The organism is Acinetobacter sp. F9 (assembly GCF_019195275.1).
Lineage (GTDB): Bacteria > Pseudomonadota > Gammaproteobacteria > Pseudomonadales > Moraxellaceae > Acinetobacter > Acinetobacter pseudolwoffii.
Map to the genome: position 1 here is coordinate 1,235,849 of NZ_CP078068.1, position 57,671 is coordinate 1,293,519.

The following is a 57,671-nucleotide window of genomic DNA, read 5'->3' on the forward strand; positions in this document are numbered from 1 at the left end:
CATTAAATTTACTACCCTCACCCCAGCCCTCTCCCACAGGGAGAGGGAGCGCCATTTGATTTAGTGTCTGCATGGATTTCACAATGGAATTCCCTCTCCTCTCAGGAGAGGGTTAGGGAGAGGTGCTTTTATCCAATTAAAAAACCCTCTTCCCCCGCCTTCTCCCAAAGGGAGAAGGAGCTTTCATCCTTTATTCACTTGCAATTCAATGCACACTTGCCATAAGTGTTCTAAAACCACATCCGTCCGCCCCAACACATCATGATTCCAATACCTTACAACGGTTAAACCCAATGCCTCTAAAAACTTCGTCCGTTCATCATCATATTCCACAGCATCATCCGTTCCATGCTGACCGCCATCCAACTCAATCACTAAACCAATTTCATGACAGTAAAAATCCACGATATAAGGTTGGATCACATGCTGACGACGGAATTTAAGATTCATAAAGCGCTTGGTACGTAGGAGTTGCCACATGAGGTTTTCAGCATCGGTGGCGGTATGGCGCATGGATTTGGCGAATATGAGTAGTTGGAGATCGGGTTTTTTGTTCATGTGGAATTTAATTTTTATTTTTGATGATTATAGCAAATTTCCCTCACTCCCTTGCGACTCAGAATATATTCTGAGGATGCTCATCTCCCAAAGGGAAAAATCTTAAAGCATCCCATGCCTTAAAAACATCTCTAAGCCACTCACCTTCTTGATATATCTCAAGCGTTCTTTTTCTACTTTAATCTGCTGCTTTATGGCCAAAGTATCTTCATCAATCTGCTTATACAGATCAGCAATTTGAACTTTCCCTTTCGTCTTTTTCACCGCAATTTTGGTTTTATGCGACCACACCAAAGTCTCAATTAACGCATCAATTTGAGCTTGTAATGTCTGACTCTGCGCATCTAACGCCAGTTGATAAAGCTTGATTTGCTCTGCAGTTAAACTCTTTTGTGAAGGATCTCGGTCTTGTTCAATCTGAAGCTGCATTTTCAATAAAGCAAATAAATCCTGCTTTTCATAAGCCTGATTGGCATGTTGCAACAACTCTGTCTTTTTTATTTTCTTGACATCATTCGCTTCACGGTCAGGATGAATGGCCGCCGCAATTTTTAAATACACGGTTTTCAATGACTGCTCTGCCATCGCTGCTGCCTGCGCCTGTTTTTCCTGCTGGCGTTTTAATCTGGCTTGCTCACGTACTTGTTGAAAATGTTCACTATCCCATTCTTCAAATACATCTGTGTCGGCCTGATCTATACCATTTTGATCTTCGGAAAACCCTTCTGGTGCATTGGTCTTTTTCTGATTTTTTCTGAGTTGGATATGTTCATTGAGCTGCTGATAGTAACTATCAATTTCATTGACTTTACGAGCTTCTTGCACCGACATTGCCTGTGAATCTTTTAAGTAAGCCACCAGAGATTGAATTTTTTCATCCAGTACGACGATCTCGGCCTTGGAAAATTCTGCCTCATGCAGATGCTGCCACAATTGTTCAAGCTGCTCAAACAAAACACCATGCAATTCATGATAGACCGGTATGAAATTTTGCTGTGTATATTGTCGAATCTCTTCTTCGGCCTGCTGCCACTGTGCCAGCTCAAGCTTCTGCTGTTCAATTCTATCAATCAGGCGATCCAGCTTTTTCTGCTGTGTCGAAAGCGCTGTGAATGGCTGAATCATGGTTTTTAAATTGAAAGACATGATATTCAAAATAAGCAGGACAGATTATTAAGTTTAACGGTTTTATGAGACAGGTGTATGCCAGTTATCGACACAAATATACACCTTATGCAAATAAATTTTGTTTAATATCAAACAATATAACAATAACTTAATTTGTGACTGTGCTGAAAGGAGATTCAGATGGCAACTCAGGCAGATTTAATCTTTAATCAGGAACTCGCTGCATGGGTACAAGCGCTAGGATCTGTGTTTGCAATTTTTGTCGCCATTAGTGTGCCCCTATATTTAAATCATTTGGCACAAAATCGTGATAATGCCTTACAAGACATGCAAAAACAAAAATTCTTTGTCACGATGCTGCCGACACTTTATCGTATTCGCCGTTATAGTGCTGACTTCATTGAACAAATGCAGTTACATCAGCAAAGTACTCAAAATATCTTACATACGCTAGAAACCGAATATCTGGAATTGATTCCGGTCTTTTCTAAAGAACTGCATATATTTGTACATAGTCAAATTTATGACCCAAACCTGAATCAATTGGCATTTGAACTGTTTCATTCCGAGGAAATTCTGCAACAACATTTATTACAGCCTAAAAACCAGAAACAGCTCAAGCATCAAGCTTTACTGACCCAACATAGCCAGTATATTCATGATGCGAGCCATCAGTTAATTAAACAGATTGAAAAGAGCCATCACCTACAACCTTAAATTGCCTTTTCAGGCCATCAATGTGTAGGCGAATGGCGCAAACAAAATGATTATTCCACAATGACACGACCATTTAATGGCTGTACCGGACGGTTATTCGGATGCCCCATTAATTTGAAAAATTCACCAATCTGTTTGGCTGAAGCCTGTTGGATCTCTTTTAAAATGAGCCAGCGCACACCCTCTGAACAAGGTGGGGTGGTCAGCGAGCCACTAAAGCGATAATAATCCAGATTTTTAGGCAGCAACTGATTGACAGGCTGTGGTGTCTTTAACACGACTTTTTCACCCTGCTTTTTCGGCAAACGTTTCCACATCTGTTTTAGCATCTGGCTGTCCTGCCCCTGCTCAAACATCATGCCAACCACTGCCAGCTCACCATCAGCATTGGCATGGACAAAATGAATCTCTAAAGGATAACTTTTACCTTGAATCAGGTTCTCACTCGGACTATGCAAATGGAACTGTTTCAGCTCAAAACGCTCCCCATCCAGCTCCAGCTCACCACCTTCGGCAAAGTCCACCTGAATGGTATGACCTTTATTTTCAATGGCGTGAATCATGGTGTTATAACTAAATTTCAGCGGTTCCAATTGTGCTTTTACCGTCCGCTCAATATTAATTGGCGACTGATTCGCACCATCACAGGCAGTATATTTCTGGCTTAAATTCGACCATTGTTCAGGCTGCATATAGCCCCAATTGGCATCTGCATAGCCTGCCGTACTCAAACCAAACACTGTTAAAAATGTGAATATTTTTTTCACAATAATTTTCCCTCTTAGAACCGTAATCAATAATTTTTCATTTATAAAACAAATTCTTAGGCTTATGACTGCCTCATTTTTCAGAGCACAAACTACAGATTTTTACTCAATTTGGGTGATTCATTTACAAATTTCCAAACACCCAAGCCGACAATAAGCTGCTTAATCAAAATTTATTAATTATATTTCAATGAGATAATTATTCTAATCCATCAAAAAAAATACTTAAAAAATGTGATTTTACTCACAATCAGAATGGTGAATATTTATGCAATATTTACATGAAACTTCTATCTTATTTTCGATAATCCCGGTAATAAAATAATGATTAAGATCGTTTTATTTTTTAATAATCTATTGCCTATTCATAAACTTACACAAACACAGCAGTAAATAAACCGGCTGGATTGCTAGACTCGGTGCAACGTATAAAATAGGAGCCGCCGAATGGATTGGGTCTCGATCTTTATTCATGATACGACTTGGAGCTTTGCATCAGAGATTTTGCTACGTTGTATAGTCATGTATATCATGATTATCCTGTTTTTACGGCTGACCGGAAAACGTGGTGTACGACAGCTTTCCATCTTTGAAGTCGCGATCATTCTCGCCCTGGGCTCAATTGCCGGTGACCCGATGTTTACCGAAGATATTCCCCTGATTCAGGCAGTTCTGGTAATGTCGGTGATTATCCTGATGTATCGCCTGACCACTTGGCTGATGATGAAATACCAATGGTTTGAAGACCTACTGGAAGGCAAACCGATTTATATTGTGGAAGATGGCCTGCTGGTCATTGAGGAAATTAAAAAAGGCAAAATGTCACATGATGAATTCTTTGCCGAAATGCGCCAGCAAGGCGTAGAACATCTGGGTCAGGTGCGTACCGGTTTACTGGAAACAGACGGTAAATTCAGTGTGTTATATTTTACCGATGATCAGGTGAAATACGGCTTGCCACTATTTCCTAAAACCTGTTCGATCGTGGAGCAGGTGAAAGCAGACCGTTTATATGCCTGTATTTATTGCGGTCAGGTTCAAAACCTCTCTACAGCTGCACAACAATGTCCTCGCTGCAAATCAGCACAGTGGGCTGAAGCGATTAATTGTTTACGCATCACTTGAATTAAAGCTGATTCAGCCGTTGTAAATGCGTGAAAATTTCAGGTAGCTGCTGGATTTTATATTGGATTTCTTCGGCATCAGGATGAAAGCCCTGCATCCACAAGGCATGCATTCCGGCATTTTTTGCCCCTTGTATATCATTGATTGGATGATCGCCAATATATAAACAATGTTCAGGCAAGACGCCTAAACGTTGTGCAGTAATCTGGAAAATTTCTGGCTGTGGTTTGCTAAAACCGACTAAACCCGAACTGATGATTTCCTCGAAATAATCGGCAATGCCCAAACCTCGAATGGTATTTAAACGGGTGTCATGTCCACCATTCGAAACAATTGCCAATTGATAGCCTTGAGATTTTAACTGCTCTAGCACCTGCTTGGCATCCGGCATTTCTACAGCGCAGCGACCAAACTGGCTAAACCAGAACTGTGCCAGCTCATCTATGCTGGGTGGATTTAACCAGGATAGCTCCTGTAATAATGCATAAGCTGCCGAAGCCCCGATGCTGCCATGCGTTAGCAATTCCTTTTTAGGATAACCGCCATTATCGATGCGTCTTACAATCTCGATAATTTTTTCTGGTTCGACCTGTGCAAATGCAGACGCATAATATTCTGCCAGATAGCAGCTATAGGCTTGGGCCGTTAGATCACGATGGGTCAAGGTATTGTCGAGGTCAAATAATACAGCTTGAATGTTCACATGCAAATCCAAACATAAAATTAAGCTTATGTTAGCAAGTTTCACACAATACACCTCTATTCATCAGGACTAAGCTTGGTATAAAAAGGGATAAACTGTAGCAGCAAGAATTTGCTTGAATATTCATTATTTTTGTCGAATATTTATATAAAAAAATCCCACCAAGTGGTGGGATTTTTTATTAAGCGTTATATCATCAATTAGAAGCTATATTTGCTCATTAAACCAATACGGTTATCTTTGAATTTCTCATTATTAAAGTCTTTACGCTCACCATTGACATACTCAACACCAAACTCAAGTGGTTTAACCGGTGAATACACCAAGTTTAACCACGCTTGTTGTACCTTTTTGTTTGCAGTAGCATTGATGAGGTCTGCATAGTCTGAATCTTTATCAGCAAACAATGCACCATAACCAACTGAGGTTTTTAAGTTAGGTAGAATGCTGTAGGTTAAGCCCGTTTGTACCGCCCAAATTTCATTTTGCTCAATATTACGGTCATTTTCATCATCTACAAAGGCATCATTGGCATTGGTACCATACAGAATACCGTTTACACCTTTGGTATAGCTGACATCTAGCGTCGCTTTTAAAGGCTCAAGCACTTGATAGGTTGTACCTGCAGCTAGACCCCAACCTGCTTTACGCTTGTTAATGTTTTCATCTTTAGTAACTTCAACTAAAGCACGTGCAGATGCATTGCCTTTTTTGTCATCAAAGTTGTGTGCCAATTTAGCAGTCAATGTTGGTACGCTTGATTTGATGTCTGCAGCAGTTGAGTTTGGCTTTTCTGCAGCCAGGAACAACTGTGTTGCAGGAGATAAATCAAAACCATAACGAATCATTGGTAGACGGGTAGTCCCCCCACCGACGTTGGTGCTGAAGTCAATCATAAACGGTGCATGATTTGACAAGAAGGTAGATTGTGTTTGACCAATCAACCAATTTTTATAGGTTAAATATGCTTGACGTACACGGAATGAATCGTTAGTACCTGCAAAATCACTTTCAAGTTTACCGCCAATCTCTGCACCTTCAACATTGGTTTTAAAATCTAAACCTATTCGTGTTGTTTTTGCTGTTGCAACGAACTTGTCATTCGTTTGACCATTGGTTTTTGCAACATCAGAGAAGTCACCTGATGAACCTTCAATGATATAGTTCGCATCACCACGAACGAAACCATATAGCTTCACTTCAGTATCTGATTTTGTACTTAGGGCTTTCGGTGCAGCTGCTGATTGTTGTGGGGTTGCTTTGACTTGTTCTATTTGCACTGCTTGAGTTTGCTGAACTTGTTGCTGCTGTAATACTAATGCTTTTAGTGCTTCAATTTCTTGGCGCAGCTGCTTGATTTCTTTTTGCTCTTGTGTTTCAGCATGTGCAACAGTCCCCAGCATCAATGTTGCTACTGCCACTGCTAATCCTTTAGCTAAAAACTTTCTTGTTAAAACTTGACTCATTACATTCTCCATAGTGAACAAATGTTCACTGGCATTGAAAGTTCGGTGATTTCAACTGAAACCTATACCGTGTGGAATATCTATAATTATGAAATAGCTTGGTTGTGATCCCGAAAGATAACTCACGCAATATATGTCGAGTTAAAAGCTCAGGCATCATGTCACGTATTTGACTGCACTTACATTTTTAACCCTAGCTACACAACAAGCCACTTGAAAACATCAAGAATTTAACAACTTTCGAATCAGTTTGAAATCATTTTTATCTCATACTTTTATCTATAATATGTATTAACCATACTTTTAAAACAGATCGCTTCTTTTTCAGCCAGCTTTCATTCATATTTCATGATGACTGCAATTGTTGATCTATTCTTCCCCAAAATAGGATAGGCAATAAAAGCACTATGCTGATACAGACAATATAGGTTAAATATTTTGCATAGCCTAAATAATCCCCTGCTACCCCACTCAACATATATAAGCCACCACTTACCGTCGCCATAATTGAAACTTGAAAGGTAAAATCAGTCCCCGCCAAATGCTTACGGCTGTATTGCATGATGAGCGTCAGCATGACTACCAACAGCATGGCTGAAACCAGATCTTCTGCTGCATTAATGGTATAGATCAGCCAGTTTTCGACCTTAAGCTGGGCTTCATATTGTGCTGCCAGCCAGGCATAGGCCATTAAGCTCAGTATTTTGAGAATCGAAAAAGACATCAAACAAGAGCGACGCGAAAAAAACTTCAGGCAATAACCTGCCAAACCGGCCCCAATCAAGGCAGCACCTGCACCCAGCATAGTCACATATACACCGATCTGGCTGAAACTCAGACCGAGATCGACCATTAAAGGCTTCAGCAAAGGGCCAGACAGCCCATCTGCAACTTTAAATGTCAGCAAGACCAGCAACCAGCAACGCAAGCCTGGATGTGTATAAAAGTACTGAAAATAGGCTTTGATTTTTATTTTACTGGAAGCTGTAATTTGCTCAGATGCGATCGAGCGATGCTGTGGCTCTTTAAATTTTAAAACAGGCAGTGTGTTTATAAAAACCAGTGCAGCCAAAAGCAAAAAAGTGCTTTGCCACTGCAACAGATCTAAAAACAGTAAAATCGCACCACCACCGACAATGAAACCCAAACGTGATCCAATCACCTGAAAGGTATTGCCCCAGTGCTGCTGTTCATTTTTCAGAATATTGACTGCCAGTGCATCGGTGGCAATATCCTGTGTCGCCCCCACCCCATTCATAAATAATAACGCAATAAAAAAGGCCAATAGATAAACCGGCTGATCTAAAGCCTGAATGGGCAAAAAGGACAAGGCGATCAGCACTGCCACCGAGAGCAATTGCAGCGGAATAATCCAGCTTCGATAATGCCCTGTAGCTTTAGAGCCATAACGATCGACCAATGGCGCCCAAAACACCTTGATTGACCAAGGCAGCATGAGCAGGCCAAAACCACCGATCTGTGCCAGCGACACTCCTTCTGCCCGTAAGATCACCGGCAAAGCATGAGTCATAAATCCGACCGGCAATCCTTGCGCCCAATACAGGGAAAACAACACAATGTAAGTATTCCGTATATTCGGCATGCTGGGTCCTTAATAGGCAAAAGAAGCAGAAATCATTCAACAAGCTGGACATTTTGCCAATGAAAAAACCAAAGTAAAAGCCTAATATCATTAAAAATAAAGAAAAATATGTGTCAGGAAGAGACTTTAAGCATGACCAAAAAGCACTTTCCAGAATTACCTCCCTTGGTGCCCAGTCGAGGCAATCGACTCAGCCGTTATTTTTTTAAACGGATCTTTTTAGTGCAGGGGTGGCAGCTTGAAGGTGAGTTTCCCAATTTACCAAAAGCCGTTGCGATTATTTCTCCACATACGTCCAATATTGATGCCTGGCATGGTTTTATTGCACTCTTAGCTATCGGGTTAAAGGTCACTATTTTTGGTAAAAACAGCCTGTTCCATACCCCATTAAAGCCCTTACTTGAATGGGTTGGGGTGATTCCGGTGGTTCGGGATAGTCCACAAGGTCATACTCAGCAGATCGTGGAAATCATCAAGCAAAAAACCCAGATTTGGGTCGGCATGGCACCCGAAGGTTCACGTAAAGCGCCAGAAAAAATCCGCAGTGGTTTTTATCATATTGCCGATCAGGCCGGCCTGCCTATTGTCATGCTGGCTTTTGATTATGATATTAAAACCATTCATATTCTGGGTGTCTATCAGCCGACGGGCGATTATGAACATGATCTAGTGCAGATTTATGCACATTATCAAGGCAAGATTTCGGCAAAAAATCCGGACTGGATTGCCAGGCCTTTACAAAAGCTGTTGAAAAAAGACTAGGCAAAATCCTGTTTTTTTGCTCTGATAGCCTATATTTTGATGACTTAGTGATCATTTACCACAATGAAATTAGCGTCTTATGCTCTGATTGGCTGTCTTGGCCTCAGTCTGGCTGCATGTGATAAAGCCAGTAAAACCACACCGACTCCTACCCCACTTCAGGCCCGCGAACCCGTGATTGCAATTGCACTTGGCGGCGGCGGTGCGAAAGGCTTCGCCCATATTGGCGTGATTAAGGTACTGGAGTCACACGGCATTAAACCGAAAATTGTCACAGGCACCAGTGCCGGCAGTTTTGTCGGCAGTCTATATGCCAGCGGCAAATCACCGTATCAGTTGCAGCAAATTGCCTTGAACTTTAAGGAATCGGACATCCGTGATTTAACCTTAAATCGGCAAGGGATTATTGCCGGACAAAAGTTACAGGATTTCGTCAACAGAAATGTGGCAAATAAACCGATTGAACAGTTCCCGATACGGTTTGCTGCGGTGGCGACCCGCCTGGATACGGGACGCAAGGCAGACTTTATTAAAGGCAATGCCGGACAGGCGGTGCGCGCTTCTTGCAGTATTCCCAATGTATTTGTCCCGGCCACCATTGGCGGGCTGAAATATATTGATGGTGGACTGGTCAGCCCGATTCCAGTCAAAACTGCCAGGGATATGGGTGCCGATCTGGTGATTGCGGTGGATATTTCTGCACGTCCGGATGCTAGTAAAGCCCTGAATATGTGGGGTGTGCTGGATCAAACCCTGAATATTATGGGTCAGCAAAGTATTCATGAAGAACTGAAGCAGGCCAATGTCGTGATTCAGCCCAAAGTGGGTCATATCGGCACGCTGGATTTAAAGGCCAGCAATCAAACCATTCTTGAAGGTGAAAAAGCAGCACAGTTAAAAATCCGGGCCATCCAGAAAATGATTACTGATTTCAAACAGTCCCCTGCTGCATTTAAAGCCCCACGTGCTGCGAAATTCTAAGGTACGAATTTTTTATATTCATCTGAACCGGCATCTGTTACATTGGGCTTAATCACATAATGATGATTAATTAAACACTTAGCGATATAGGTCACGATATGGAATTTGTTATTGAACCCTGGCACTGGTTTGTATTAGGCGTTTTGCTGATTCTTTCGGAATTGCTTCTACCCGCTTTTGCTGCCCTGTGGTTTGGTATCGGCGCCATTTTAGTGGGCATTTTATACTGGATGTTCCCAATGATGGGACTGACCACCCAGATCCTGACCTGGATTGCTCTATCCGTCCTCTGTACGCTGGCATGGTTTAAATTTATCAAGCCACTTTCGATTGATAAAACCAAAGCTGGTCTGTCTCGTGAAGCGACGATTGGCCAGATTGGTATGGTCATTCAAACCAATCTGGAAAATGAACAAATCAGAGTACGTTTCCCGATGCCGGTTTTAGGCTCAGATGAATGGGAATGTCGTACTCTGGATCAGGTTCAGGTCGGTGACCGTGTTCGCGTCGTGGATATTCTGGGGAATGATCTGGTGGTTCAACCCCACAGCACACATTATCAAAATGAAAAAGGTGAATAAGATATGTCTGGTGGAACTATAATTGTTATCGCATTTTTGGCCTTTGTGGCGATTACGATTTTTAAAGGGGTACGTATTGTCCCGCAAGGTTATAAATGGATCGCACAACGCTTGGGCAAATACCATACGACGCTGAATCCGGGTCTGAATTTTGTCATTCCGTATATTGATGAAGTGGCTTATAAAGTCACCACCAAAGATATTGTGCTGGATATTCCTTCACAGGAAGTGATTACCCGCGATAATGCCGTGTTACTCATGAATGCGGTGGCCTATATCAACCTGACCACACCTGAAAAAGCGGTCTACGGCATTGAAAACTATTCTTGGGCAATTCAAAACCTGGTACAAACTTCGTTGCGTTCGATTGTCGGTGAAATGGATCTGGATGATGCCCTATCATCACGTGATCATATTAAAGCACGTTTAAAATCCAGTATTTCCGATGATATCTCGGACTGGGGCATTACCCTGAAAACAGTTGAAATTCAGGACATTAAACCGTCAGTCACCATGCAAACCGCGATGGAAGAACAGGCCGCTGCTGAACGTCAACGTCGTGCGACCGTGACCAAAGCTGATGGTGAAAAACAGGCTGCCATTCTGGAAGCGGATGGTCGTCTGGAAGCATCGCGCCGTGATGCAGAAGCACAGGTGGTTCTGGCTGAATCTTCACAACGTGCGATTGATATGGTGACTTCGGCAATTGGTAGTAATGAGATTCCGGTTGCCTATTTACTCGGTGAGCAATATATCAAGGCCATGCAAGATATGGCCAAATCACCAAATGCCAAAACGGTGGTCTTGCCCGCAGACGTGCTGAACACGATTCGAGGCGTGATGGGTCGTCCGCCTCAGTAAAAATTTTCATTTTCAAATTCATAGGCAGCGTATTCGCTGCCTATTTTTCGTTTAAATACGAAAATCTCAGCAAAGATTTGGAATTTATGCTTAAATTTCGCGTTATTTTTTGAAATCCTTTGGGCTTTGATGCCAGATCTGTGTTTCGCCACAGCATTTATCATCAAGATAAGTCCTTATTCGATTACTGTCCAACTCGAAAATGGATACCGTATGAGCTCCCTAAATCCAACGTTAATTACCTTTCTTTTTTATATTGTCGCCATGGTGGTGATCGGCCTGATGGCTTATCGTGCGACCACAAACTTTTCCGATTACATTTTAGGGGGCCGTCGTTTAGGTAGTTTTGTTACTGCACTTTCCGCTGGAGCTTCCGATATGAGTGGCTGGCTGCTGATGGGCCTGCCCGGTGCAATTTATCTTTCTGGTTTGTCGGAAATGTGGATTGCCATTGGCCTGATTATTGGTGCCTGGTTAAACTGGTTGCTGGTGGCTGGCCGTTTACGGGTACATACGGAAGTTCAGCACAATGCCCTGACCCTTCCAGATTATTTTTCCAATCGTTTTAACGACCAGAAGAAAATTTTACGTATTGTATCGGCTTTTGTGATTCTGATTTTCTTTGCGATTTACTGTGCCTCAGGCATGGTAGCAGGTGCGCGCCTGTTCGAAAGCATGTTTGAAATGTCCTACACGACGGCGCTCTGGATCAGTGCCATTGCCACCATCAGTTATGTATTTATTGGCGGTTTTCTGGCAGTCAGCTGGACCGATACCATTCAGGCCGGCCTGATGATCTTTGCGCTGTTGCTCACGCCAATTGTGACCCTATTGACCTTCTCTGATATGTCTCAGGTCACTCTGGCGCTTGAAACGGCACGTCCACAGGCCATGAATCTGGTCGGTGACTTAAGTACGGTGGCTATCCTGTCGCTACTGGCATGGGGCTTGGGTTATTTTGGTCAGCCACATATTCTGGTGCGCTTTATGGCGGCAGATTCAGTCAAGTCAATTCCAAATGCACGCCGTATTGGTATGACCTGGATGATCCTGTGCTTAGCTGGTGCCGTGGCTGCCGGTTTCTTTGGTATTGCTTATTTCCAGCAACATCCGGAACTGGCCAGTGTGGTGAATGCCAATCCTGAAACTGTATTTATGGAATTGACCAAAATTCTGTTCAACCCATGGATTGCCGGTATTGTCCTGGCTGCGATTTTGGCTGCGGTAATGAGTACTTTAAGCTGTCAGCTTCTAGTCTGCTCAAGTACGCTGACAGAGGATTTTTATAAATCCTTCCTGCGCAAAAATGCATCTCAAAAAGAACTGGTTTGGGTTGGCCGTTTTATGGTGCTGCTGATTGCCCTGCTGGCAATCTGGATGGCGGGTAATCCTGAATCGAAAGTGCTAGGTCTGGTCGCTTATGCCTGGGCCGGTTTTGGTGCTGCATTTGGCCCGCTGATCATTCTGTCCCTGTTCTGGAAACGCATGACTTTGAATGGTGCCTTGGCAGGTATGATTATGGGTGCAGTGATGGTGATTTTATGGAAAAACCTGTTCGCAGCAACAGGTGTCTATGAAATTATCCCGGGCTTTATCTGCTCATTCATTGCCATCATTGTAGTGAGCTTGATGGGTAAAGTACCTACGGCTGAAATTACCGATCGTTTTGAACAGGCTGAACGTCTGTATAACGAAACCAAATAAAATTAACGATCAAAAAAAGCGGACTTTAAAGTCCGCTTTTTTAATACCTGAACAATCACTCAAAATAAAAACAATGAACAGATTCAAGCATTTTAATTTTTACGCTGAAGTAAAAACTGGGTGATAGAGATCAGCTCTGCCGCCTGATCATCAAAATGAGCAAGTGCGGCTAAGGCCTGATCATGCAATTGCTGTGCATAGGCTTTGGCCTGTTCCAGCCCCATCAAGGCAGGATATGTCGATTTTTCTACCTGCTCATCCTTGCCAGCTGTTTTACCCAACACTTCGGTATCAGAAATAATATCCAGAATATCGTCCTGCACCTGGAAGGCCAGACCAATCGCCTGTCCAAACTCACGCAGCTTTGGAATCGCCAGATCTGTACCTTCAAAGATTGTGACCGCCGCCATCATGATCGCAGCACTCATCAAGGCACCGGTTTTATTACGATGAATGGTTTCTAATACGTCCTGATCAATTTTTTTGCCTTCGGACTGCAAATCCAACACCTGACCATTGACCATTTTCGAAGAGGCTGTGGCCAGAATCTGCATTTGTTTTAGCACAATCGAAGCATCTACCGCAGGACCTTGATCAAACAGACGACTGCCTAAAATTTCAAAGGCCATCGACTGTAGAATATCACCTGCCAAAAGCGCGGTATCTTCACCATAAGCCACATGACAGGTCGGCTGACCACGGCGCAGCAAATCATTGTCCATACACGGCAGATCATCATGTGCCAGTGAATAACAATGGATAAATTCAATCGCAACCGCCGCACGGCGTACCGCCGCGGTATTCTGATTCGGTTTTAGTGCTGCTGTGGCATAGCATAATGCTGGACGAACACGCTTCCCTCCCAGCATCACGGCATGATGCACCGCCGACTTTAAAGGTTCAGGAATGGCAAAGGCATCTAGGGCTGTCAGTAAATCTTGTTGAATACGATGTTGTGCTTGAGTCAATGCATGGATTGATACGTCAGTAATAGATGACACATTTGCCTCGAATACATAGTCCGGAAGGATGAAAATAACAAGTTTGAGCCACTTGTCCTGATAAGCACTATTGTACCTACAATCGCCTTGAATTTTCAGCTTTATCTGTGGATTGATTTAAAGCAGCAATAGATATCAAAATATGTTCCTCCACTAAAAAACCACTGCCGCGACAGCGCTACTGTCCCAGAGTTGAAGTGCTTGGATTTATCAAGTGCCTGTGGCAGAGATGCCACACATTGCCCATCACCACAGGACGTCGTGTATGGGCAATAAGAGACCTTTGCCTACCTTGGGTCTTTCCAAAGTAGGATTTCACCTGCACAAATCCATTTAAACTTTTAAAGGAAAGATGAGGCTGGACAATATCTACCTCTAAATATAAACAAGTTTAGATATTTAAACGTATTCTCTGATAGCTTTTATTACTTCCTACCATGCCAACGATAGCTGAGTCAAAATTTTGGCCAGTAATGGTCACAACAGTAATTTTCTCAGGCTAAATAATGGGTCGGCAAATCAAACTAGAGCAAAACATCTTCAGGAACGCGCACCCAACCTTCCATCAACACACGTGCACTGCGACTCATGATGGCTTTTTTCACTTTCCACTCTCCATTTTCCTGACTTGCTTGTGCGCCTACTCTTAAAGTCCCCGAAGGATGGCCAAAACGCACGGCTTCACGCTCTACACCGCCTGCCACCCGATTCACCAGAGTCCCCGGAATGGCTGCCGCCGTACCAATTGCCACCGCAGCTGTGCCCATCATGGCATGATGCAGTTTCCCCATAGACAAGGCACGAACCAGAATATCGGCATCTGCTTCGGCAACCACCTTGCCACTTGATGAGGTATAAGTTTTGGATGGCGCTACAAAAGCGATTTTTGGGGTGTGCTGACGGTTAGCTGCTTCGCTAATGTCCTGAATCAATCCCATCTGCTTCGCAGCATAAGCACGAATGGTTTCAAACTTTGCCAGCGCTGCCGCATCATTATTCATATGATCCTGAAGCTCGGTGCCGTTATAACCCAAATCTCCCGCATTCAAAAACACGGTGGGAATGCCGGCATTAATCATGGTGACTTCAAAACTGCCAATATTGGGAACTTCCAGCGTATCGACCAGATTACCTGTCGGAAACATCGAACCGCCTTCGCCATCATCATCGGCAGGATCTAAAAACTCGATCTGTACTTCGGCTGCCGGAAAAGTCACACCATCCAGTTCAAAATCGCCCAACTCCTGAACTTGACCATTTCGCATTGGTACATGCGCAATAATGGTTTTTTGAATATTGGCCTGCCAGATGCGGACTGTACACAGCCCATTTTCCGGAATACGTGATCTATCAATCAGATCATTAGAAATGGCAAAAGCTCCCACTGCTGCGGTGAGATTACCGCAATTACCACTCCAGTCCACAAAAGGACGGTCAATTGCCACCTGACCAAATAAATAATCAACATCATGATCGGCCTGCTGGCTTTTTGACAGAATCACGGTCTTGCTGGTACTTGAACTGGCGCCGCCCATACCATCGATCTGTTTAGCATAAGGATCTGGGCTACCAATCACGCGCAGCAGAAGCTGATCACGAATCCGGCCGGCCTGTTGTGCTTCTGCGGGCAAATCATCCAGCTTAAAAAAAACGCCTTTACTGGTGCCTCCACGCATATAGGTTGCAGGAATCTTGATTTGGGCTGCAAAACTCATGAATTGTTTCATCCTTTGGCTTGTCTTTGTTTTGGTAAAAGTTATGGAATACTTATGAGAAGAGTATAATCGCTTTAAAGCCAAGGAAGTTCAGTGCTCCGACCTAAGTATAAAAAATCAGCATTCGTATCAGAGCAAAAAAACAGGAAACTCATCAGTTACAATGTCAATAAAATTAATATATTGATTCAGTTATCTTTTATTTAATTTATTTTTATAATTTTTTATTATAAATCTGATAATAATATTTCATTCAAAGTCTTGCACTAGGTTTCTGAACTTTGTTCCATTACAATCTTTATACTTATTTTTTCCATTGTCGGGCTGAACACTTTGAATAACGAGTCTTCACAACTTCAGCGTGGCTTAAAGAACCGTCATATTCAGTTGATCGCCATGGGCGGTGCAATTGGCACAGGCTTATTCTTAGGTTCCGCACAGGTGATCCAATCTGCGGGTCCTTCTATTATTTTGGGCTATGCCATTGGTGGCTTGATTGCATTTTTAATCATGCGTCAATTGGGTGAGATGATTGTTCATGAACCTGTCGCAGGTTCATTCAGCCATTTTGCTTATAAATACTGGGGCAAGTTCCCCGGTTTCCTTGCGGGCTGGAACTACTGGATTTTATATATCCTGGTGGCCATGACCGAACTTACTGCCGTTGCGAAATATATTAACTATTGGTGGCCTTTTATTCCAGCTTGGGCATCGGTACTGTTTTTCTTTATCGTGATTACCCTGGTCAACCTCGGCAATGTGAAATTCTACGGTGAATCAGAATTTTGGCTTTCAATCATTAAAGTGACTGCAGTTATCTCGATGATTGTCTTCGGTTTATATCTGATCTTGACTGCAGATGCTTCCTCGACTGCGTCTTTCAGTAATTTATGGACTGCAGGTGGTTTCTTCCCGAATGGCTTTGAAGGTCTGTTCTTCATGCTGGCCTTCCTGATGTTTGCCTTCGGTGGGATTGAACTGATCGGTATGGCAGCAGCAGAAGCTGAAAATCCAGAGAAGACCATTCCGAAAGCGATTAATCAGGTGGTGTTCCGTATCCTGATTTTCTATGTGGGTGCATTGACGATTTTGTTATCACTGGTGCCCTGGAATCAGCTTGAGCTAGGTGGTCTGGATAAAAGTCCATTTGTAATGATTTTCAGTCAACTGGGCATTGGCTGGGCAGCACACTTACTGAACTTTATTATTTTAACGGCTGCACTGTCTGTCTATAACAGCGGTATGTATGCCAATAGCCGTATGTTATATGGTCTGGCTCAGCAAGGAAATGCACCTAAAGTCTTCATGCAAGTGAATAAACAAGGTACTCCGATTGCTGCGGTATTGTTTTCTGCCGCGCTGATTTTCGGCTGTGTATTACTTAACTACTTTGTTCCTGAAGATGCATTAAGCCACTTGATTTATATTGTGGTCGGTGCGTTAGTGTTGAACTGGGCCATGATTACGCTGACCCATCTCAAATTCATTCAGAGCATGAAGAAGCTCGGCCAAAAGACCTCATTCCCAGCACTATGGTCTCCAGCAGGCAATATTCTGGTCTTAGGTTTCATTATTACGATTCTCTACATCATGTGGACTCAGGGTTTTCAGGAATCTATTTTAATGATTCCGGTTTGGATTGTGGTCATGTTCGTTCTGTTTAAGTTGCTTAAGCCTAAAAATACTTAATCGGTTTATATAAGTATATATTCTTAAAAAGTTATTGCTGCGGCAATAACTTTTTTTTCAATTAAGTTTGCAGTACATTAATCCTTCTTTTTGCGCCCTTAGCTTAACTGGATAGAGCAGTTGCCTCCTAAGCGACCGACGTGGGTTCGAGTCCCGCAGGGCGCACCACCTATTAAAATATGACCTATATCACAACATATAAAGTTTAAATTTCCTTTTTTTAGAATATTTTTTATACAAAAAATCATTTTATCCTCATTATTTTATTGTTTTGTTTATCAATAACTTAATCCCTAACAATAAAGAATTTTGGTGCAAAAACTCTATTCTGATGCTTTTTTAAACTAAATAGTTTTTTCTAGAGCATTTACTCTTATTTTAATTGTGGTATTTTTGACACATGGAGTAACAAATGATTGCGGTTTAGTAACCAAGCTCTCCAAACAATTAAATAAGTGCAAACAACAACGCTAGATATAAATTTGTACCTCAAGGAAAGACGTAAATGAAATTAAAAACATTAACTACTGCAATGATTCTTGCAACTGTACCAATGACGGGTGCATTTGCAGCAGCTCTAGATCGCTCAGGCCAATCTATTGCAGCCTTCCTGCAACCAGGTAATTACTTTGAAGCGGGTATTTCTGTTTTAGATCCGGATGTATCTGGCAGAGATGCAGCTGGAAATCCAACAGGCGATATGGCAGGTGATTATTATTTCCCAAGTGCTGCTCTAAAATTTCAAGTTACAGACAATTTTTCAGTTGGCTTAATGTATGACCAACCTTTTGGTGCTGAAGCAGCTTATAGCCCAGGTAGCATATTTGCAGTAAATCCAAATGAAGTAGTAAGTGTAATTGGTACGACCCCTATCACAGCAGCAGCGGCAGGCGTAGCAAATCAAGCCACAAATGTTGAAGTTGAAACTGAAAATTTAACCTTCTTATTCGGCTTCCAACCAAATGAAAACTGGAATATTTATGCCGGTCCAGTTTACCAAACTGCAAAAGGTAATGTTTCTTTAAGAGGTGCTGGATATGGTGGTGCTGCAGGCTTCGGATCATATGATGCCAACATGAAAGAAGATTCTGCATTAGGTTGGATTGCTGGCTTAGCTTACCAAATTCCTGAGATTGCACTAAAAGCGTCTGTAACTTATCGTTCAGAAATCGAACACAAACTACAAGCAACTGAAACAGCAGGATTTGGTCAAGATATTACTACTGTAATTCCTGTACCAATGACACCAGGTAAAACAGATGTAACTACTCCACAATCGGTAAACCTAGATCTACAATCAGGTATTATGGCCGACACAGTAGCATTTTTAAATGTACGCTGGGTGAACTGGGAAGACTTCTCAATTCGTCCAAATTATTTTGGTCAAGCAGCACAAGCTATTGTTGGAGATGCTATAAATTTAGTTGATTATTCTGATGATCAATGGTCAGCTACAGCTGGTGTAGGTCGCAAATTCAATGAGCAATGGGCTGGTAACGTTTCTGTAGGTTGGGATTCTGGTGCAGGTAACCCTGTAACAACTCTAGGTCCAACAGAAGGCTACTGGAATGTGGGCTTAGGTCTACAGTTTAGTCCGACCCCGGCAACATTTATTGCAGGCGGTGTAAAGTACTTTATGCTTGGTGATGCAACTGCTAAAACAGCACTTAACGATAATGTGGGTAAATTTGAAGACAATGATGCTTGGGGCTATGGTCTAAAAATGGGCTACCGTTTCTAAGTTTTAATTGAATAAAAAACCACTCTCGGGTGGTTTTTTATCTTTTTAATATTAATTTTATACACTTGATATCATTCGATTATTTTACCATCAATTAAAATTAATAAAGTTTTAGTTCTTTTACACTATTTTCAATAATTTAAACTTCTTATTTTTCATACACTTGAGTTAATAAAATTAGTATAAAAACTCTAATCAAGCTCTTTCCTTAACCGCCTTAGTTCATTTCATCAACAGAGCTGAGTATTTACTCTTTTTAAAATTATGTTACTTTTCCAGCACATTTTTGTTACAGATGGCATCAGGGAACGTACCATGAAGCTCAATAAAATTTATTCTGCTATTTTACTTAGCACTTTACCTCTTTCTGCAGTTCAAGCAGCTGGCCTAGACCGTTCTGGTCAATCTATTTCTGCTTTTTTACAGCCGGGTAATTATGCTGAAGCTGGTATTACTGTCATTGATCCTGATGTAAAAGGTAAGTCGACTGTTAATAATCCAATTGCTGATCTCAGGGGCGAAAAAATTGGTGACATGGCCGAAGACTACTACTTCCCATCCGCTGCCATTAAAGTTCAAGCAACGGATAAAATATCTTTAGGTTTAATTTATGACCAACCATATGGTGCGGATTCAATTTATCCAACAGGTAATGAAAGCTTTTCACAAGTAAATCCCGTTAATTTAAAATTAGAAAGCACTCAGGTAGAAGTAAAAACCAATAACCTTACAGCTTTAATCGGTTATCAACCGACTGAAAACTGGAATTTTTATGCTGGACCTGTTTGGCAAACTGTAGAAGCTAAAATTGCATTACGAGGTGCAGCTTATGGAAACTCAGGCTATGACATTAAAGTTGATGAGGAAGAGGCTTGGGGCTGGCTTGCTGGTTTCGCTTATCAAATCCCTGAAATTGCTTTAAAAGCAGCTATTACTTATCGTTCAGAAATCGATCATGAAGCAAATTCAACAGAGAGCTTTGGATTTGGCAATATTTCATCGTCTCTTTCACCAAATGTTACAGCCACAACACCTCAATCTGTAAATTTAGATCTTCAAACAGGTATTGCAGCGAATACTTTAGCCTTTGCTAACGTACGCTGGGTAAATTGGAGCCGATTTGCAGTAACACCAAATTTATTAAAATTACGCTCAGGCAGTAATTTGATTGATTATTCAGATGATCAATGGTCTGCAAATGTTGGTGTTGGCCGTAAATTTAGCGATAAATGGTCTGGCTCTGCTTTAGTAAGTTATGACTCAGGTGCAGGTAATCCGGTAACCACACTAGGACCAACCGAAGGTTACTGGGGTGTAGGTTTAGGTGGACAATATAGCCCAGCAGAAAATTACTTTATTCAAGCGGGTGTCCGCTATATGTGGTTAGGTGATGCTGATGCTAAAGCAGGTCCTAATCTTGCAGGCGAATTTACCGATAACACTGCAATCGCATATGGCATGAAAATCGGTTATCGCTTCTAATAAATCGATCTCATAAAGAAAGGGCGCTATAAGCGCCCTTTCTTTTATTCCAATGTACTTAAAAGATTAAGCCGGAATGTCACGCACTGAAGCATTACGAATCGCTTCTTTTAATGCTTCATAGCCACGAATTGGCGGGAATTGCGGAAATTCGGCAATGACATTTTCAGGTGCATCAAACAGGAAACCAGCATCTGCTTCGCCCAGCATGGTTGTATCGTTATAAGAATCCCCTGCTGCAATGACACGGAAGTTCAAACCATGTAACGCTTTCACTGCTTGACGTTTTTGATCTGGCTGACGCAATTTATAAGCAGAGATCATGCCTGCTTCATCCGTTTCTAATTTATGACAGAAAATAGTTGGCCAATCCAGTTGCTTCATCAATGGATGCGCAAATTCATAGAACGTATCTGAAAGAATAATCAATTGAAAATGCGTACTGACCCATTTTACAAATTCTTTTGCACCCGGGAAAGGGCCCATTTCTGCAATCACATCCTGAATATCATTTAAGCCTAAACCGTGCTGTTTTAAAATATTCAGACGTTGGGTCATCAGCACATCATAGTCAGGAATGTCACGAGTCGTCGCTTCAAGCTCTTTAATCCCGGTTTTTTTGGCAAAGTTAATCCAGATTTCTGGAACCAACACGCCTTCTAAATCTAGACATACGACTTCCATGAACATTCCCTCTGAGTTGTATTGAAAAAATTTTGCACTATCATAGCTGAAGAAATAGATTTTGCACTGTACTTTTTTAAATCTATTTTTTTCATAAGTATTTATTTTTTAGTGATAAGTCAACTAAATCAATTCTATTAAAATAGATGTGAAATTAATTAATATAGGCCATGTCCTTTCCAAGCCTATATCGCCAGGACTCTCATGACCATCATTCCTACTATTGATCGTATTGATGCACTTGCATCTGAATATGCAGATAAATCGCCTAATGAAATCTTGGCACTTGCACTGAGCCAGCAAGGTGAAATTGCGATTTCATTTTCTGGGGCCGAAGATGTTGTATTGATTGATATGGCCTCTCATCTGGGTAAACCATTCCGGGTATTCAGTCTGGATACTGGACGTTTACATGCAGAGACCTATCAGTTTATTGAGCGGGTGCGTAAGCATTACAATATCGAGATTGAAATCTGCTTCCCCGAAACTGCAGACGTGCAAAATCTAGTGACGACAAAAGGTTTATTCAGTTTCTTTGAAGATGGCCATCAGGAATGTTGCGGTATACGCAAGGTTCAACCACTGCGTAAAAAACTGGCCACGCTGGATGGCTGGATTACCGGTCAGCGTAAAGACCAAAGCCCGGGTACCCGTAATGAAATTCCTGTGGTTCAGGCAGATCCAGGTTTTTCCGGTCCGGGTAAGCAACTGATCAAATACAATCCTCTGGCCAACTGGTCCAGTGCAGATGTCTGGAGTTATATCCGCATGATGGAAGTGCCTTATAATGCGCTGCATGAAAAAGGTTTTGTTTCAATCGGCTGTGAACCCTGTACCCGTCCTGTCCTGCCAAATCAGCATGAACGTGAAGGCCGCTGGTGGTGGGAAGAAGCCACACATAAAGAATGTGGCCTGCATGCCGGCAACTTACAAAAATGATCTAGCATAACCATCGATTCGTCGGTGGTTTTTTCATAAACCAATCATCTACAGAAAAATCAGTACCTTTCCGTGGCAAAATCGCTATACTTTATAATGTCAATATTAATAATTCTAACAAGGTTGTTCGGATCAGAGCAGCTGAAGAAAGTGCAGTGAGGCAATCTACGCTATGCGTCCATTACATCCAATTGATTTTATTTTCTTAACTTTAGAGAAACGGCAGCAGCCTATGCATGTAGGTGGGCTATTTTTATTCCAAATTCCCGAAAATGCACCAGCGTCCTTTATTCAGGATCTCGTCACTGATATTCAAAACTCCAAATCATCGCCGATTCCACCTTTTAATAATTATTTAAATGGCCTGTTTTGGGATGAAGACCAAGAATTTGATTTAGATCACCATTTTCGTCATATTGCCCTGCCGAAACCGGGTCGTATCCGTGAATTGCTCACTTATATTTCACAAGAACATAGTGCGCTGATTGATCGTGCCAAGCCTTTATGGACCTGTCATATTATTGAAGGGATTGAAGGTAATCGTTTTGCCATGTATTTCAAGATCCATCATGCGATGGTGGACGGAATCGCCGGCATGCGTCTGGTCGAAAAATCGCTGTCGCATGATCCGAATGCCAAAAGTATTGTGCCACCGTGGTGTGTTGAAGGGCCACGCGCCAAACGCCTTAAAGCACCTAAAGTCAATGCTTTTAAAAATGTCCTGCAAACCATTAAAGGCCAACTAGAATGCGCACCACGCGTCGCTTATGAGCTGTCTCAGACCGTCATGAAGGATATGGGGCGCAATCCGGATTATGTGTCCAGTTTTCAGGCACCAAGTTGTATTCTGAACCAACGTGTCAGTGCTTCGCGTCGTTTTGCGGCACAATCCTTTGAATTTTCACGTTTACGGCATATTTCTAAAGCATTGGGCGTCACGATTAATGACATGGTACTGGCCATCTGTTCAGGTGCACTACGTGAATATTTACTATCACAAAACGCTTTACCGAAAAAACCATTAATTGCTATGGTTCCGGCCTCGGTTCGAAGTGATGATTCGGATGTTTCCAATCGCATTACCATGATTCTGGCCAATCTGGGCACCCATAAAGAAGATCCTCTGGAACGTCTCAAAATTGTACGTGGCAGTGTACTGAGTGCCAAGGAACGTTTTAAACGCATGAATGCCAATCAGATTTTAAATTATAGTGCCTTTGTCTATGGTGCAGCCGGTCTGAACATTGCATCGGGTTTAATGCCGACGCGCCAGGCATTTAATGTGATTATTTCCAATGTACCCGGCCCTCAGGAACCGCTATATTGGAATGGTGCACGTCTCGAAGCGCTTTATCCAGCCTCAATTGTACTAGATGGGCAGGCTTTGAACATTACCATGACCAGCTATCTGGACAAACTGGAAGTCGGCTTAACCGCATGCCGTAATGCCCTGCCGAAAATGCAGAACCTGCTGACGCATCTTGAAGAAGAAATCCAGCGTTTTGAACGAATTGTAGATGGTGAACCTGTCCCAAAGTTACAGGCGGTGAGCTAGCCGCGGATCAATAAATAGAATATATAAACTGAAAAAAGTGTTGATCATTTTTGCCAGTCCTAGCGCACATAATTAAGGGGCTCATAGAGCCCCTTGGTTTTATTTTTTAACATCGTTTTAAATTTATTTTATATTTTTGGGATGATGCATCCATTTTTGATTGCCTAGAATTTATTTCAATCTGCACAAGATTCTGTATCGGTAGCATTAGCTTTTGATGGTACGACACTGTTGTAATAATTGATGGCAGGCATTACGAATCATGCTGGCGGTAATCTGGACTTCATTACCGCGCTCATCGACGATATATCCTGCATGTACAGTCTTTGGTTCTAATACGTGTTTTAGGCCTTTATTAATTACTGCTTTACTCATATTCATAACACACTCCTTTTGCTAAGCCTGAAACTGGGAGAAACGGCTTTGGCTAATTCATGCATCTAGTATTGTAAATAACAGCACCAATGTAAAATTTCAGATGTAACAAGTGTTTAACGATATTCTGTTACAATTTCAGCTGAGAATGATATCGTATTGCTCTTGCGTATACAGATTTTCTACTTGGAACTTAATCACGCGATTAATGAAATGCTCTAGATCAGCGACTGCTGGGGCCTCTACTGTTAGTAAACGATCAATTACAGCGGGATGCGCGACAACAGTAAAGCCACTCTGCGACTCATAAGCACGTGCATAACGCAGAATTTCTCTGAATATTTCGTAACATACTGACTCGGCTGTTTTGACATAACCACGTCCCTGACAAGTCGGACAGGATTCACAGAGTAAATGTTCCAGTGACTCACGGGTGCGTTTTCGGGTCATTTCCACCAGACCCAGTTCAGATACCTGAGTAATCTTGGTTTTAGCATGGTCACGTTCCAACATGCGCTCAAACTGTTTCATCACTTCTTCACGATGCTGCGCTTCCTGCATATCAATGAAATCAATGATGATAATTCCACCCAGATTACGCAGACGCAACTGACGTGCAATGACCTGAGTCGCTTCCATATTGGTTTTAAAAACAGTGTCTTCCAGTGAGCGACCACCCACATAAGAGCCGGTATTGACGTCAATGGTGGCCATCGCTTCGGTCTGATCAATCATCAGATAACCGCCCGACTTCAACGCAACACGAGTTTGCAGCGCCTTTTGCAGATCTTCTTCAACATTATATAAGTCAAAAATTGGACGCTCGCCCGGGTAGTGCAGTAAACGGTCTCGCATATTCGGCACGAATTCTTCGACAAACTCTTGCAGCTTGGCATGAATTTCACGTGAATCGACGTAGATTTTTGCAGTTTCTTCATTGGCCAGATCACGAATGATCCGTTGTGGTAAAGGCAATTCTTCAAAGATCAGCGAGGGAACTGCAATAATCTTCTGCTTACGCTGGATATATTCCCAAAGCTTGGCCAGATAAGCCATATCTTGGGCAATGGCTGCTTCTTCAATACCTTCAGCAGCGGTACGTACAATCACTGAGCCTGGCAGCTTATGCTCGGCCTGAATCCGCTCAATAATCGAACGCAAACGATTGCGCTCTTCCTCAGATTCAATTCGCTGCGACACCCCAATATGATTGCCATAAGGCATCAGCACCAGATAACGCGAAGGAATAGACAAATCCGTGGAAAGACGGGCACCTTTGGTACCCAGCATATCTTTCATCACCTGAACCGTGAGGATTTGACCGGGCTGAAGCAGTTCAAAGACATTTGGGGTGGGCTGCTGGCGCGGCCAGACCATATCATTGATATGCAAAAATGCCGTTCTGGACAGACCAATATCCACAAACGCAGCCTGCATACCCGGCAAGACCCGTACCACTTTGCCTTTATAGACATTACCGACCAAGCCACGCTTGGCCGTACGCTCGACAAACAGTTCATTGACCGTGCCGTTTTCAATCAACGCGACCCGACATTCCATCGGCGTGACGTTAATCAATAACTCGTCAGACATAATTACACTCAAAACATTATAAAAATTCTTTTTATCAGCAGTTAATTTAGTGCCTTAACTGTCTGTAATAACTGTACGGTTTCATAGAGCGGCAAGCCGACCACATTGGAATAGCTGCCTTGTATTTTTGGAATATAACGTGCTGCAATTCCTTGAATCGCATAAGCCCCGGCTTTACCCAGCGGCTCACCTGTGGCCCAGTAACTTTCCATGTCTGCGGCACTCAGGATTTGAAATTCGACCTGCGTACGTACCACTATACTGTATTTTTCATCTTTTGTACGAACACAGACACCGCTATAGACATCATGCCACCGACCGGAGATTTTTGTCCACATTTCAATGGCATGTTGCTTGGATTCTGGTTTACCCAAAATCTCACTATCGACCCCCAGACTGGTATCCGCAGCAATGATGATTGCATCTGGATAACGCTCGGCCACTGCATCAGCCTTGGCTCGTGCCAGACGTTCAACATAAGCCGCGACGGATTCACCTTCACGCACAGATTCATCGATATCCGGACTGTAGATATCAAAGCTCAGTCCGAGCTGCTGTAATAACTCACAACGCCGAGGTGAGCTGGAAGCGAGAATTATATGCGCCATTTTTTCAACATATAATAGAGGACAGGCCAAACCAGAATACTGGTCAGCATTGGAATCCAGTGCCGGGCAAAAGAAAATTGCACGCCTGCCACAATCTGGGCAAAAAAGATCATCAGCAAATGCGCAACAATTGCCAGCCCCGTAATCACCCAGAGATTATTAAAGGTCAGGATACGGCGTTCACGCGTCAGAAAACGGGCTAAAAAGGCAATAATAATAAAGCTGAGGGCATTCAGACCTAAAGGTGCGTCCAGCAGCAAATCAATAAAAATACCGGTACCAAAGGCAAACCAGATCCCACACCAGGTCGGCTGACACAACACCCAGAATAGCATCACCATCAGCATGAACAGCGGACGCCAGCCCGAGAGGGTATAAGAAAGTGGATAGACCATCAAAATCGAAGCCACGATCACCGAAATGACGATGGCAAATAAGGGATCACGATGCTTTCTGGATTTCATCTTAGCGATTGACATGCGGTTGCTCCATCGCCAATGAATCGGAAAATAACACCACCACATGATGACCACCGGCCAGCTGCGCGGCTGGCGTTACATCAATCTGGGCAAATTCACCTGAATTATGTCGTTGTACTTTGGACACCTGCCCCACCAGATAACCTGCCGGAAAATGTTGGCCCAAGCCGGAACTATAGACTTTTTCCCCGACCTTGATATTGGCACTGGTCGGTACATATTCCATTTTCAAACGTCCCAGATCACCCGTCCCCGAGACAATGGCACGCATTCCGGTATGTTCCAGACGCACTGACAATGAATGTTCTTTATCAGACAACAGCATGACCCGGCTACTATGCGGATAGACATTAATAATCTGTCCCATAATCCCCTTGTCATCCAGTACCGTTTGCCCGACTTTCAGCTCGTTATTTGAACCCCGGTTGATCACAATGATATGTCTTAAAGGATCGGCATCGGTGCCAATCACTTCCGCAATTTCAATACGCCCGTCAATGATCAGTGGTGTATCGAGCAGACCGCGCAAACGGGTATTTTCAGCAGAAAGTTCAGAGATTTTTTGTAAGCGAACTTGCGCCTGCAACAACTCAGCCTGCATCGCGGTATTTTCCCGACGCAACTGAACTTCAGACTTGGTTTGTTGATTCAACCACTCTCGCGACAATACCGGATAACTGGCCACAGCATAAATAGGATTATAGGCCGCGTACAGGACATCCCTTGCAGGTTGTACAACATGTGGCATGCGCCAATCAAAGAAAAGCACCACCAAGCATGTTACCAATGCAATGATAAAAGAGCGAAAAGATGGCGGTTGTCGAGAAAACAGATGTGCTTGCACCCGCCGAATCCTTTTCTTAGCCTACGAATAACATGTCATGATTTGGATTGTCGAAAAATTCGAGTACCTTGCCACCACCACGGGTTACACATGAGAGTGGATCTTCTGCCACCACAACCGGCAGGCCGGTTTCTTTGGCCAGCAGCTTGTCTAGATTACGCAGCAATGCACCACCACCGGTTAACACGATACCGCGTTCAGCAATATCCGAAGAAAGCTCAGGAGGTGTGTGTTCTAGTGCTGATTTCACCGCAGACACAATGTTTTGCAAAGGATCTGAAATGGCTTGAGTCACTTCGTCTGAGTTAACCACAATCGCACGTGGTACACCTTCTGCAAGATTACGGCCACGAACTTCAATTTCAAGCGGTTTAGCACCTTCATCTGGCAAGGCCATGCCCACTTCTTTTTTGATCACTTCTGCCGTGGTTTCACCAATCACACAGCCATGCGCCTTACGCACATAGTTAATGATCTGCTCATCAAAGACATCACCGCCAATCCGTAAAGAATCTGCATAGACACAACCCTGTAGGGAAATGATCGCAATTTCAGTGGTACCGCCGCCCACGTCTACCACCATTGAACCACAGGCCTGCTCAACTGGCATACCTGCACCAATGGCCGCTGCCATCGGTTCTTCGATTAAACGGACATCACGTGCACCAGCATTAAATACCGCTTCACGAATAGCACGACGTTCAACCAGCGTCGATTTACATGGTACGCACACCACCACACGCGGTGCCGGAGTAAACAGACGGTTTTCATGTACTTTGCGAATGAACTGATTCAGCATGGTTTCAGTGACTTCAAAATCCGCAATCACCCCATCTTTCATGGGGCGGATTGCTGAGATATTGGCTGGGGTACGACCTAGCATTTGTTTCGCTTCAAGACCTACAGCGGCAACAATTTTATGTGAACCACTATGACGGATAGCTACAACCGTGGGTTCATTTAATATAATGCCTCGTCCTGGCGCATAAATAAGTGTATTTGCAGTACCTAAATCAATGGCAAGATCTGGCGAAAACAAGCCTATTAGTCGTTTTAGAATCACGGGGACGTTCTCAATTAAACTTTATATGGACGCAAGGTGGCAACTTTAACTAAATGTGATGATTTGGACAAGTCAATCGCTTATCATAACGCATGATAATTTGAATTTTTTTAATACTGATTAGGTAATATTATGTCTACATCGGATGCACAGCATTCTGCAGATTTAAGTGCAGAAACAGTTTCAGCCATTGCCCACCTTGCAAGGTTATCTCTCAATGATACGCAATCTGCTGAATATGCTCAAAGTTTAAATAAGATTTTAGGCATGATGGACACATTGAAAGGCATCAATACCGACGGAATTGAACCGCTGAAGAGCCCTTTCGACCATCCTCAGCCACTACGTGAAGATGTGGTCTCAGAAAGCAATCATCGCGAGCAATACCAAGCAGTTGCACCTGCTGTTCAGGATGGTCTATACCTCGTACCGCGCGTGATTGAGTAATTACTACCCAGTTCATTCTTTTTATTAAATTAAACGTAAAGAATTATTTCTCATGACAGATTTACATCGCTTATCCATTCGTGAACTCAGTGAAGGTCTGGCAAATGCCCAGTTTTCATCTCGCGAATTGACTGAACATTACTTAAAGCGTATTGCAAAAATTGATGCTCAAGTAAAATCATATGTAACCGTTACGCCTGAATTGGCATTGGCAGAAGCTGATGCGGCTGACACACTGCGTAAGGCAGGTGGTGCAAATGTGTTAACAGGCGTACCAATCGCGCATAAAGACATTTTCTGTACTCAAGGCATCAAAACCACTGCCGGTTCTAAAATACTGGACAATTTTATCTCTCCTTATGACGCCACCGTTGTCGCGAAAGGCAAAGCTGCGGGCCTGGTGACTTTGGGTAAAGTGAACATGGACGAATTCGCCATGGGTTCGACCTCTGAAAACTCATATTACGGCGCAACGGCTAACCCTTGGAATTTAAACCATGTTCCTGGCGGTTCTTCAGGTGGTTCAGCAGCAGCTGTTGCAGCGGATCTGGCACCCTTCGCTACCGGTACTGACACCGGTGGCTCTATTCGTCAACCTGCGTCATTCTGTGGCCTGACTGGACTTAAACCGACCTATGGCCGTGTGTCGCGCTTCGGTATGATTGCCTATGCATCATCCCTCGACCAAGGCGGCCCGATGGCACGCTCAGCAGAAGACTGTGCCTACCTGATGAACGTGATGGCCGGTCATGATGCCAAAGATTCAACGTCAATGAATCAAGTGGTTGATAACTATGTGGCGAACCTGAATGATACATCCGTCAAAGGTTTACGCATTGGTATTCCAAAACAGTACTTTAATGTTTCCGGCCTAGCTGAAGATGTTAAAGCACGTGTCGAAGAATCATTGAAAAAGTTAGAAGACATGGGCGCTACGCTGGTTGAGATCGACCTCAACATGACCGAAAGCTACGTTCCGACCTACTACCTGATCGCACCTGCTGAAGCATCTTCTAACTTACAACGCTTTGACGGTGTGCGTTATGGCTACCGCTGTGAAAATCCAGTGGACTTGATGGACTTGTACAAACGTTCACGTTCAGAAGGTTTTGGTGCGGAAGTGCAACGTCGTATCCTGATTGGCACATATGCGTTATCCGCGGGTTACTACGATGCATATTATGTGAAAGCACAAAAAGTACGTCGCCTGATCCAGCAAGATTTCCTTAAAGCCTTTGAATCTGTCGATGTGATTGCTGCGCCATCTGCGCCAACCACAGCCTATAAAATTGGTGCGGATTTGACTCCGGTTGAAATGTACCTAGGCGATATTTATACACTTGCAGTGAACCTGGCAGGTCTTCCTGCGATTAATGCACCTGTTGGTTTTGACCAGAACAACTTGCCAGTTGGCTTACAGTTGATTGGGAATTACTGGTCAGAATCGCAATTGTTGTCTGTGGTGCATCAGTATCAGCAAGCAACCGATTGGCATACACAACGCGCGGCAATTGCTGAGGAGAATGCATAATGGCTCAAGCTCAAAAATCGGCTAAACCAAAATCTAACCTGATTGAGGGTTGGGAAGTCGTTATTGGTATCGAGATTCACACCCAGCTTGCCACCAATACCAAAATTTTCTCGGGTTCATCGACTGTATTCGGTAATGATCCAAACACCCAAGCCAGCCTTGTAGATTTGGCCATGCCGGGCGTATTGCCGGTATTGAATAAAGAAGTGGTGGATCTTGCGATTCGCTTTGGTTTGGGTATCGATGCCTATATTGATCAGGCTTCTGTATTTGCACGTAAAAACTATTTCTACCCGGATTCACCAAAAGGCTACCAGATTAGCCAGATGGACAATCCGATTGTGGGCTTGGGTCATATCGACATCCAGCTTGAAGATGGCACGGTTAAACGGATTGGCGTAACCCGTGCGCACCTTGAGGAAGATGCAGGTAAATCGATTCATGACCAGTTCGAAGGTATGTCAGGCATTGACTTGAACCGTGCCGGTACGCCGCTGCTTGAAATTGTTTCTGAACCAGATATGCGTTCGGTTGAAGAAGCGGTTGCTTATATTAAAGCGATTCATACGCTGGTGCGCTGGTTAGGCATTTCTGACGGCAACATGGCAGAAGGTTCGTTCCGTTGTGACTGTAACGTGTCTTTACGTCGTCCGGGTCAACCCTTCGGTACGCGTTGCGAATTGAAAAACCTGAACTCATTCCGTTTTATTGAACAAGCGATCAATGTTGAAATTGAACGTCAAATGGAAATTCTGGAATGGGACGGCACCATTGATCAGGAAACGCGTTTATTCGATCCTGTGAAGATGGAAACGCGTTCAATGCGTTCAAAAGAAGAAGCCAACGATTACCGTTACTTCCCTGACCCTGACTTGTTGCCTGTGGTGATTGCGGATGAACAAATCGAAGCAATCAAAGCCACCATGCCTGAGCTGCCTGCGGCACGTCGTGCGCGTTTTGTGGCGGACTTTGGCGTGACTGAGTACGATGCTCACGTTCTAACGCTTACTCGTGAAATGTCAGAGTTTTATGAAGAAGTCGTGAAAGCTGCTGGCGGCGCTGCACAAGGTAAGATTGCTGCAAACTGGGTGATGGGCGAATTCTCAGGGGCGCTCAACAAAGCAGGCCTAGATCTTCAAGATTCTCCTGTTTCTGCGGAAAAACTTGGCGGCATGATCGCACGTATTGTCGATAACACCATTAGCGGTAAGATCGCGAAACAAGTGTTCGGCTTTATGTGGGATGAAGGCAAAACTGCGGACGAAATTATTGCTGAGAAAGGCTTGAAACAGGAAACTGATACAGGCGCGATTGAAGCAATTATTAAGGAAGTGCTTGCCGCCAACGAGAAGATGGTTGAAGAGTACAAATCTGGTAAAGAAAAAGCTTTCAACGGTCTGGTTGGTCAAGTGATGAAAGCGTCTAAGGGTAAAGCCAACCCTGCGCAAGTGAATGAGTTGATGAAGAAGTTGATTGGTTAAGACTAATTGTTTTTTCAAAAAACCCGCTTTAGAGCGGGTTTTTTATTTATAAGTTTTCTTCCGCTTCTACTAAAAAGAGTATTGTTGATGCAGTCATATTTAAAGCATATTCGACAATATACCTTGGTATTTCTTTTTCTTCACTACCTGCGCCATGCCCACTCAATTTATTTCTAGCAGTGGGTACACCACTTTCTAATAAAGTTTTTAAAGACGTAAATTTACTTTCCCAAAATGCAGGTATCAGTTGCTTTTCAAAACACATTTTAATTAAGGTGCTAGCTGTTGCAGTACTTTTGACAGTCCATTTTTGCTTATCACAAATAATACGCATTGTACTTTCAAATGCTTTAAGACATTCATTTAAAGACTCATGATATGCACCCTTTCTATAGTGCTCATGAGCTTTATGAAACTCCAAACTTGCTCCTTTAAACCTTTTCCTAGATAAAATTTCTAAAGATGGTTTGATAATTTCTGAATGAGTAAAAGTATTATCTCTTCGAATAATTTGTCCTTCTACAAACTGATATCCTAAGCTATGTTCATCAAACCGATAGTTTAATTCTTTAATAGCTGTTTCATTTCTTTTATTAAAACCTGATGACTCAACTGCATATTTATAGTCGTCCATCGTAGCAATATTGTTTGAAATTCTAAAAGCTAGTTCAATATAATCCAAAGCTTTACTAGTATTTTTTTCTGATAAAAAGCCATTAATAAATTCTAAATTATATCCGTGATACTCATGCGTATAGTCTTGTGTGAGATTGAAAACACCAAAATCTCTTGCCAACATTTCTACCAAAATTTTATAAATATTATCTTCATTCACAATTGAACGTAATGTATCCCCACGTTTTCCAAATAAATCATTAAAAATATAAGTAACTTGAACTCGAAATGGATGTGGCAGGACATCGTATTCATATACATCATGATCTTTTTCTTTTTTATTTCTTTTAGAAAATAATTCCAAAACCATATTACTACCCGAATAAATTCGATATATTTTAATAGGTTATTTTATACACTTTGAGAATCATAACAAGCAACAAAATCTCCTCAATTACCTAGCTTAAAAACTAAGAAGTATCCAACTTTCAAATTCCTTCTTTATGCGTGATTTATAGAATCCCTCTCCTTGCGAAGCTTCACTTCTCACCTTTTACAAAGGGAGACTTGCCGTGTAATCAATTGGATACGCGGTGTTCCCTCTCCTTTTATAAAGGAGAGGGCTAGGGAGAGGATTATTAAAAGACCCCCTCTCCTGAGCAAGTTTTAAAACACTACTTTAAAATGCAGCGCAAGCGGTTACTAGCAAGATTTTTATTATTTATACTATAAAATCAGAAATATCCAAGCAAAACAAAAATGACACCTGAACTATTACTTACCATCATTCAAACCCTCATCGGATTATTTGCTCTGGTCATTATCATTTTACTGATAATGATCAAATGGCGTAAACGACTATCCGCAGCTCAGCCTGTACCATATAGAAAACAGCGCGGTTTGGGCTTAGCAGATGGGCTTGAATTTATTTTCTATCCTATTTACTGGCTGATTAAAATCATTATCGCTATTTTCAAATAAAACCAACTTACCCTCTTACAGCCCCAACTTATTCAACAAATCCGGTGTCAAAAAAGTCTGTGCCACACGATTCAAATCGATATAACGCAGCACACCTTTGAGCTGATTATTGATTTCAGGATTCTTTAAAATTTCCTCGCCTGTGGTTTTACCCAAAGCCTGAAAACTATCGCCCACAGCCTGTAAACCTTCAGCTTGAATCACCGCCTTGGTCTGTGCTGAACATTGCTCCACTAAAATGCGCTGCAACACCGTCCCTAGATTCTTGTCTAATACTTCCTTTTGAGTTGCGGTTACATTGCTAAAAGCCTTTAAATCGGGATGATTGCCCAATGCCACAAATGTCCATTGCAAGACCGTGGTTTTATCAGTGGCTGTAGTGGACTTCATCAAACAGTCACTCAGCTGATCGACCGTTGGGCCAGCCATCGTAACCTGTGCTGCTCCCAACAATGTTGCACCTAGAAAAAATAAACGAATACGAGAAGAATTTTTTAAACTCATCACCACTTCCTTTTAATATGACATCAGCATTTTGGCGCTGAAAATAGTTTCTTTGTATCATGTAAAAAGGAAATATACTGATAGAACTCTGTAAAACCTGAACTGGATTTAAAATTAATTCAGATGAAAAATTTCATCCCATCATGCTATTCATTAGATGGTGATATTGATCGAGTAAACTTAGCGTTATTATTCAAATTCAAACAATAAAAATAATCATGATGACTGCAAACACCTTCAACAGCATCCTTCCTTGGAGACTGGTTGTGTTCTTTAGCTTGACCGTATTGTTATTGATCCATCCTGTTTTTCGAAGATGGATGTTCGAATCGCGCGACCTGCCCAGCAAACGCAGTCGGATCTCATCCTCTATATCCGACCTGATTGAACTGATTTTTTATCCCATCTTCTGGTGAATCAAAATCATCATACGGATTCTGGATTAAATGCGTTTAATTCAGTGCTTATTTGATCTGTCTCAACATATTCTTCGCCCCACTATGATTATAGTTATTAGACAGATTCTGTAGCACACGCTTGGCCTGAGTTTTAGCATTCGGGAAACGGTTGGCATAGGCCGGAATCCCGTTCAAACAGCGAGCAACCAGCATACCAGATTCGGTATAAACCCGAGTTCCCTCAGTCCCCTGCAATTTGCCATAATTGTAGGCACGCTGCGCATTATTGCAGGCATTATTCAGGTTCTTGCCACTATTAATATCACGGCGTGCTGCCACATAGAGCTTCATCTGCTGCTGTTGGGGTGTTTCTACCACTGAAGCTCTCACGGGGACTACCCTCGTCGCGATCTGTTTTTTCTCTAACTCTTTTCTTTCTAATTCCTTTCTCTCTAATTCTTTCCTTTCCTGCTCTTTACGCGCTGATTCTTTAAGTTCATTCGTGCTCTTCGTTACAGGCGTTTTTATCGATGCAGCAGTCTTTTTCTGGGTAGCGACAGTGTTCTTATTTGCAGCAAGGTAAAAGTTTCTTGCCTCAGTCGCACTCATCAACTTGGTCAGCAATCGAACGCTACGGTTCTGGCTGGTTTTATCGACCTGTCGTTCAGAAACCGGCTCGATCGAGACGATCCAGCTTTCAGCCAGGCCATCCATACGACACTGATAGGCGCCGCTTCCCTGTACCACACCTCGGTTTGTACTCAGGCGTTTGCGTTGGGCAAGATCTGCCACGGCATTAAAATTACTTCTATACAATAGGGAAAATTTACCGCCTTGTTCATGACAATATTGCGTCAGGATCGAACGCGGATACATGGCCTGAGTGCTGTTATTTTTCTGTGCTTGCCCCCAAAGATAAATATAATCTTTTGCACTGCCATCACTTTGATTCAAAGCCCGCTTGGCGATTAGCTCTTCCGGACTGGCAAAAGGATGTAAAACCCCTGATTTCAGCCGACTCACGCTATTACATCCCGCCAAGCCTATTGCCCCTATTATTAGAATTATTACGTTTAGCTTCACAGCAAATATCTCAACCCCAGATTCCCGTATAACATAGCCTAAATATCAGCAAACAACAAACACAAGATATTGATAAGTATCAAATTTAAAAGATAAAAAGGAGGCACATCATTCACAACCCTATACATTATGCCAAGCCTCAGCCTATAAAAATTGAGATAAGCATCCTTCTGGCGCGTAGTTAAAGGATAAATAACAGCGGGATTGAATCAGAAATAAATAGAACACCACATAAAAAGCCGAAGAAAGATAGCAATCTTTCTTCGGCAGCTTATTCAGGATAACGGTACAGATCTTTATTATCATGTGTAAAAAATTACTTTTTACCCTCTATAGCATTGTCTGAACAAGATCAGCATCAGAATAATTTCCTCAACGTACACTTCTTATTTTTATACGTTAAACCGCTGGAAATTAAACTCCATCTTCGCTGGTCATTAAGATTCTAATCAGGAAAACCAGACCTGAATACCCCTATATTGGGATATTTTGCTCCTATTTGATCTGATCTAACCAACGGTCAGATCAAGCTTTTCGATTAGATATTAACGTCGATTTAGATATAAAAAGCCAAAGATAAAATCATTTGGCTTTTACAATCTAATGGGTAACTTAGAAAAAATTAATCCAGATGGGATTCAAATGCTTTTAAACGTTTATAGATCGACATCAGCTCAATAATGGTCGGCCACGATAAAATCAGATATTGGAAGGACTCACGTACTTTTCCAAATACATTCAGGATTTGCATCATCAAACCCAGGGTGATCGTTCCTGCTGCAATACTCGGAAACAGGATAAATAATCCATAGATATTGTCTAACTGTAAGTACCAGATCCGGACTAGGTTGAAATAGGCATAGTGAAAATACAGACGGAAATAATTCCAGCGTACCCGGCTAAACAGTTCTTGCAGTGTCAGCGGATGAGCCCGATCAGCATGATCCTCTCCGTACACCAGTTCTTTACGGTAAGCAGCCTCGACTTTCTGGTTATTAAACTCCAGTCCTGGCAGTTTCATCCCGACCACCATCAAAATGACGGTACCCAATACGGCCCATCCAATAGAAGCCCACATTAAAGCATGCGGTATTTCTCCCACAATTGGCAGAACCTTTACATGACTTGAAAGCTGGTACAGGATAGGCAGAAACGCCATCAATAACATCAATGCTTCAATCAGGGAAACACTCAGCTGTTCCGTGGTTTTGGCAAAGCGCATGGTATCTTCCTGAATACGCTGGGATGCGCCTTCAATATGACGCAATTGTTCCCAATGTGCCGTGTAATAGTTATTCATCGCGGTACGCCAGCGGAACACATAATGGCTGACGAAAAACATATTAAATACGGCCAAAGTGACGTAAATCATGGCGATATAAATAAAGGTTAAAGCTTCTTGATAGAGAAGTGAAACATCTCCGCCACCGCTGCCTAGCATTTTCTGGATCTGGTCATAAAACGGGCTATACCATTCATTTAAAACGACATTGACCTGTACTCCAAACCAGATATTAAACAGGATAAAAGCCGAGCCCCAGACTGACCAACGCTGCCATGGATGTTGTGCTTTCCACGTCCAGAAGAGAGCAAATATGGCAGTGGCAAGAAAAAACCAAAGGTAGAACCAGAGAAACTTGGCTGACCAGAAACGACTGATACCGATAGCGAGACTTTCCTCAGAATAGCCTTCAGGGAAACCCAAATAGACTCCCCATCCTGATCCGCCAGTATGCCAAAGCACAAGATTAAGGATAAACCACAAAATCAGGCTGCTAAAAAACCAGACGGGTTGCGGGAAAAATGACTTGAACATGCTGACCTAGTTCTCCTTCTATCTCTTGGTCATCCAAATGACGCCTAGTTTATTCTTATTTTAGACTTTTACTGTTATAAAGCATTAATTTTCAATTTAGTTTAAAAAATAACATAGCGATGCATAGTCCCTTATAAAATTTATTTTTATAGATTTTCAAAACGTATTTTTCTCTTAATGAGTCTTTTTATTCTTGATCAGCCTATCTAAAGCTCCAGAGGCAATCAGGTACATGAATCATCAAGTTTTTGCCTTATGTATTTTTAAATCCTGTACATCAGTACGGCCTGTCTGTTTTATTAAAAACGAATATAGCTTCTTAAAGTTCTATAAATATAATGAAATCAAATACTCAATAATGCCTTTATAGATGTTTAGATAAAGGTTTTGCTGCTACTGAAGTAAATAAATCATTGACCCAGTTCTCATTTTTTGCAGAAATAGTTAAATTTTCAAAAATCATGCTATGATTTAACTCTCGAAAAGTAATCTTATTTTGGAATAAAACTATGGAAAGTTCGGTAATTGAATTACTTAAACCATTGACCTTAGAAAAGGAAAATTGCACCCCGATTATTTTTGAGGCAGGCACTGTTTTGAAAGTGGTCATGCAGACTCCCACCAGTCTTTTGGTCAGTAATGATGATGACTTTAACTTCACAATTCCTTTAAAAGATGAAAATGAGCTGTGGAGAGAGCTCTAAGCACTTTCTCCATTTTGAACAGACGGGTTGTATCTGTGCCAGCTGCTGAATTGATATGATACGGCCCTCAACTAAGCTTCCTTTTGAATGTAAGTTATCGTTATTTTATTCCCTTCTTAAAATTCATTTCTCTTCTTTTCTGAGAAGTCTTTGGCAGTCTAAGCGAAATATGATTCGTGCAAAAAACACCTTTATAGTTGAAAATTCACCTATTTTTTGGTCTGGACTAAATAATTTGCACCCTATTTCCCCCTTTTATGTAAGTTCCAGTACTTAAAGGATCTTCTTTTCCTTACACACCTTTTCTTTAGCTTAACTTCATCTAAGCTCAACATCTTGATTTTGAAACTTGAATATTCTAGCTATTTATGACCAGTAAATTAAAAAAACCTCAGTCTATATGAAGGATTTTTTATACCAAATGATAAAATTAAAAATCTAATAATGAGAAAAACTTGAATCTGTAAAACTAATTTCAAAAACCCTAAAACATCGTCCAATTTTTATATCCAATCTAAAGAAAATTATAGAGCAATAAGTTCTTATCCTGTAACACTCTAATAGCCCCCATATCTTCATGACCTTTTATATATTTAAAAAATAATAATTTTCAACAGCTTGTCTTCTATTTTTTCACTCCAAGAATAGGGTTAATTATTTTCATCCAAAAAAATTATTTTAAATAAAATCAACTTATATTATCTACATCTAAAATAAATCAAATTTTAAAAATAAAATACTAAATTATAGCGATTAAAATTTCAAACAACTTAAGCAATCACATTGAATGTGATGTCTTAAATAAAAAATAATCCTAAATAAAGATCAATTAATAAAAAACAGTCAGAGCATTATCTTTAAAATTTATTAAGAATAATATCTTTTACATGAAAAATATTTCCAAATTTTACAAAGTAACTGTACTTGTTAAAAATGTTTCTTTTCTGCACTTAAATCCAGTCTGTTAAATGAAATATGCTATAAATTTATTAGATTAAAAATTAATCAGGCAGTTTTAAACTTTAAATTAATTTTATTTCAAATACTTAGGTAGAGTTTATGTCCGCTCAACACTCTGATCAAGATGTAGAAGATTCACTTATAGTGCCTTCTTCTCTATTAGCTCAAGTGATTTTAACTCAACTCAATCCAGTTATTTATTCTCATAAACTTATTTTATTTCTTGATATTGATGGAACTATTTCCGAATTCCATCCTGATCCAACACAAAATATAATTAAAGATGAAACCTTAAATACCTTGAAAGAGCTACAACAATATATTGAGTTGGTATTAATCACTGGACGTTCTATTGCACAAGCTCAAAAACTTATTTATCCCTTTGACTGGAATATTGCCGGCTCACATGGTCTGGAATTAAACTATCAATCGCATTTAAGTCATTTAATTGATTTAAATTCTGAGCAATTTGAATTATTAAAAAATTATATTACTGAACATAGCGCTCAGCTTGCTCAGATTCGAATAGAAAAGAAAGACTATTCGGTCGCACTGCATTTTCGTGAACATCCACATTTAGAAGATCTGGTGCATACATTTGCATTGGATTGTCTGACCCACTTTCAAGCATTTGAACTGAAGGCCGGGAAGTTTGTATTTGAGCTGGTACCCAAAGGTGCAAACAAAGGTTCAGCCATTCAACACATTCACCAGCAAGCTCATTTAAGTGATCATTACCCTATTTTTATCGGTGATGACCTGACCGATGAAGCTGGCTTTCAGGTGATTAATAGCTTAAAAGGCTGCTCCATTAAAGTCGGCACGGGCAACACCGTAGCACAACATCGGCTCGAAAACGTAACACAAGTACAAGCTTTTTTAACGGAGCTTTTAGCATTATTTAAAGCACAACAACAACAATTATTGGAGAAATCACATGTCAAAACTCATTGTGTTATCAAATCGTGTGAATCTACCTAACCCAGACAATACACAGGCAGGTGGATTAGCGGTAGCTTTGCAGGATGCTTTGCAGGATATTGGCGGCATTTGGGTCGGCTGGAATGGTTCCAGAGTCGATCATGGCAAAGAGCAGAAGTTTCAAATCCTCAAACATCAGAATGTTGAATATCATACGAGTCCTTTGACTGAGCCCCAATATCAGGGTTTTTATTGTGGTTTTGCCAATAATGCCTTATGGCCGCTGATGCATGATCAGCATCAACTTGTGGATTATCAGCCGCAGGATTTCAAAACCTATAAGGATGTCAATTTACGCTTTGCCAAGCATCTGAAACAGGTCGCCTCTCCCCATGACATCATCTGGATTCATGATTACCATTTTTTAAGTGTGGCGCATTACTGTCGAAAACTGGGTATGCGTAACCGTATTGGTTTCTTCCTGCATATTCCTTTTCCTGAACTGAAACTCTGGCAGACTTTACCAGCCTATCAGGATCTGGCGCATCATCTGGCTCACTTCGATGTACTCGGATTTCAAACCCCACGCGATCAGAAAAACTGTATCCAGTTTCTGGAACAGACCTTAAAAATCAAGCATCGTCATGATGAAATCCTGAATTATCAGTCAAGACGGATTTATGTGAAATGCTATCCAATTGGCGTGCATCCAGTTCAACTGCAAAATCAGGCGGCTGATAGCCAGCTTAGCAAATTGCCTTTTGATCTCGAGACAGTCCGTCCTTATAAACGCATTATTTCGGTCGATCGGATTGATTATAGTAAGGGCTTGCTTGAGAAAATCGGATCCTTGCAAAGCTTGCTGGAAGATCAGCCCGAATTTAAACATCAGTTTCAGCAACTGCAAATTGCCTGCCCATGCCGACTGGATGTCAAAACCTATAAAAACCTGTATGAGCAATTCCAGTCTGCCGTGCAGGAACTCAATACCCAGCATGGCACAGCAGACTGGCAACCTTTCGATTGCAGTTATGAAACCTTAGGTCATGAAGCCTTAATGCAACTGTATCGTAAGGCAGATATTTGCTGGGTAAATTCGATCCGGGATGGTATGAATCTGGTGGCGAAAGAATATATTGCGGCGCAGAATCCACTCGATCCGGGTGTTTTGATTCTGTCTAAATATGCCGGTGCTGCTGAACAAATGAAAGAAGCCTTACTGGTCGATCCTTATGAGCATGACAGTATGTCCAAAGCCTTGAAAAAAGCGCTGCGCATGTCTAAATCGGAGCGTTTAGAACGTTATCGTTATTTAAGCCAAGGCTTGAAAAACTTCGATATTATTCGCTGGCGAGATCAATTTATCACTGACTTGAAAAAATCACAGAGTGTACGAATCTATCGTCCGGTGGCTAGCGGAATTTCTACCCAGTTCAGTGTGCATGCTTAAATACACACCTGAAAAAAACACCAGCATTATGCTGGTGTTTCATTTTGTAGCGGAGAGATAAGCTCTTCGGCTGCTTGTGCATCTTTTGGATCTGCAGTCAGATGATTCAGGATCACAATACTGAATAGACCTATCGCAATCACACTAAACACCAGACTCAAGCCAATAATTTCACTGCCGAAACCGACCAATGCCGGTCCGATCAGTGAACCTGTGTATGCAAATACCGATACATAGGATAATACCACATGTGAAGCCAAGGTTTTTTGACGGCCTGCACGTGAAAACATTAACGGTACAATATTAGCACTGCCCAGACCGAGAATGGCATAGCCCAGCAACACTACTTGCCAGACTGGTGCAAAGACCACAGTCAATAAACCGGTTGCAGCCAAAATTGCACTCAGTAGAATGGTATTTTTTTCACCAAACTGTTGAATAATGAGATGTCCGCTGAAACGGCCCAATACCATCAAGGCCGCAAAGAAGCTATAAGCCAAACCAGTTTGAGCCGCTGGCAAATTGAACTGGCTGGCAAGATAAATCCCGCTCCAGTCCATCGCTGCACCTTCGGACAGGAAAGCCAAGAAACAGATCAGACCGATGCCTAGAATCGCCCAGGTGGGTGCTGCTTTTGTCGCTGACTGTTCTGATGAGGAGGTTTCCTCTAGCACTGTTTTTGGCTCAATCCCCAAGCTAAAAGGAATAGCCAATATTGCAATCAATAGCAAAATCGCACTGACAATAACTGCGCCAGTTAAAGGCGCTAGACCGAATCCCATTAACGTGGTCATTCCCAGCACACCGGCCAGACCACCGAGGCTACATACGCCATGGAAACCCGACATTAAACTTTTAGCAAGTTTTTTCTCAACCTGTGCGGCCTGAATATTGACTGTCACCCCCAAAGCACCAGCACTGGCCCCAAAGAAAAACAGGCTGATCGCCATCATCAAATGATTCGGGCTATACGCCAAAGCAGGCAAAATAAACAAAAATGCTGTTAACACCACAGCCAGAACAGCACGGCAACCTAATGTATTGGCGAGTCGGCCTGCCAGTGGCATCGCCAGCATGGATCCAATTCCGGCACAGAGTAATAACAGACCAAAGTCTGCATGATTGAGTAACAGGCGCTGCTGTGCATAGGGAATTAAAGGTGCCCAAGCTGCGGTACTAAAACCCAAGCTAAAGAAGCACAATGCAGTCGCTATTTTCTGCCATAGATGGGGTGATGGAGACTGAATTCGAGAAAGCAGAGTTTGATTAAACATTGTATTACCTAAAAAGAAGGCTCAGGCATCCATTACCGATCATCCATAGAAAAACCCCACTGACTTATAGCTGAAATGTATAAGTAGGCGGGGCTTAATTTGCGTGAATTATAAACAGAATAATTTTAAATGGAATAGCTTTTAGGCGCTAATTTCAAGATTTTTTACAAGTGGCTGATTGTATAAAATTTATAATTTTGTAATTTTATTTGCATAGGCTGATCGGTTTTTCAGCGGCTTGTTTAAGCTCCAGATTTTGCAGAAAATGTGCAAAACCGGCTGCAATTTTTGAGCTAAGCCGACTGCTGGTGGTCACTCTGAGCTGATTCGACCAGATAATCTTTGCCCCGACATGTTCTAGGCGATGGATGAAATCGACATCTTCATGACAGTCCAGTTGCTGAAAGCCGTTTACCTGTAGATAAGACGCGGCTTTAAAACATAGATTTGCCCCATGAATATGACGGTGATCCATCTTGTCCTGATAATGACTCAGATAAGTCTGACGGGCTAATGTGCTTAAATGCCCCCATTCATCCAGATCGACCACCCCACAAATCACATCCGCCGGTTGGTGCTGCAACATGACCTGAAACCAGTCACGCTGTACAAAAGAATCGGCATCAGTACAACAAATCCAGTCACAACCCTGCTCGATCATGTGCTGAACGCCTAGATGACGTGCCTTTCCTACATTTTTAAAATGACAACTGATCGTCTGAATTCCCGACTGCTGAACTTTGCTTGCAGTAGAATCGGTGCAACTGTCTAAAACCACCAGAATCTTGATCTCGGGCAGAACTGCTAATTTTCCCACATGCTGAAAGAAGTAAAGTCGTGCAGATTTTAATGCCTTCAGGCAACGTTCAATATAGGCTTCTTCATTACAGGCCGGAATCACCACCGCAATTTTCTTCATTTCAAGCCCTCCTGCTCAGCTACGGATTGCGCAGAATTCAGCCACAGATCGACCAGAAAGTCTGAATCCTGTACGCTGAGATTATGCTTATATTTTAACTGGGCTTTTAATTGTCGATGTACCTCTTCACCATTTAAGCTAAATCCTGCAATCGGCGCGCGCCAATGACAACTCAAGATACATCCACCCGGTTCCAGTGCAGTATGCAACCATGCCAGCACCTGTTGTAATGCGGCCGGATCTAAATAATATAGAATCTCACTGATCACAATGAGCTGAAATTTCTGTTGCGGCAAGTGATCTGGCACAATCCGCTGTAGCACCTGTACATGCGGATAAGCATGTAAACGCTGCCGAGCCAATTGAATAGCAGTTTCGTTGGCATCCAGACACATTAAAGTTACTGTTCGCTGTGCCAGTTCCTGACTGAAGATGCCATTACTACAACCAATTTCAATCGCGGAGTCAAACTGCAAACGCGGCAAGACCGCCAGACAAATCTGCCGTTTGCGCTGTTCATACCAGCGTTGTTCATAGTGCCAGGGATCTCCCTGATTCAGCGCATACAAGGCATCAAAATATTCCTGATCATAGGCTACTTTACTATTCATACAGATACACCTCCCAGGGTTGTAAAATACGCTGTAATGCCTGCTCTGGCAGAATGGGTGCCTGTTCTATGCTAGGGTCAAGCTCGATCTGACTCTTAAAACACCGCGCAGCTCGAGACTTATAGTGCAATTCTCGATCAGTCAATTTGAGTTGATGAGCGATGGTCCAGGGAATTCTGGTATCTCCAGGTGTGGCCCAATGCCAGGCCCAAATCAGGACCTGAATACAGGATAAGTGCCGTTCGGTTGCTAGCTGTTGGGTGACCTGCCCTGTAATTTCATGATCTGGATGTCCATCATGCACAAAGGTGGTAATGAGCACATCATTGGGCTGCAAATAAGATTGCAAATGCTGTTTCAGCAGTTCTCGCTGTTCTGCGACCTGGCCATCCTGAATATCCAGCGCAATCCGCAGAATATTCTGCTTCAATGCTAACTCTTCCAAAGCTGCTCGCGTTTCAGCAGGACGAATCTGGTTCAACTCTTCCGGGTTATACAAAATCGAGTCTGGATGGCTGGCGGTACCATTGGTAACGGCAAAAAGTACAATCTGATATCCCAATGTGTCCAGACGCTGAATCAGACCGCCACAACCCAAAATTTCATCATCCGGATGCGGGGCAATAATGCAGACTCGGGCATCTGATGGAATAATGCTGGGAATATCGAATTCCGGCATCTGTTGCAAAATCTGGCAAGAGCGCCATTCTTCAAGCCGTGTACCTTCGCCATGGATGACACGGTCTTCGACAATCTCGTGTCTTATAATGTCCATAACTCTTCCTCCTGCACACTCAATTCACCAATCCGTTCCAGATCAAAGGCGGCATGGCTCTGACGAATAAACACCGGCAGATCGGCTGCAAGTCGGGCAAAATGTGGCTGCTCGCAATACGGTGCAGCGCCAAGGGCCTTACCCACCTGAGTCAGCACGTTTAAAGCGGTCGCTTCAACCTGAGCACGCAAGGCCTGAATCTGTAATTGATGGGGAAATTTAGGCTGCTGATCAATTAAATCTGCGACTTGATAAAACAAAGCCTGTGTCGCTAAAAGCTTCCGACTGATTTCACCGAGATACATGGCCTTATAGGCATGCGGTTTTAACAAGACAGCCTGTTTTAAATATTCAGCCAAACGCACGGTTGCGCCGTACCAGCAGGCAGCCACGCCGGCAGCGCCATGCCAGAAGCCCGCCCGATCCAGATAAGCATTCGGCGCTGCAACTTTTTTAGCATTAACCTGATTCAGTTCAAGCCGGGCAGTCAAGGTATGCTGCATGCCCACCGCCTGCCAAATATCCGTATGATGCTGAATACCTGCTTGTTGCAGATCAAGAATCAGCAACTGTGATCGTTGCTGCTCATCACGATAAGTCAGCAGACCATATTGCACCCAGACCGAGGCAGAACACCAAGGCTTTATTCCTGTAAGTTTTCCGGCGTCTAATGTTAAAGGGCTTGGCCCGCCTTCTGCCGCCCAGACTGCCCATAGACCTTTTTGCTCTAGCGGAATATTCAGTTCATGCAAAATGGCCAAGGCATCCAGATGTGATTCAAACAGTTTGCCCAGACTCAGATTGCTTGCGGAAACCTGACTAAGCATCCGCCAGCGTTTTAAGGTGTTTCCAGAAGCGGGATAAGGAATCTGATCGGAAATCGATACCAGTTCCATCAGGGTCTTAGGAATTTTTTCTTCTAGCTCCAGCGGAGAATTTTCAAATCTTTGTAATATTGAACCGAGGTTCATGCAGGCTCTTCCTCATCAAATACGGCACTGTTGTTATGTTTTAAAGTCAGTTAATGGGAAAGTTTTCGCATTTGTTTTAACCGTGTGGTCAGGCCTAATACCTTACGGCGTGCCATGATTTCTTCTTCATTGAAACAAAGTTGCTGCATCAGTTCAGCTAAAGGCAAATGGTTATGCTCAATCAGATAGATGTCCTGTTCTCGATTCCATTTGGCTTGCTGTACCTGTGCCAATAACTTTTTGGCATCCGGTCTTACCATATTATTTATCCATTTTGAAACCAGAAGGATAGAAGCTAAGGCTCCTATCCTTTAGTGGTTTAGGCAGGAATGCTTTCTGCAACCAGTTCACGCGCCCAGACACGATGGTTCATGATCAAAGTCTTGAAGCTGTCTTGTACCGCGTCAAACTGTTCATGCGTCAAAGTCCCTTCATCCCTGATCAGGCGCAGATCTTCAATCAGCTTGGCTTTATCGCCCAGGAAGATAATCGGTTTCAGGTGCTTATACGCTTCCAGCAGATAATGAGTCGCCACACCATCTTTCATCACCACATCATAATTATCACCATCAGTAATCACCACGGCATCATAGGCAATCGATGGCTCGGCTTTTTGCATACCGTCAGAAGGAATTACCTCGCCTTGCTGACCCAGTACCGGACCCGGTTTCGGGGTCAGTACATCGACCACAGCACCCTCTGATTCTGCCCAGGCTTGAACGGCTTTGATACTGGCCTCATTGGCTTTATCGTGTACCAGTAGCGCGATTTTCCGTGCCTTAATATCTTCGGGTTTAAAGGCCTCGAAAGATAAACGCGGTGAAACCTTTACCTCTGGCAATGTTGCCGCTTTTTTCTCTGCCGGAATTTCAATGCCCAATTGATCCGCGACTTGTTGTGCCAAGTCCAAGTCGATGTTACACAGCACTTCCAGTACTTCACGCTCACGAATATATTTGCGTTCTACCTTGCTCAGTTCGAAGACATAGGCATCGACAATATGTTTTTGCTCATGGGGTGCCTGGCTGCGATAGAAAAGACGAGGTTGACTGAAATGATCACTAAAAGATTCACTGCGCTGACGGATCTTGTGACCATCAATACGTTCCTGATAGCTTTCAAAACCACCATCTTGTGCTGCTGGCGGAGCTTCAGCCGGCCAGTGATCATCAATCGAGTTTGGTTCATAACTGGCTTGACCGGTATGTACAATACGCTGATGTAACCCATCACGCTGATTATTGTGGAATGGACAAACCGGCTTGTTGATTGGAATCTGGTGGAAGTTTGGACCACCTAAACGGCTGAGCTGGGTATCGGTATAGGAGAACAGACGTGCTTGTAATAAGGGATCATTGGTAAAATCTAGTCCCGGCACAATATGTCCCGGACAGAATGCTACCTGCTCGGTTTCACCAAAGAAATAATCGACATTACGGTTCAGCACCATTCTGCCAATCGGCGTCACCGGCACAAGTTCTTCCGGAATAATTTTGGTTGGATCCAGCAAATCGAAATCATATTTCATTTCATCTTCTTCTGGAACGACCTGTACACCGAGCTCCCATTCTGGATAATTCCCGGATGCAATCGCTTCGTATAAGTCACGACGATGGAAATCCGGGTCTTTACCCGCCAGTTTTTGTGCTTCATCCCAGACCAGTTGGGCGAGACCCTGTTTTGGCGTCCAGTGAAATTTCACAAAAACCGCTTTATTTTCGGCATTGATCAACCGGAAGCTATGCACCCCAAAGCCTTGAATGGCTCTTAAATTACGCGGAATACCCCGATCTGACATGGCCCACATCACCGCATGCGCTGATTCAGGCACTAAAGAAACAAAATCCCAGAACGTATCATGTGCTGATGCACCGGTTGGAATTTCAGTTTGTGGCTCAGGCTTCACCGCATGTACAAAATCCGGGAACTTGATCCCGTCCTGAATAAAGAATACCGGCGCATCATTCGCCACCAGGTCAAAATTACCTTCTTCAGTATAAAACTTGGTCGCGAAACCACGAATATCGCGTACAGTATCTGCCGAACCACGCGGCCCCTGTACCGTAGAAAAACGTACAAATACCGGCGTTTGTACACTGGTATTGGTCAGAAAGCCTGCCTTGGTCAGCTTTTCATTGCCTGGATAAGCTTCAAAAAAACCATGTGCACCGACACCACGCGCATGCACAATACGCTCCGGAATACGTTCGTGGTCAAAATGGGTGATCTTTTCACGCAGAATAAAATCTTCCATTAAGGTCGCACCACGAACACCTGCTTTAAGACTGTTCTGGTTATCTGAGATTTTAACGCCCTGATTGGTGGTGAGTGTCTGCTCGGTTGCATCGCTACGATATACGTCAAGCTGCTCACTCTTTTTATTGGTATTTTGCTTATCTAAACCATTTTTGCCTGTGGCTGGACTATTCGCCTTAATTTTCATGATGTTTTCCTTGCTGAGATTGAGTTTAGTGCAGATATTTTTGTCTATCTCAAAGTCGCTTGAGCTTTATGTCTCGCATGGGTTGGCCAATAACATGATTCCCGCAAACCCAGTTGCTACAGCCCATGCTGTCTCAAGTCAGCACTTCATCTCAGTGTTCTGTCTCGAAGGATTTTGCTTTCTGGGATATTGTTATTGACTGCGCCTGTGTCCTAACATAACTGCATTTAGGAAAGAGGTTTATTATTCTTTGTTGTGCCTTGTTTAATTAAGGCAGCGTTGTGTTATTTTTTTATAACCCCCTCTTTTTTTATGATCTTTGCACACAGCCATCTCATTCATTTAAAAGAGATATAAAATTTTAGTCATGCTATGTTGCAATAAAAGTTCTTCAGGCAAGATGTGATAGTGCGTACAAATCCGTCATCATGAATCAGTGCAATATTTCCATTCTGAAATAGCTAAGGCTTTTTTCAACGTTCTAAATCTGTTGGGATAATTATCGCTAGGTTGATAAAGAGAAATAAGTTTATTAAATTGAAAAGTTACAATCCTCTCTGCAGGCTATACATAATGACTAAACTTCCTGCCTGTCTATTGATCTAATATCTATAACTTATAAACACTTAAATCTTTCAGCTTGTTCATATTGATGATGCAAATTAAGTTTCAATTCGGGAGTCATCATCAAGATCGAACCCTCGTTTGACTCGGACTTCGAATACATCTGGCTTTATTTTAATACACAGCATGTTGTTAAATTTTAAGGAGTAAGAGCATGGCCTCTTCTAAAAAAGAATCTAAAGCAATGAAAATTGATATCGGAATTTCGCATGATGATCGTGCCAAGATTGTCGATGGTTTATCCCGACTATTGGCAGACAGCTATACCCTGTATTTGATGACCCATAATTTCCACTGGAATGTCACCGGCCCCCAGTTCAATAGCCTGCATAATATGTTTATGACCCAATACACCGAGCAGTGGAATGCGCTGGATGTGATTGCTGAACGTATCCGGGCCTTGGGTTTTGCAGCACCTGGCACCTATAAACAGTTTGTAAAACTGACCTCTATTAAAGAGGTTGAAGGGGTGCCAAAAGCTGAAGAAATGCTGCGCCTACTGGTCGATGCCCATGAGACCGTAGCACGTACCGCCAGAAGTATTTTTGCAGTGATTGAAGACGCCAATGATCAACCAACAGCGGATATTTTGACCCAGCGACTAGATGTACATGAAAAAACTGCCTGGATGCTCAGAAGTAGTCTGGATCAATAAAGCATGATTAATCGCATTTAAGAGCAAGCGGATGAGCGGGATGACACGAGGGTGTTGCTTAGCCGATTAGAACAATCCCAAAGATATGACCTTTAAAATGAAGCACTAAAAACTTGGAGGATGTATGCAGTCGTGTACATCCTCTTCTCATCACCAGGTTTTAAGAATTGAGGCATTCAGGCATGAAAATAATTCAGCGGCAGTTTTAAATAGGAAATACCATTGGCCTCTGCTTCAGGAAATTGACCGGCACGTATATTGATTTGAATCGCCGGTAAAATCAGTTTTGGCATACCTAATTGGGCATCGCGTTGCTGGCGCATTTCAATAAATTCAGCTTTGGCCATCCCCCTGTGAATATGGATATTATGCTGCTTCTGGGTCTGAATATCGGTTTCACAGACAAAGTGATCACGGCTTTCCGGTAAATAGTCATGGCACAGAAATACCCGGGTATCATCCGGCAATTGATACAGTTTTTGCACCGAATCGAATAGCGTTGCCGCACTGCCTTTGGGAAAATCACAACGTGCAGTGCCATAATCTGGCATAAACAAGGTATCACCGATAAAGACTGCATTCCCGACCACATAACTCAGACAGGCCGGTGTATGTCCCGGCGTCGGAATGTTATAGGCCTGTAGTGAACCAATATTGAATTTTTCATGATCCGCAAACAGATAATCAAAAGGCTGAGCCAGATTGAACTGTTTCATATCCAGATGATAGATCGCGCCAAAGACTTCCTGCACAATAGAAATATGCTGGCTCATGGCAATCTTGCCGCCCAACTGTGAATGCAGATATTGCGCTGCGGTCAAATGATCTGCATGCACATGGGTTTCCAGAATCCACTCAACCTCAAAGTTCTGCTGTCGTATATAGGCAATAATTCGATCCGCATGTCTGGTCGATGTACTGGCAGAAGCGGCATCATAATCCAGCACACTATCAATCACCGCACATTTTCCAGTGGCCGGATCACCCACCACATAGCTAAAAGTATGGCTATCTTCATGAAAAAAATCTTGAATTACGGCGCTATGACTCATGATGATGCTCCTGACCATTGACGATGTAGATAAACCCCTGCCAGCATGGCCATAATAAAATAAGTAGCCTGATAGTGGCCTAAACCAATGAGTGTCAGACTGGGCGCTGGACAGATACCGGCAATTCCCCAGCCGATACCAAATAAAAGACTGCCGCTCATCAGTTTAGAATCAATTTTCTGATTAGTCGGTAACTGGATCGGTTCATGAAATACAGTTTTAGCTACCGGATTTCGCGTGGCTTTCTGAAAAGGAATAAAGGCGACCATAATCGCGCCCAGCATCACAAAGGCCAGACTCGGATCCCAGTCGCCAAAAACATCCAGAAAATCCAGAACCTTTTCAGGATTGGCCATACCGGAAATCATCAAGCCGACTGAAAACAAACCACCCCATAAAAATGCCAGCAGATTTTTCATTTTAGCGCACTCCAATCAGGTGACGAATCACATAAACTGTCATAAAACCAGCCCACATAAATATGGCTGTAGCCAAGATTGAACGTTTAGATAAACGGCTGATGCCACAAATTCCATGGCCACTGGTACATCCCGAGCCTAAACGGGTGCCAAAACCGACCAGTAAACCCGCAATCACCATCATCCAGGGACTGGTATTCAGTTCGATTTCAGGTTGTATGCATAGTCCATAAACAAATGGAATGATGATGAGACCCAATAAAAACCACAGAGCTGGCGTCTTGAAAATGCTTTGAGGATTAAGTACCTGTCCAATCAGACCACTAATGCCCGCGATCTGGCCATGAATATACAGATAGCCGACCACTGAAACACCAAGAAGTAAACCACCGAGAAAAGCGCTCAGGAAGTCATGCATCATATTTCACTTTCATCATTATATATTTTAATATTATATTTAATTAAATATTATTCAAGTTCTAGTCTGTTTAACTTATTTGATGGAAGATGATTATAGGGTCAAATCCAATGCATACTAATCTCTCTGGTTTCAGTTCTAGTTAGCTGTGACTAATAAAGAAATAATCTGGATCGGATCAATCTAATATTTGAAATATTGTCTAAGTTTCAATTGGATGAACCGTATGGGAATCACGTTCAATCCGGCCATCGACCAGATTAATGGTTCGATCACAGGTGGCGGATAGGCGCGGGTCATGCGTCACCAGCAGAACGGCGCAGTCGCGTTCACGATGCACTTTACGAAACAGCTCAAACATGTCGGCGGCGGTCTGCGTATCCAGATTACCGGTAGGCTCATCGGCCAGAAGTAAGGCTGGCTCTGTAATCAAAGCCCGCGCAATCGCAATCCGCTGTTGCTGCCCACCGGAAAGCTCGTTCGGTTTACGATCAGCAAACTTTTCCAGCCCCACTGCAGCCAGCAAATCCCGTGCCCGTTGTAAGTCTTGCTGTCCGGGTTTGCCTCGCGTCATCATCAAGGGCATTAAAATATTATCCAGTGCAGTAAATGCCTGAATCAGGTGATGGAACTGAAATACAAATCCAATACTATTGCCACGTAACGCAGTCCGGCCACGATCATCCATGGCACTGGTCGGCTGTCCCAGCAAATACAGCTCGCCACTACTCGGCTGATCCAGCAATCCCAGAATATTCAATAGCGTACTTTTTCCGGAGCCAGAAGGCCCAATCAGAGCAGCAAAATCCTGGCGTTCAATACACAGATCAATACCATGCAAGACCTCAATTTCATTGGGCTGACCAATATTATAAGATTTACGCAGCGCTTCTAAACGCAGGACTTCTTGAGATGGTTCAGACATGACGAATCGCCTCCACCGGATCGAGTGCCGCTGCCCGGCGTGATGGTACTGCAGCGGCCAATACCCCTGTTAATGTCGCCAACAATAAAGCCAGAAGTACCAGCTCGATCGAAATCGGGATATAAAATAATCCGGGGCCAAAATTATTAAATACCCAGACCAGACCATAACTGGCTGCACTGCCAACGACCGAACCCAGCAGACCAAATATGGCCCCCTGAAACAGGAAAATTCTTAAAATTTGTGACTGGGTGGCGCCTGTCGCACGCAAAATACCAATTTCCCGGGTGCGCTGTACCACGCTGACGGACATGACACTGGCAATGCCAAAAGCCACTGAAATGGCGACAAAAACAATAATCATATTGGTAGACAGGCTCTGTGCAGTAATCGCATTCATCAGCTGTGCATTGGTTGAAATCCAGCTTTCAGCCTTTAATGAGGTCAGGCGCCCCACTTGGGCCGCAATGTCATCAGCCTCAAAAATATCGTTAATGGTCAGATCAATGACAGTTACACCACCGGGCAGACCGAGTAAAGACTGTGCCTGTTTCAAGTCCAGATAAACATAACGCGCATCCAGTTCACGCACGCCCAGTTCAAATATGCCGGCAATATTTACCAAGGCACTGTTTTGCTGACCGGTATCCAGTCGCAATTTGCTACCGACCTGAACCCCCAGATCTTTGGCCAACTGACTGCCGATCAGTACATCATCCGCGCCAACACGTAACTGACCACTGGTTAAATATTCTTTCAATGGAATGATCTGCTGATAACGCTCCAGATCCATTCCGACCAAGGCCACGGATTCAATCGCATCACCGCGTTGTACAAAGGCCGGCCCGGAGACCACAGGCGACACAGCAGTTAATATCGGCAACTGATCCAGTGTTTCGGTAATCTGCTGCCAATTATTGATGGAACGCAGTCGTTGTGCGCGTTTATCTTCCTGTAACAATTGCACCGTCCCGGCAGGCGGCGGCACAATCCGGTTGACTTCATCGGGTGAGAGCAGACGGATATGTGCCTGTGTACCTAATGTACGTTCGACAATATTGGCCTGTAGCCCCTGAATCAGGGCCGTGATAAACACAATCACCGCCACACCAACGGCGACGCCCACCGTGATCATAATGGACTGCGCGCGACCTTCGCGCAAAAAACTGATCGCGATTTTCCATTCGATCCAAAGCCGCTCGAAAAAGTTTTTCAATCGAATTTCACCGGTAATTCATTCTTGCTATCGGTCGCGTCAGTCGAGCTCATCAATGAGCTATCTTGTGGCTTGAGACGGACTCTCGCACCCTCTTCCAGTAACGATTCGGCATTGGCCAGCACCTGATCACCCTCACTCAAACCTGAAGTTACTTCTGACATGGCCAGACCCCGTAAACCTAAAGTCACCGGTTGGCGCTGGATTTTTCTATCACGTACCAACACGACCACTGCCTTATTGCCTTTAATATTGCTAAGCGCATCGTTCGGAATAGCCAGTGCCCGCTCCCGTTTATCTGTCTCGACATTGACCGATACGGTCATGTCCTGACGCAGAAAATCTGGCACCGGGTTGACGGTTAATCTGACCTCTACCGTGCCCCGCTGCGGATCAATGCTCGGTGCAATAAAGTTAATGCGGGCCGGAAAAGACTGATCTGGATAAGCATCGCTAATCACGGTGGCATTTTGCCCTAAGGCCAGTTGCGGTAAATTCCGTTCATCGAGTGGCACCCGGATTTCTGTATTGCCCGTTAAGGCAATGGTAAATAAGGTTTGTCCTGGTTGAACCAGATCGCCTGGCTCGACATCCCGTGTCAGTACTGTACCTGCGACCGCAGCCCGAATTCTGGTTTTTGCCAGTTGCGCCTGCGCCACTGCCAGCTGTTCCCGAAGCGATGCTTCTTCAACTTGTCCCGTAGACAATGCCGCTGCTTTTAGACGAACGGTTTCATAATTGTTGCGGGCAACTCTTTCTGCCTCTAAGGCCTGTTCTATTTCTTCAGCCGACAGGATACCCGCTTCGGCATTACGTCTCCGTGCTGCTTCACGACTGGCCTGTTCCAGTTGTGCTTTGGCACTGGCCAGTTCTGCTGTCGCCTGTGGTCGTCTGCTGGTGGCCAATTCAGTCAGTGCCAGTTCAGCCTGTCGTACTTGGGCCAGTAATTCATCCGATTTCAGCACCACCAAGAGATCACCAGGTTTCACCTGATCTCCTTCCGTGACCCGCCGCTCAAGTACTACGCCACTAATTTCACTGCCCACCTGAGCACGCGAGACTGTCGCCACGCGTCCGGTGGCCACTACATTTTGTATCAGCGGCATGGTGTTCAAGGTATAGCTTGGTAGAACCGGCCCCTGCCACCAGCGGAACAGAGCAAAACCGACTGCCAGTAACAATAAGATGATGAGCAAAATTTTATAGCGGGCAGCGCGCAACTGAGAATCTCCGGTTGATGCATCGAATATTGAATAAGAAAGATAACGCTTTATTTATTTTCTTCGAGTGTCTAATTTACAACAGGTTCCTGCATAGATTTATAGATATTTTGTTGAGTTTAAATGAAATGTTGGATTCCTGAGCATGTTTAGCCAGCACTTATCGATTTCAGCTAAAGTGATCTATGGCAGCTGCAACATTTGAATGAATGAGCTAAAAGTCCGCTGTATGAAGCGACCGCCATGTCAAAGATCTGGATAGCATCAAAAACAGGCTAAAACATCGTTGATTTAGCCTGTTTTAATGAATGATTGATTTAATAATTTTACCCAATAACTGATCACGTTGCGACAGGCTTTCGCCCAAAGGCGCCAACCGGATTTCCTGATTAACTTTCTGCCAGTTTAAATCACGCGGATCTGCCTTCATGGTACCTAGGGATTTTACTTAAAAAAGCCCAGCAAAATAGAAACATTATTCAGCCTATTGAAAGGACACTATAATTTAGTGACGAGTAAAGCTCGGAGTATTTCAGGGTCTTTAACTGGCATCTATGCTTCGTTATGTGCATACCAATTAACCCATCGAAATAAGCCAACCATTCAAATTATAAAGTCATTGGCTTAAACAGGATGAGGGTTAAATTAATCTTTGAAATAAGCAAATACAGTTTCTAGCTATCTGAGAAACTATATTTTTCAATCTTATAACTAACTCTTATTATTCAAAACTTGCCGTTCGCTTGAATTGCAGAATTTCTCGTTCTGCCATATTATATTCACGCTGAACTTGCCCCAACTTATTGCTAGCTTCGTTATATTTTTCACGATAATACTTTCGTGATTCTTCCTTAAGATCAGAGTTATACATATTAGATTTTGCTGTCGCAATTGTATCTTCAATCGATTTTAAATTTTTATTCGCCACATAAAACTTATTCGCCACATTGTAATAAGGTCGTAAGTTATTTTGCATTTCCATTGGGCAACTCTGATATGTTCCTCTACCTTGTAATGCGTAATCAAAAATAGTTTGTGGATTGCAATAATTTTTTAGACCTTTTTTATAACCAGTGGTATAGGCTTCTGTGTCTAAAATAGCGTTGTGTTTCATACATGCTTGAGTACGCTTTTGCATGAATGAACCATTACCGTTATAACCATCATTCTGACCAATTAAACCCCAATTGGCAGATAAACACTCATTTTTAGACATAATTGCACAACCATTCAGCATAACAATACTGCCTAACAGCAACATTTTTAATTTCATGAAGTTCTCAAAATATTGGCTACAGTAAAAATCCCAATATGTATCAATACATATTGGGATTTCTAAGAGATTTTAGACTAATGTGATCGTACGAGTATTGTTTGCGACTTTTTTACCATTCACGAGTAATTCAGTATCAAGTAAGTATTGTCCTTTTGATACACTCGAAGGAAACTTCCAACTGAATGAATTTTCAAAATCGCCAGAACTATAGCCTTGGGCTGTTGAAACCTGAACATCTTTCACCAATTCACGTATCACTTTTCCATTTGCATCTTTTAGAACTAATTTTTCTTGGACACGCTGAAGAGGATCAGCAACACCTTCTACAACAGTCAAATCTGATTTTACTGTAATATTTTGGTTCGCTGCCACAGTTTGATTAGGTAAAATAACAGTAGAATACTGTTGAACCCTTGTTGTTTGAGGCAATTTCCCTTTATTGGCTTTCTTATATGCCGTTTCAACTTCAGCAGCTGATTTTTTCTGAATGGTGTGGGCATTAATCATTAAGCATCCTGCTGCAAAAACCGCACCGCCAATAGCAGCACCTGTTGCAGCATAACTACTATCACCCACAGATGCCCCAATTGCTGCACCAAGTAGTGCGCCTACTGCTGTAGACATTCCCGTATTACATCCCCCATTGGCTGACGTTGCCAATCCCCCTGTACTCGCACAACCTGAAATAACTAAAGCTGAGCTCAACATAGCAACAGATATTGTCTTTTTCATTAAATTTCCCTCTTAAAGTATAAAATGATTATTGAATTACCATATCGTCAAAGGCTGCTGATTCACCTGCTTCAGCCTGACGTAAAATACGTTTTGCTTGACCATTACTCGGAGAAGCAGACAATACTTCTCGAGCCAAAGATTTAGCCAAACCGTAGTTATTTGCATTTAATGCACGCTCTGCACGACTGAGCTGAGAATCAAAACGTGCTTCATTCTGACGACGTGCTGCTTCTGCTGCTAGTTTACGTGCAGCCTCTTCAGCTTTCTGACGTTCTATTTGAGCCTGTTCTGCCTGGCGTTGTGCATCTGCACGCTCACGCTCTGCTTGTGCTAAACGCTGTGCTTGCTCAACTTCTTGATGCATATTTTGCTGTGGAAAATTTTCAACTTCATTTTGTATAGTTTCACTTTCTATAGATGCTTCCAGCTCTTCTTCTTGTTGAAGATTAAATTCTTCAATCATCGATTCGATCTGTGGCAACAGCTCTAGGCCACCTACAAGTTCCGCATCAAGTTCTAATGC

56 protein-coding genes, 1 tRNA gene and 1 pseudogene (1 of these 58 cut by a window edge) are annotated in these 57,671 nt (G+C 42.8%); 21 read left to right on the forward strand and 37 right to left on the reverse strand.

Annotated elements, in window-relative coordinates:
* Positions 1-183: 183 nt before the first annotated feature.
* Both KT990_RS05985 and KT990_RS05990 read right to left on the reverse strand, forming a co-directional pair.
* On the reverse strand, positions 184-558 hold the full coding sequence (locus tag KT990_RS05985) for an endonuclease domain-containing protein (RefSeq protein WP_074383108.1): 375 nt from the start codon (positions 556-558) through the stop codon (positions 184-186).
* A gap of 102 nt (positions 559-660) precedes the next feature.
* The gene (locus KT990_RS05990; RefSeq protein ID WP_218209305.1) at positions 661-1,704 is read right to left on the reverse strand and encodes a molecular chaperone DnaJ; all 1,044 of its coding nucleotides are present in this window, start codon (positions 1,702-1,704) and stop codon (positions 661-663) included.
* A gap of 162 nt (positions 1,705-1,866) precedes the next feature.
* Between KT990_RS05990 and KT990_RS05995 the strand changes: the two genes are divergently transcribed.
* Positions 1,867-2,403, forward strand: a complete 537-nt coding sequence (locus KT990_RS05995; RefSeq protein WP_100357276.1) for a hypothetical protein — start codon at positions 1,867-1,869, stop codon at positions 2,401-2,403.
* 50 nt (positions 2,404-2,453) lie between these two features.
* On the opposite strand, the gene KT990_RS06000 is transcribed toward KT990_RS05995, so the two are convergent.
* A complete protein-coding gene (locus tag KT990_RS06000; protein ID WP_218209306.1) occupies positions 2,454-3,170 on the reverse strand; it encodes a carbonic anhydrase in 717 nt (238 codons plus the stop codon).
* A gap of 447 nt (positions 3,171-3,617) precedes the next feature.
* On the opposite strand from KT990_RS06000, the gene KT990_RS06005 reads away from it, so the two are divergent.
* Positions 3,618-4,295, forward strand: coding sequence for a DUF421 domain-containing protein (locus tag KT990_RS06005; RefSeq protein WP_005172071.1), 678 nt, complete (start codon positions 3,618-3,620; stop codon positions 4,293-4,295).
* Between the two features lies 1 nt (position 4,296).
* On the opposite strand, the gene KT990_RS06010 is transcribed toward KT990_RS06005, so the two are convergent.
* From KT990_RS06010 to KT990_RS06020, 3 genes are all read right to left on the reverse strand, one after another.
* Positions 4,297-4,998 carry an HAD family hydrolase gene (locus tag KT990_RS06010; RefSeq protein WP_180049673.1) on the reverse strand — a complete coding sequence of 234 codons (702 nt, stop codon included), beginning with the start codon at positions 4,996-4,998 and terminating at the stop codon, positions 4,297-4,299.
* Between the two features lie 200 nt (positions 4,999-5,198).
* Positions 5,199-6,464, reverse strand: a complete 1,266-nt coding sequence (locus KT990_RS06015; RefSeq protein ID WP_218209307.1) for a DcaP family trimeric outer membrane transporter — start codon at positions 6,462-6,464, stop codon at positions 5,199-5,201.
* 346 nt (positions 6,465-6,810) lie between these two features.
* Positions 6,811-8,067, reverse strand: a complete 1,257-nt coding sequence (locus KT990_RS06020; RefSeq protein WP_218209308.1) for an MFS transporter — start codon at positions 8,065-8,067, stop codon at positions 6,811-6,813.
* A gap of 132 nt (positions 8,068-8,199) precedes the next feature.
* On the opposite strand from KT990_RS06020, the gene KT990_RS06025 reads away from it, so the two are divergent.
* The 5 genes from KT990_RS06025 (at position 8,200) to putP (ending at position 12,956) form a co-directional block, all read left to right on the forward strand.
* The gene (locus tag KT990_RS06025) at positions 8,200-8,829 is read left to right on the forward strand and encodes a 1-acyl-sn-glycerol-3-phosphate acyltransferase (RefSeq protein WP_218209309.1); all 630 of its coding nucleotides are present in this window, start codon (positions 8,200-8,202) and stop codon (positions 8,827-8,829) included.
* 63 nt (positions 8,830-8,892) lie between these two features.
* Positions 8,893-9,810 carry a patatin-like phospholipase family protein gene (locus tag KT990_RS06030; RefSeq protein ID WP_218209310.1) on the forward strand — a complete coding sequence of 306 codons (918 nt, stop codon included), beginning with the start codon at positions 8,893-8,895 and terminating at the stop codon, positions 9,808-9,810.
* A gap of 98 nt (positions 9,811-9,908) precedes the next feature.
* A complete protein-coding gene (locus KT990_RS06035; protein ID WP_005172082.1) occupies positions 9,909-10,391 on the forward strand; it encodes an NfeD family protein in 483 nt (160 codons plus the stop codon).
* Between the two features lie 3 nt (positions 10,392-10,394).
* Positions 10,395-11,252 carry an SPFH domain-containing protein gene (locus tag KT990_RS06040; RefSeq protein WP_005096199.1) on the forward strand — a complete coding sequence of 286 codons (858 nt, stop codon included), beginning with the start codon at positions 10,395-10,397 and terminating at the stop codon, positions 11,250-11,252.
* Between the two features lie 213 nt (positions 11,253-11,465).
* Entirely contained in the window at positions 11,466-12,956 is a 1,491-nt protein-coding gene (gene putP, locus KT990_RS06045) for a sodium/proline symporter PutP (RefSeq protein ID WP_005096195.1), read from the forward strand.
* A 92-nt stretch (positions 12,957-13,048) separates the two neighbouring features.
* Here the strand turns inward: putP and KT990_RS06050 are convergent, their stop codons facing one another.
* On the reverse strand, positions 13,049-13,957 hold the full coding sequence (locus tag KT990_RS06050) for a polyprenyl synthetase family protein (RefSeq protein ID WP_005096193.1): 909 nt from the start codon (positions 13,955-13,957) through the stop codon (positions 13,049-13,051).
* Positions 13,958-14,481: 524 nt separating this feature from the next.
* Complete coding sequence (gene prpF / locus KT990_RS06055; RefSeq protein WP_180041179.1) at positions 14,482-15,672, reverse strand: 2-methylaconitate cis-trans isomerase PrpF; 1,191 nt, start codon at positions 15,670-15,672, stop codon at positions 14,482-14,484.
* A gap of 333 nt (positions 15,673-16,005) precedes the next feature.
* Here prpF and KT990_RS06060 point away from each other — a divergent pair, with 333 nt between their 5' ends.
* The 4 genes from KT990_RS06060 to KT990_RS06075 all read left to right on the forward strand — a co-directional run bounded on the left by KT990_RS06060 (position 16,006) and on the right by KT990_RS06075 (position 20,584).
* The gene (locus tag KT990_RS06060) at positions 16,006-17,361 is read left to right on the forward strand and encodes an amino acid permease (protein ID WP_074383119.1); all 1,356 of its coding nucleotides are present in this window, start codon (positions 16,006-16,008) and stop codon (positions 17,359-17,361) included.
* Positions 17,362-17,453: 92 nt separating this feature from the next.
* Positions 17,454-17,529, forward strand: a tRNA-Arg gene (locus KT990_RS06065).
* 337 nt (positions 17,530-17,866) lie between these two features.
* On the forward strand, positions 17,867-19,102 hold the full coding sequence (locus tag KT990_RS06070; protein WP_218209311.1) for an OmpP1/FadL family transporter: 1,236 nt from the start codon (positions 17,867-17,869) through the stop codon (positions 19,100-19,102).
* A gap of 315 nt (positions 19,103-19,417) precedes the next feature.
* On the forward strand, positions 19,418-20,584 hold the full coding sequence (locus KT990_RS06075; protein WP_218209312.1) for an OmpP1/FadL family transporter: 1,167 nt from the start codon (positions 19,418-19,420) through the stop codon (positions 20,582-20,584).
* Between the two features lie 66 nt (positions 20,585-20,650).
* Here KT990_RS06075 and thrH read toward each other — a convergent pair whose 3' ends face one another.
* Positions 20,651-21,268 carry a bifunctional phosphoserine phosphatase/homoserine phosphotransferase ThrH gene (gene thrH / locus KT990_RS06080; RefSeq protein ID WP_218209313.1) on the reverse strand — a complete coding sequence of 206 codons (618 nt, stop codon included), beginning with the start codon at positions 21,266-21,268 and terminating at the stop codon, positions 20,651-20,653.
* 204 nt (positions 21,269-21,472) lie between these two features.
* On the opposite strand from thrH, the gene KT990_RS06085 reads away from it, so the two are divergent.
* A complete protein-coding gene (locus tag KT990_RS06085; protein ID WP_005172099.1) occupies positions 21,473-22,207 on the forward strand; it encodes a phosphoadenylyl-sulfate reductase in 735 nt (244 codons plus the stop codon).
* Between the two features lie 172 nt (positions 22,208-22,379).
* Positions 22,380-23,762, forward strand: a complete 1,383-nt coding sequence (locus KT990_RS06090) for a WS/DGAT/MGAT family O-acyltransferase (RefSeq protein ID WP_005096186.1) — start codon at positions 22,380-22,382, stop codon at positions 23,760-23,762.
* A 207-nt stretch (positions 23,763-23,969) separates the two neighbouring features.
* On the opposite strand, the gene KT990_RS06095 is transcribed toward KT990_RS06090, so the two are convergent.
* The 6 genes from KT990_RS06095 to KT990_RS06120 form a co-directional block, all read right to left on the reverse strand.
* Complete coding sequence (locus KT990_RS06095; protein WP_005096185.1) at positions 23,970-24,143, reverse strand: PA1571 family protein; 174 nt, start codon at positions 24,141-24,143, stop codon at positions 23,970-23,972.
* A gap of 132 nt (positions 24,144-24,275) precedes the next feature.
* Complete coding sequence (gene rng / locus KT990_RS06100; protein ID WP_005096179.1) at positions 24,276-25,730, reverse strand: ribonuclease G; 1,455 nt, start codon at positions 25,728-25,730, stop codon at positions 24,276-24,278.
* A 41-nt stretch (positions 25,731-25,771) separates the two neighbouring features.
* Positions 25,772-26,338 carry a Maf-like protein gene (locus KT990_RS06105; protein WP_005096178.1) on the reverse strand — a complete coding sequence of 189 codons (567 nt, stop codon included), beginning with the start codon at positions 26,336-26,338 and terminating at the stop codon, positions 25,772-25,774.
* Positions 26,326-26,817, reverse strand: a complete 492-nt coding sequence (mreD, locus tag KT990_RS06110; RefSeq protein WP_005096176.1) for a rod shape-determining protein MreD — start codon at positions 26,815-26,817, stop codon at positions 26,326-26,328. Before mreD ends, KT990_RS06105 begins: the two co-directional genes overlap by 13 nt.
* Complete coding sequence (gene mreC / locus KT990_RS06115; RefSeq protein WP_005096172.1) at positions 26,804-27,661, reverse strand: rod shape-determining protein MreC; 858 nt, start codon at positions 27,659-27,661, stop codon at positions 26,804-26,806. Before mreC ends, mreD begins: the two co-directional genes overlap by 14 nt.
* Positions 27,662-27,677: 16 nt before the next feature.
* Complete coding sequence (locus tag KT990_RS06120) at positions 27,678-28,724, reverse strand: rod shape-determining protein (protein ID WP_004279360.1); 1,047 nt, start codon at positions 28,722-28,724, stop codon at positions 27,678-27,680.
* Positions 28,725-28,856: 132 nt separating this feature from the next.
* On the opposite strand from KT990_RS06120, the gene gatC reads away from it, so the two are divergent.
* From gatC to gatB, 3 genes are read left to right on the forward strand one after another with little or no spacing between them, the layout of a single operon-like run.
* Positions 28,857-29,171 carry an Asp-tRNA(Asn)/Glu-tRNA(Gln) amidotransferase subunit GatC gene (gatC, locus tag KT990_RS06125; protein ID WP_005096170.1) on the forward strand — a complete coding sequence of 105 codons (315 nt, stop codon included), beginning with the start codon at positions 28,857-28,859 and terminating at the stop codon, positions 29,169-29,171.
* A 52-nt stretch (positions 29,172-29,223) separates the two neighbouring features.
* A complete protein-coding gene (gatA, locus tag KT990_RS06130) occupies positions 29,224-30,702 on the forward strand; it encodes an Asp-tRNA(Asn)/Glu-tRNA(Gln) amidotransferase subunit GatA (RefSeq protein ID WP_218209314.1) in 1,479 nt (492 codons plus the stop codon).
* Positions 30,702-32,183, forward strand: a complete 1,482-nt coding sequence (gene gatB, locus KT990_RS06135) for an Asp-tRNA(Asn)/Glu-tRNA(Gln) amidotransferase subunit GatB (RefSeq protein WP_180000276.1) — start codon at positions 30,702-30,704, stop codon at positions 32,181-32,183. Before gatA ends, gatB begins: the two co-directional genes overlap by 1 nt.
* 46 nt (positions 32,184-32,229) lie before the next feature.
* Here the strand turns inward: gatB and KT990_RS06140 are convergent, their stop codons facing one another.
* Positions 32,230-33,168 (reverse strand): STM4504/CBY_0614 family protein, encoded by a 939-nt coding sequence (locus KT990_RS06140; RefSeq protein ID WP_218209315.1) that lies wholly within the window; start codon positions 33,166-33,168, stop codon positions 32,230-32,232.
* 389 nt (positions 33,169-33,557) lie between these two features.
* Between KT990_RS06140 and KT990_RS06145 the strand changes: the two genes are divergently transcribed.
* Positions 33,558-33,779 (forward strand): hypothetical protein, encoded by a 222-nt coding sequence (locus KT990_RS06145; protein WP_180041197.1) that lies wholly within the window; start codon positions 33,558-33,560, stop codon positions 33,777-33,779.
* A gap of 15 nt (positions 33,780-33,794) precedes the next feature.
* Here the strand turns inward: KT990_RS06145 and KT990_RS06150 are convergent, their stop codons facing one another.
* From KT990_RS06150 to KT990_RS06165, 4 genes are all read right to left on the reverse strand, one after another.
* On the reverse strand, positions 33,795-34,283 hold the full coding sequence (locus tag KT990_RS06150) for a hypothetical protein (RefSeq protein WP_159138444.1): 489 nt from the start codon (positions 34,281-34,283) through the stop codon (positions 33,795-33,797).
* 464 nt (positions 34,284-34,747) lie between these two features.
* Positions 34,748-35,704: a hypothetical protein gene (locus KT990_RS06155; RefSeq protein WP_218209316.1), complete on the reverse strand. Its 957-nt coding sequence runs from the start codon at positions 35,702-35,704 to the stop codon at positions 34,748-34,750.
* A gap of 682 nt (positions 35,705-36,386) precedes the next feature.
* Complete coding sequence (sbmA, locus tag KT990_RS06160; protein WP_005096155.1) at positions 36,387-37,580, reverse strand: peptide antibiotic transporter SbmA; 1,194 nt, start codon at positions 37,578-37,580, stop codon at positions 36,387-36,389.
* Between the two features lie 364 nt (positions 37,581-37,944).
* A complete protein-coding gene (locus KT990_RS06165; RefSeq protein WP_218209317.1) occupies positions 37,945-38,190 on the reverse strand; it encodes a hypothetical protein in 246 nt (81 codons plus the stop codon).
* A gap of 1,153 nt (positions 38,191-39,343) precedes the next feature.
* Between KT990_RS06165 and otsB the strand changes: the two genes are divergently transcribed.
* Both otsB and KT990_RS06175 read left to right on the forward strand, forming a co-directional pair.
* Positions 39,344-40,225: a trehalose-phosphatase gene (otsB, locus tag KT990_RS06170; RefSeq protein ID WP_218209318.1), complete on the forward strand. Its 882-nt coding sequence runs from the start codon at positions 39,344-39,346 to the stop codon at positions 40,223-40,225.
* The gene (locus KT990_RS06175) at positions 40,182-41,615 is read left to right on the forward strand and encodes an alpha,alpha-trehalose-phosphate synthase (UDP-forming) (RefSeq protein ID WP_005096146.1); all 1,434 of its coding nucleotides are present in this window, start codon (positions 40,182-40,184) and stop codon (positions 41,613-41,615) included. Before otsB ends, KT990_RS06175 begins: the two co-directional genes overlap by 44 nt.
* A 26-nt stretch (positions 41,616-41,641) precedes the next feature.
* Here the strand turns inward: KT990_RS06175 and KT990_RS06180 are convergent, their stop codons facing one another.
* From KT990_RS06180 to katE, 7 genes are all read right to left on the reverse strand, one after another.
* Positions 41,642-42,889: an MFS transporter gene (locus KT990_RS06180; protein WP_218209319.1), complete on the reverse strand. Its 1,248-nt coding sequence runs from the start codon at positions 42,887-42,889 to the stop codon at positions 41,642-41,644.
* Between the two features lie 205 nt (positions 42,890-43,094).
* Positions 43,095-43,808, reverse strand: a complete 714-nt coding sequence (locus KT990_RS06185) for a glycosyltransferase (RefSeq protein WP_005172136.1) — start codon at positions 43,806-43,808, stop codon at positions 43,095-43,097.
* Positions 43,805-44,419: a class I SAM-dependent DNA methyltransferase gene (locus KT990_RS06190; RefSeq protein WP_218209320.1), complete on the reverse strand. Its 615-nt coding sequence runs from the start codon at positions 44,417-44,419 to the stop codon at positions 43,805-43,807. Before KT990_RS06190 ends, KT990_RS06185 begins: the two co-directional genes overlap by 4 nt.
* A complete protein-coding gene (locus KT990_RS06195; RefSeq protein ID WP_005172141.1) occupies positions 44,412-45,194 on the reverse strand; it encodes a PIG-L deacetylase family protein in 783 nt (260 codons plus the stop codon). The genes KT990_RS06190 and KT990_RS06195 overlap by 8 nt, the downstream gene beginning before the upstream one ends.
* A complete protein-coding gene (locus KT990_RS06200) occupies positions 45,182-46,165 on the reverse strand; it encodes an acyl-CoA dehydrogenase (protein ID WP_100328867.1) in 984 nt (327 codons plus the stop codon). The genes KT990_RS06195 and KT990_RS06200 overlap by 13 nt, the downstream gene beginning before the upstream one ends.
* A gap of 50 nt (positions 46,166-46,215) precedes the next feature.
* Positions 46,216-46,425: a hypothetical protein gene (locus tag KT990_RS06205; protein ID WP_005096139.1), complete on the reverse strand. Its 210-nt coding sequence runs from the start codon at positions 46,423-46,425 to the stop codon at positions 46,216-46,218.
* A gap of 59 nt (positions 46,426-46,484) precedes the next feature.
* Positions 46,485-48,608, reverse strand: coding sequence for a catalase HPII (gene katE / locus KT990_RS06210; protein ID WP_100357587.1), 2,124 nt, complete (start codon positions 48,606-48,608; stop codon positions 46,485-46,487).
* Positions 48,609-49,386: 778 nt separating this feature from the next.
* Here katE and KT990_RS06215 point away from each other — a divergent pair.
* On the forward strand, positions 49,387-49,887 hold the full coding sequence (locus KT990_RS06215; protein ID WP_005096135.1) for a Dps family protein: 501 nt from the start codon (positions 49,387-49,389) through the stop codon (positions 49,885-49,887).
* 176 nt (positions 49,888-50,063) lie between these two features.
* Here KT990_RS06215 and KT990_RS06220 read toward each other — a convergent pair whose 3' ends face one another.
* From KT990_RS06220 to KT990_RS13605, 7 genes are all read right to left on the reverse strand, one after another.
* Positions 50,064-50,939, reverse strand: coding sequence for an MBL fold metallo-hydrolase (locus KT990_RS06220; protein ID WP_180075974.1), 876 nt, complete (start codon positions 50,937-50,939; stop codon positions 50,064-50,066).
* On the reverse strand, positions 50,936-51,358 hold the full coding sequence (locus tag KT990_RS06225) for a YeeE/YedE family protein (protein ID WP_005096132.1): 423 nt from the start codon (positions 51,356-51,358) through the stop codon (positions 50,936-50,938). Before KT990_RS06225 ends, KT990_RS06220 begins: the two co-directional genes overlap by 4 nt.
* Position 51,359: 1 nt before the next feature.
* Positions 51,360-51,776, reverse strand: a complete 417-nt coding sequence (locus KT990_RS06230; protein WP_100328987.1) for a YeeE/YedE family protein — start codon at positions 51,774-51,776, stop codon at positions 51,360-51,362.
* A 202-nt stretch (positions 51,777-51,978) separates the two neighbouring features.
* A complete protein-coding gene (locus KT990_RS06235) occupies positions 51,979-52,701 on the reverse strand; it encodes an ABC transporter ATP-binding protein (RefSeq protein ID WP_100328870.1) in 723 nt (240 codons plus the stop codon).
* A complete protein-coding gene (locus KT990_RS06240) occupies positions 52,694-53,917 on the reverse strand; it encodes an ABC transporter permease (protein ID WP_005096129.1) in 1,224 nt (407 codons plus the stop codon). The genes KT990_RS06235 and KT990_RS06240 overlap by 8 nt, the downstream gene beginning before the upstream one ends.
* Positions 53,914-55,137: an efflux RND transporter periplasmic adaptor subunit gene (locus KT990_RS06245; protein WP_100354856.1), complete on the reverse strand. Its 1,224-nt coding sequence runs from the start codon at positions 55,135-55,137 to the stop codon at positions 53,914-53,916. The genes KT990_RS06240 and KT990_RS06245 overlap by 4 nt, the downstream gene beginning before the upstream one ends.
* A 301-nt stretch (positions 55,138-55,438) precedes the next feature.
* Positions 55,439-55,567, reverse strand: a complete 129-nt coding sequence (locus KT990_RS13605) for a hypothetical protein (protein ID WP_005096127.1) — start codon at positions 55,565-55,567, stop codon at positions 55,439-55,441.
* Positions 55,568-55,594: 27 nt separating this feature from the next.
* Here KT990_RS13605 and KT990_RS06250 point away from each other — a divergent pair.
* Positions 55,595-55,765, forward strand: a pseudogene (locus KT990_RS06250) (IS982 family transposase); the annotation flags it as partial.
* Between the two features lie 93 nt (positions 55,766-55,858).
* Here the strand turns inward: KT990_RS06250 and KT990_RS06255 are convergent.
* From KT990_RS06255 to KT990_RS06265, 3 genes are all read right to left on the reverse strand, one after another.
* Positions 55,859-56,410: a DUF2799 domain-containing protein gene (locus KT990_RS06255; protein WP_005096126.1), complete on the reverse strand. Its 552-nt coding sequence runs from the start codon at positions 56,408-56,410 to the stop codon at positions 55,859-55,861.
* A gap of 72 nt (positions 56,411-56,482) precedes the next feature.
* Positions 56,483-57,145 (reverse strand): hypothetical protein, encoded by a 663-nt coding sequence (locus tag KT990_RS06260; RefSeq protein ID WP_005096125.1) that lies wholly within the window; start codon positions 57,143-57,145, stop codon positions 56,483-56,485.
* Positions 57,146-57,173: 28 nt separating this feature from the next.
* Positions 57,174-57,671: the final stretch of a tetratricopeptide repeat protein gene (locus KT990_RS06265; RefSeq protein ID WP_100534454.1), read on the reverse strand. Its footprint extends 915 nt past the window's final position; only the last 498 of its 1,413 coding nucleotides appear in the window; the start codon falls outside the window, past its right edge; it ends in the stop codon at positions 57,174-57,176.

What these genes read in the sequence shown, in the direction of transcription:
- KT990_RS05985 (WP_074383108.1), bottom strand. Translation starts at nt 558, where the DNA reads ATGAACAAAAAACCCGATCTCCAACTACTCATATTCGCCAAATCCATG.
- KT990_RS05990 (WP_218209305.1), bottom strand. Translation starts at nt 1,704, where the DNA reads ATGTCTTTCAATTTAAAAACCATGATTCAGCCATTCACAGCGCTTTCG.
- KT990_RS05995 (WP_100357276.1), top strand. Translation starts at nt 1,867, where the DNA reads ATGGCAACTCAGGCAGATTTAATCTTTAATCAGGAACTCGCTGCATGG.
- KT990_RS06005 (WP_005172071.1), top strand. Translation starts at nt 3,618, where the DNA reads ATGGATTGGGTCTCGATCTTTATTCATGATACGACTTGGAGCTTTGCA.
- KT990_RS06015 (WP_218209307.1), bottom strand. Translation starts at nt 6,464, where the DNA reads ATGAGTCAAGTTTTAACAAGAAAGTTTTTAGCTAAAGGATTAGCAGTG.
- KT990_RS06020 (WP_218209308.1), bottom strand. Translation starts at nt 8,067, where the DNA reads ATGCCGAATATACGGAATACTTACATTGTGTTGTTTTCCCTGTATTGG.
- KT990_RS06025 (WP_218209309.1), top strand. Translation starts at nt 8,200, where the DNA reads ATGACCAAAAAGCACTTTCCAGAATTACCTCCCTTGGTGCCCAGTCGA.
- KT990_RS06030 (WP_218209310.1), top strand. Translation starts at nt 8,893, where the DNA reads ATGAAATTAGCGTCTTATGCTCTGATTGGCTGTCTTGGCCTCAGTCTG.
- KT990_RS06035 (WP_005172082.1), top strand. Translation starts at nt 9,909, where the DNA reads ATGGAATTTGTTATTGAACCCTGGCACTGGTTTGTATTAGGCGTTTTG.
- KT990_RS06040 (WP_005096199.1), top strand. Translation starts at nt 10,395, where the DNA reads ATGTCTGGTGGAACTATAATTGTTATCGCATTTTTGGCCTTTGTGGCG.
- putP (WP_005096195.1), top strand. Translation starts at nt 11,466, where the DNA reads ATGAGCTCCCTAAATCCAACGTTAATTACCTTTCTTTTTTATATTGTC.
- prpF (WP_180041179.1), bottom strand. Translation starts at nt 15,672, where the DNA reads ATGAGTTTTGCAGCCCAAATCAAGATTCCTGCAACCTATATGCGTGGA.
- KT990_RS06070 (WP_218209311.1), top strand. Translation starts at nt 17,867, where the DNA reads ATGAAATTAAAAACATTAACTACTGCAATGATTCTTGCAACTGTACCA.
- KT990_RS06075 (WP_218209312.1), top strand. Translation starts at nt 19,418, where the DNA reads ATGAAGCTCAATAAAATTTATTCTGCTATTTTACTTAGCACTTTACCT.
- thrH (WP_218209313.1), bottom strand. Translation starts at nt 21,268, where the DNA reads ATGGAAGTCGTATGTCTAGATTTAGAAGGCGTGTTGGTTCCAGAAATC.
- KT990_RS06085 (WP_005172099.1), top strand. Translation starts at nt 21,473, where the DNA reads ATGACCATCATTCCTACTATTGATCGTATTGATGCACTTGCATCTGAA.
- KT990_RS06090 (WP_005096186.1), top strand. Translation starts at nt 22,380, where the DNA reads ATGCGTCCATTACATCCAATTGATTTTATTTTCTTAACTTTAGAGAAA.
- KT990_RS06095 (WP_005096185.1), bottom strand. Translation starts at nt 24,143, where the DNA reads ATGAATATGAGTAAAGCAGTAATTAATAAAGGCCTAAAACACGTATTA.
- rng (WP_005096179.1), bottom strand. Translation starts at nt 25,730, where the DNA reads ATGTCTGACGAGTTATTGATTAACGTCACGCCGATGGAATGTCGGGTC.
- KT990_RS06105 (WP_005096178.1), bottom strand. Translation starts at nt 26,338, where the DNA reads ATGGCGCATATAATTCTCGCTTCCAGCTCACCTCGGCGTTGTGAGTTA.
- mreD (WP_005096176.1), bottom strand. Translation starts at nt 26,817, where the DNA reads ATGTCAATCGCTAAGATGAAATCCAGAAAGCATCGTGATCCCTTATTT.
- gatC (WP_005096170.1), top strand. Translation starts at nt 28,857, where the DNA reads ATGTCTACATCGGATGCACAGCATTCTGCAGATTTAAGTGCAGAAACA.
- gatA (WP_218209314.1), top strand. Translation starts at nt 29,224, where the DNA reads ATGACAGATTTACATCGCTTATCCATTCGTGAACTCAGTGAAGGTCTG.
- gatB (WP_180000276.1), top strand. Translation starts at nt 30,702, where the DNA reads ATGGCTCAAGCTCAAAAATCGGCTAAACCAAAATCTAACCTGATTGAG.
- KT990_RS06140 (WP_218209315.1), bottom strand. Translation starts at nt 33,168, where the DNA reads ATGGTTTTGGAATTATTTTCTAAAAGAAATAAAAAAGAAAAAGATCAT.
- KT990_RS06145 (WP_180041197.1), top strand. Translation starts at nt 33,558, where the DNA reads ATGACACCTGAACTATTACTTACCATCATTCAAACCCTCATCGGATTA.
- KT990_RS06150 (WP_159138444.1), bottom strand. Translation starts at nt 34,283, where the DNA reads ATGAGTTTAAAAAATTCTTCTCGTATTCGTTTATTTTTTCTAGGTGCA.
- sbmA (WP_005096155.1), bottom strand. Translation starts at nt 37,580, where the DNA reads ATGTTCAAGTCATTTTTCCCGCAACCCGTCTGGTTTTTTAGCAGCCTG.
- KT990_RS06165 (WP_218209317.1), bottom strand. Translation starts at nt 38,190, where the DNA reads ATGACCACTTTCAAAACAGTGCCTGCCTCAAAAATAATCGGGGTGCAA.
- otsB (WP_218209318.1), top strand. Translation starts at nt 39,344, where the DNA reads ATGTCCGCTCAACACTCTGATCAAGATGTAGAAGATTCACTTATAGTG.
- KT990_RS06175 (WP_005096146.1), top strand. Translation starts at nt 40,182, where the DNA reads ATGTCAAAACTCATTGTGTTATCAAATCGTGTGAATCTACCTAACCCA.
- KT990_RS06180 (WP_218209319.1), bottom strand. Translation starts at nt 42,889, where the DNA reads ATGTTTAATCAAACTCTGCTTTCTCGAATTCAGTCTCCATCACCCCAT.
- KT990_RS06185 (WP_005172136.1), bottom strand. Translation starts at nt 43,808, where the DNA reads ATGAAGAAAATTGCGGTGGTGATTCCGGCCTGTAATGAAGAAGCCTAT.
- KT990_RS06190 (WP_218209320.1), bottom strand. Translation starts at nt 44,419, where the DNA reads ATGAATAGTAAAGTAGCCTATGATCAGGAATATTTTGATGCCTTGTAT.
- KT990_RS06195 (WP_005172141.1), bottom strand. Translation starts at nt 45,194, where the DNA reads ATGGACATTATAAGACACGAGATTGTCGAAGACCGTGTCATCCATGGC.
- KT990_RS06200 (WP_100328867.1), bottom strand. Translation starts at nt 46,165, where the DNA reads ATGAACCTCGGTTCAATATTACAAAGATTTGAAAATTCTCCGCTGGAG.
- KT990_RS06205 (WP_005096139.1), bottom strand. Translation starts at nt 46,425, where the DNA reads ATGGTAAGACCGGATGCCAAAAAGTTATTGGCACAGGTACAGCAAGCC.
- katE (WP_100357587.1), bottom strand. Translation starts at nt 48,608, where the DNA reads ATGAAAATTAAGGCGAATAGTCCAGCCACAGGCAAAAATGGTTTAGAT.
- KT990_RS06215 (WP_005096135.1), top strand. Translation starts at nt 49,387, where the DNA reads ATGGCCTCTTCTAAAAAAGAATCTAAAGCAATGAAAATTGATATCGGA.
- KT990_RS06220 (WP_180075974.1), bottom strand. Translation starts at nt 50,939, where the DNA reads ATGAGTCATAGCGCCGTAATTCAAGATTTTTTTCATGAAGATAGCCAT.
- KT990_RS06225 (WP_005096132.1), bottom strand. Translation starts at nt 51,358, where the DNA reads ATGAAAAATCTGCTGGCATTTTTATGGGGTGGTTTGTTTTCAGTCGGC.
- KT990_RS06230 (WP_100328987.1), bottom strand. Translation starts at nt 51,776, where the DNA reads ATGCATGACTTCCTGAGCGCTTTTCTCGGTGGTTTACTTCTTGGTGTT.
- KT990_RS06235 (WP_100328870.1), bottom strand. Translation starts at nt 52,701, where the DNA reads ATGTCTGAACCATCTCAAGAAGTCCTGCGTTTAGAAGCGCTGCGTAAA.
- KT990_RS13605 (WP_005096127.1), bottom strand. Translation starts at nt 55,567, where the DNA reads ATGAAGGCAGATCCGCGTGATTTAAACTGGCAGAAAGTTAATCAGGAA.
- KT990_RS06255 (WP_005096126.1), bottom strand. Translation starts at nt 56,410, where the DNA reads ATGAAATTAAAAATGTTGCTGTTAGGCAGTATTGTTATGCTGAATGGT.
- KT990_RS06260 (WP_005096125.1), bottom strand. Translation starts at nt 57,145, where the DNA reads ATGAAAAAGACAATATCTGTTGCTATGTTGAGCTCAGCTTTAGTTATT.